Annotated in this window: 70 protein-coding genes and 3 pseudogenes (1 of these 73 cut by a window edge); 17 read left to right on the top strand and 56 right to left on the bottom strand. The window is 33.9% G+C overall.

What is annotated here, in order from left to right; all coding sequences use genetic code 11:
* Positions 1–640: 640 nt before the first annotated feature.
* The 10 genes from ACE198_RS22225 to ACE198_RS22270 all read right to left on the bottom strand — a co-directional run bounded on the left by ACE198_RS22225 (position 641) and on the right by ACE198_RS22270 (position 8087).
* On the bottom strand, positions 641–1210 hold the full coding sequence (locus ACE198_RS22225) for a hypothetical protein (RefSeq protein ID WP_375377072.1): 570 nt from the start codon (positions 1208–1210) through the stop codon (positions 641–643).
* A gap of 95 nt (positions 1211–1305) precedes the next feature.
* The gene (locus ACE198_RS22230) at positions 1306–1491 is read right to left on the bottom strand and encodes a hypothetical protein (RefSeq protein ID WP_375377073.1); all 186 of its coding nucleotides are present in this window, start codon (positions 1489–1491) and stop codon (positions 1306–1308) included.
* 267 nt (positions 1492–1758) lie between these two features.
* Positions 1759–2115 carry a DUF3732 domain-containing protein gene (locus tag ACE198_RS22235; RefSeq protein WP_375377074.1) on the bottom strand — a complete coding sequence of 119 codons (357 nt, stop codon included), beginning with the start codon at positions 2113–2115 and terminating at the stop codon, positions 1759–1761.
* A gap of 12 nt (positions 2116–2127) precedes the next feature.
* Positions 2128–2784: a hypothetical protein gene (locus ACE198_RS22240; RefSeq protein ID WP_375377075.1), complete on the bottom strand. Its 657-nt coding sequence runs from the start codon at positions 2782–2784 to the stop codon at positions 2128–2130.
* Between the two features lie 96 nt (positions 2785–2880).
* Positions 2881–3816: a hypothetical protein gene (locus tag ACE198_RS22245; protein ID WP_375377076.1), complete on the bottom strand. Its 936-nt coding sequence runs from the start codon at positions 3814–3816 to the stop codon at positions 2881–2883.
* Between the two features lie 327 nt (positions 3817–4143).
* Entirely contained in the window at positions 4144–4371 is a 228-nt protein-coding gene (locus tag ACE198_RS22250; protein WP_375377077.1) for a hypothetical protein, read from the bottom strand.
* Positions 4372–4374: 3 nt separating this feature from the next.
* Positions 4375–4845, bottom strand: a complete 471-nt coding sequence (locus ACE198_RS22255) for a hypothetical protein (RefSeq protein WP_375377078.1) — start codon at positions 4843–4845, stop codon at positions 4375–4377.
* Positions 4846–5090: 245 nt separating this feature from the next.
* On the bottom strand, positions 5091–6353 hold the full coding sequence (locus ACE198_RS22260) for a hypothetical protein (protein WP_375377079.1): 1263 nt from the start codon (positions 6351–6353) through the stop codon (positions 5091–5093).
* Positions 6354–6421: 68 nt separating this feature from the next.
* Positions 6422–7294 carry a hypothetical protein gene (locus tag ACE198_RS22265; protein ID WP_375377080.1) on the bottom strand — a complete coding sequence of 291 codons (873 nt, stop codon included), beginning with the start codon at positions 7292–7294 and terminating at the stop codon, positions 6422–6424.
* 199 nt (positions 7295–7493) lie between these two features.
* Positions 7494–8087, bottom strand: coding sequence for a hypothetical protein (locus tag ACE198_RS22270; RefSeq protein ID WP_375377081.1), 594 nt, complete (start codon positions 8085–8087; stop codon positions 7494–7496).
* A 318-nt stretch (positions 8088–8405) separates the two neighbouring features.
* Between ACE198_RS22270 and ACE198_RS22275 the strand changes: the two genes are divergently transcribed.
* A complete protein-coding gene (locus tag ACE198_RS22275) occupies positions 8406–8741 on the top strand; it encodes a hypothetical protein (RefSeq protein WP_375377082.1) in 336 nt (111 codons plus the stop codon).
* A gap of 551 nt (positions 8742–9292) precedes the next feature.
* Here ACE198_RS22275 and ACE198_RS22280 read toward each other — a convergent pair.
* The gene (locus tag ACE198_RS22280; RefSeq protein ID WP_375377083.1) at positions 9293–9727 is read right to left on the bottom strand and encodes a hypothetical protein; all 435 of its coding nucleotides are present in this window, start codon (positions 9725–9727) and stop codon (positions 9293–9295) included.
* A gap of 619 nt (positions 9728–10346) precedes the next feature.
* Between ACE198_RS22280 and ACE198_RS22285 the strand changes: the two genes are divergently transcribed.
* Positions 10347–10799 (top strand): DUF4944 domain-containing protein, encoded by a 453-nt coding sequence (locus tag ACE198_RS22285; protein ID WP_375377084.1) that lies wholly within the window; start codon positions 10347–10349, stop codon positions 10797–10799.
* 250 nt (positions 10800–11049) lie between these two features.
* Here ACE198_RS22285 and ACE198_RS22290 read toward each other — a convergent pair whose 3' ends face one another.
* Entirely contained in the window at positions 11050–11445 is a 396-nt protein-coding gene (locus ACE198_RS22290) for a CotD family spore coat protein (RefSeq protein WP_375377085.1), read from the bottom strand.
* Positions 11446–11706: 261 nt separating this feature from the next.
* Here ACE198_RS22290 and ACE198_RS22295 point away from each other — a divergent pair, with 261 nt between their 5' ends.
* Positions 11707–12165 carry a hypothetical protein gene (locus tag ACE198_RS22295; RefSeq protein WP_375377086.1) on the top strand — a complete coding sequence of 153 codons (459 nt, stop codon included), beginning with the start codon at positions 11707–11709 and terminating at the stop codon, positions 12163–12165.
* Positions 12166–12414: 249 nt separating this feature from the next.
* On the opposite strand, the gene ACE198_RS22300 is transcribed toward ACE198_RS22295, so the two are convergent.
* From ACE198_RS22300 to ACE198_RS22310, 3 genes are all read right to left on the bottom strand, one after another.
* Complete coding sequence (locus ACE198_RS22300; RefSeq protein ID WP_375377087.1) at positions 12415–13269, bottom strand: GIY-YIG nuclease family protein; 855 nt, start codon at positions 13267–13269, stop codon at positions 12415–12417.
* Positions 13270–13327: 58 nt separating this feature from the next.
* Positions 13328–14059: a DUF5677 domain-containing protein gene (locus ACE198_RS22305; protein WP_375377088.1), complete on the bottom strand. Its 732-nt coding sequence runs from the start codon at positions 14057–14059 to the stop codon at positions 13328–13330.
* 71 nt (positions 14060–14130) lie between these two features.
* Positions 14131–14631, bottom strand: coding sequence for a transporter substrate-binding domain-containing protein (locus ACE198_RS22310; RefSeq protein ID WP_375377089.1), 501 nt, complete (start codon positions 14629–14631; stop codon positions 14131–14133).
* A 223-nt stretch (positions 14632–14854) separates the two neighbouring features.
* On the opposite strand from ACE198_RS22310, the gene ACE198_RS22315 reads away from it, so the two are divergent.
* The 3 genes from ACE198_RS22315 (at position 14855) to ACE198_RS22325 (ending at position 18275) form a co-directional block, all read left to right on the top strand.
* Positions 14855–15556, top strand: a complete 702-nt coding sequence (locus ACE198_RS22315; protein ID WP_375377090.1) for a hypothetical protein — start codon at positions 14855–14857, stop codon at positions 15554–15556.
* A 488-nt stretch (positions 15557–16044) separates the two neighbouring features.
* The gene (locus ACE198_RS22320; protein ID WP_375377091.1) at positions 16045–17787 is read left to right on the top strand and encodes a DUF262 domain-containing protein; all 1743 of its coding nucleotides are present in this window, start codon (positions 16045–16047) and stop codon (positions 17785–17787) included.
* Positions 17788–18023: 236 nt separating this feature from the next.
* Complete coding sequence (locus ACE198_RS22325) at positions 18024–18275, top strand: hypothetical protein (RefSeq protein WP_375377092.1); 252 nt, start codon at positions 18024–18026, stop codon at positions 18273–18275.
* Positions 18276–18475: 200 nt separating this feature from the next.
* Here the strand turns inward: ACE198_RS22325 and ACE198_RS22330 are convergent, their stop codons facing one another.
* The 13 genes from ACE198_RS22330 to ACE198_RS22390 form a co-directional block, all read right to left on the bottom strand.
* Entirely contained in the window at positions 18476–18706 is a 231-nt protein-coding gene (locus tag ACE198_RS22330) for a hypothetical protein (protein WP_375377093.1), read from the bottom strand.
* A gap of 287 nt (positions 18707–18993) precedes the next feature.
* The gene (locus ACE198_RS22335) at positions 18994–19137 is read right to left on the bottom strand and encodes a hypothetical protein (protein WP_375377094.1); all 144 of its coding nucleotides are present in this window, start codon (positions 19135–19137) and stop codon (positions 18994–18996) included.
* Between the two features lie 33 nt (positions 19138–19170).
* Positions 19171–19584, bottom strand: coding sequence for a hypothetical protein (locus ACE198_RS22340; RefSeq protein ID WP_375377095.1), 414 nt, complete (start codon positions 19582–19584; stop codon positions 19171–19173).
* Positions 19574–19795, bottom strand: a complete 222-nt coding sequence (locus ACE198_RS22345; protein WP_375377096.1) for a hypothetical protein — start codon at positions 19793–19795, stop codon at positions 19574–19576. The genes ACE198_RS22340 and ACE198_RS22345 overlap by 11 nt, the downstream gene beginning before the upstream one ends.
* Positions 19792–20025 carry a hypothetical protein gene (locus ACE198_RS22350; RefSeq protein ID WP_375377097.1) on the bottom strand — a complete coding sequence of 78 codons (234 nt, stop codon included), beginning with the start codon at positions 20023–20025 and terminating at the stop codon, positions 19792–19794. Before ACE198_RS22350 ends, ACE198_RS22345 begins: the two co-directional genes overlap by 4 nt.
* The gene (locus ACE198_RS22355) at positions 20022–20438 is read right to left on the bottom strand and encodes a hypothetical protein (RefSeq protein WP_375377098.1); all 417 of its coding nucleotides are present in this window, start codon (positions 20436–20438) and stop codon (positions 20022–20024) included. The genes ACE198_RS22350 and ACE198_RS22355 overlap by 4 nt, the downstream gene beginning before the upstream one ends.
* A complete protein-coding gene (locus ACE198_RS22360) occupies positions 20435–20587 on the bottom strand; it encodes a hypothetical protein (protein WP_375377099.1) in 153 nt (50 codons plus the stop codon). Before ACE198_RS22360 ends, ACE198_RS22355 begins: the two co-directional genes overlap by 4 nt.
* Complete coding sequence (locus ACE198_RS22365; RefSeq protein ID WP_375377100.1) at positions 20577–20828, bottom strand: hypothetical protein; 252 nt, start codon at positions 20826–20828, stop codon at positions 20577–20579. Before ACE198_RS22365 ends, ACE198_RS22360 begins: the two co-directional genes overlap by 11 nt.
* A 94-nt stretch (positions 20829–20922) precedes the next feature.
* Positions 20923–21300, bottom strand: a complete 378-nt coding sequence (locus ACE198_RS22370; protein ID WP_375377101.1) for a hypothetical protein — start codon at positions 21298–21300, stop codon at positions 20923–20925.
* A gap of 181 nt (positions 21301–21481) precedes the next feature.
* Positions 21482–22036 (bottom strand): hypothetical protein, encoded by a 555-nt coding sequence (locus ACE198_RS22375; protein ID WP_375377102.1) that lies wholly within the window; start codon positions 22034–22036, stop codon positions 21482–21484.
* 310 nt (positions 22037–22346) lie between these two features.
* Positions 22347–22532, bottom strand: coding sequence for a hypothetical protein (locus tag ACE198_RS22380; RefSeq protein ID WP_375377103.1), 186 nt, complete (start codon positions 22530–22532; stop codon positions 22347–22349).
* 77 nt (positions 22533–22609) lie between these two features.
* Positions 22610–22951, bottom strand: a complete 342-nt coding sequence (locus ACE198_RS22385) for a YolD-like family protein (protein ID WP_375377104.1) — start codon at positions 22949–22951, stop codon at positions 22610–22612.
* Positions 22952–22973: 22 nt separating this feature from the next.
* Entirely contained in the window at positions 22974–23288 is a 315-nt protein-coding gene (locus ACE198_RS22390) for a hypothetical protein (RefSeq protein ID WP_375377105.1), read from the bottom strand.
* Between the two features lie 252 nt (positions 23289–23540).
* Here ACE198_RS22390 and ACE198_RS22395 point away from each other — a divergent pair, with 252 nt between their 5' ends.
* On the top strand, positions 23541–23750 hold the full coding sequence (locus ACE198_RS22395) for a ribbon-helix-helix domain-containing protein (RefSeq protein WP_375377106.1): 210 nt from the start codon (positions 23541–23543) through the stop codon (positions 23748–23750).
* A gap of 175 nt (positions 23751–23925) precedes the next feature.
* Here ACE198_RS22395 and ACE198_RS22400 read toward each other — a convergent pair whose 3' ends face one another.
* Both ACE198_RS22400 and ACE198_RS22405 read right to left on the bottom strand, forming a co-directional pair.
* On the bottom strand, positions 23926–24198 hold the full coding sequence (locus tag ACE198_RS22400) for a hypothetical protein (protein WP_375377107.1): 273 nt from the start codon (positions 24196–24198) through the stop codon (positions 23926–23928).
* Between the two features lie 83 nt (positions 24199–24281).
* Positions 24282–24434, bottom strand: coding sequence for a hypothetical protein (locus ACE198_RS22405; protein WP_375377108.1), 153 nt, complete (start codon positions 24432–24434; stop codon positions 24282–24284).
* 402 nt (positions 24435–24836) lie between these two features.
* Between ACE198_RS22405 and ACE198_RS22410 the strand changes: the two genes are divergently transcribed.
* From ACE198_RS22410 to ACE198_RS22430, 5 genes are all read left to right on the top strand, one after another.
* On the top strand, positions 24837–25643 hold the full coding sequence (locus ACE198_RS22410) for a hypothetical protein (RefSeq protein ID WP_375377109.1): 807 nt from the start codon (positions 24837–24839) through the stop codon (positions 25641–25643).
* A 392-nt stretch (positions 25644–26035) separates the two neighbouring features.
* Complete coding sequence (locus ACE198_RS22415; RefSeq protein WP_375377110.1) at positions 26036–27925, top strand: site-specific integrase; 1890 nt, start codon at positions 26036–26038, stop codon at positions 27923–27925.
* Between the two features lie 57 nt (positions 27926–27982).
* Positions 27983–31063, top strand: a complete 3081-nt coding sequence (locus tag ACE198_RS22420; RefSeq protein ID WP_375377111.1) for a site-specific integrase — start codon at positions 27983–27985, stop codon at positions 31061–31063.
* 34 nt (positions 31064–31097) lie between these two features.
* A complete protein-coding gene (locus ACE198_RS22425; protein WP_375377112.1) occupies positions 31098–33680 on the top strand; it encodes a hypothetical protein in 2583 nt (860 codons plus the stop codon).
* Positions 33677–34504 carry a hypothetical protein gene (locus ACE198_RS22430; RefSeq protein ID WP_375377113.1) on the top strand — a complete coding sequence of 276 codons (828 nt, stop codon included), beginning with the start codon at positions 33677–33679 and terminating at the stop codon, positions 34502–34504. Before ACE198_RS22425 ends, ACE198_RS22430 begins: the two co-directional genes overlap by 4 nt.
* 245 nt (positions 34505–34749) lie before the next feature.
* Here the strand turns inward: ACE198_RS22430 and ACE198_RS22435 are convergent, their stop codons facing one another.
* The 3 genes and pseudogenes from ACE198_RS22435 to ACE198_RS22445 all read right to left on the bottom strand — a co-directional run.
* Positions 34750–35160, bottom strand: coding sequence for a hypothetical protein (locus tag ACE198_RS22435; RefSeq protein ID WP_375377157.1), 411 nt, complete (start codon positions 35158–35160; stop codon positions 34750–34752).
* 135 nt (positions 35161–35295) lie between these two features.
* A pseudogene (locus tag ACE198_RS22440) lies at positions 35296–35821 on the bottom strand (IS1595 family transposase); the annotation flags it as partial.
* A 1273-nt stretch (positions 35822–37094) separates the two neighbouring features.
* A pseudogene (locus ACE198_RS22445) lies at positions 37095–37217 on the bottom strand (radical SAM protein); the annotation flags it as partial.
* Between the two features lie 165 nt (positions 37218–37382).
* Here ACE198_RS22445 and ACE198_RS22450 point away from each other — a divergent pair.
* A complete protein-coding gene (locus tag ACE198_RS22450; protein WP_375377114.1) occupies positions 37383–37985 on the top strand; it encodes a DedA family protein in 603 nt (200 codons plus the stop codon).
* A gap of 224 nt (positions 37986–38209) precedes the next feature.
* On the opposite strand, the gene ACE198_RS22455 is transcribed toward ACE198_RS22450, so the two are convergent.
* The 8 genes from ACE198_RS22455 to ACE198_RS22490 all read right to left on the bottom strand — a co-directional run bounded on the left by ACE198_RS22455 (position 38210) and on the right by ACE198_RS22490 (position 42974).
* Positions 38210–38986 carry a sulfite exporter TauE/SafE family protein gene (locus tag ACE198_RS22455; RefSeq protein ID WP_375377115.1) on the bottom strand — a complete coding sequence of 259 codons (777 nt, stop codon included), beginning with the start codon at positions 38984–38986 and terminating at the stop codon, positions 38210–38212.
* A gap of 70 nt (positions 38987–39056) precedes the next feature.
* On the bottom strand, positions 39057–40184 hold the full coding sequence (locus tag ACE198_RS22460; protein ID WP_375377116.1) for an MBL fold metallo-hydrolase: 1128 nt from the start codon (positions 40182–40184) through the stop codon (positions 39057–39059).
* A gap of 87 nt (positions 40185–40271) precedes the next feature.
* Positions 40272–40850 (bottom strand): sulfurtransferase TusA family protein, encoded by a 579-nt coding sequence (locus tag ACE198_RS22465; RefSeq protein ID WP_375377117.1) that lies wholly within the window; start codon positions 40848–40850, stop codon positions 40272–40274.
* Positions 40851–40900: 50 nt separating this feature from the next.
* Positions 40901–41197, bottom strand: coding sequence for a rhodanese-like domain-containing protein (locus ACE198_RS22470; protein ID WP_375377118.1), 297 nt, complete (start codon positions 41195–41197; stop codon positions 40901–40903).
* 42 nt (positions 41198–41239) lie between these two features.
* Positions 41240–41719: a DsrE/DsrF/DrsH-like family protein gene (locus tag ACE198_RS22475; protein WP_375377119.1), complete on the bottom strand. Its 480-nt coding sequence runs from the start codon at positions 41717–41719 to the stop codon at positions 41240–41242.
* A 54-nt stretch (positions 41720–41773) separates the two neighbouring features.
* Entirely contained in the window at positions 41774–42001 is a 228-nt protein-coding gene (locus ACE198_RS22480) for a sulfurtransferase TusA family protein (protein WP_375377120.1), read from the bottom strand.
* A gap of 83 nt (positions 42002–42084) precedes the next feature.
* Positions 42085–42348: a metal-sensitive transcriptional regulator gene (locus ACE198_RS22485; protein ID WP_098571243.1), complete on the bottom strand. Its 264-nt coding sequence runs from the start codon at positions 42346–42348 to the stop codon at positions 42085–42087.
* 242 nt (positions 42349–42590) lie between these two features.
* Entirely contained in the window at positions 42591–42974 is a 384-nt protein-coding gene (locus ACE198_RS22490) for a DUF302 domain-containing protein (RefSeq protein ID WP_375377121.1), read from the bottom strand.
* 174 nt (positions 42975–43148) lie between these two features.
* Here ACE198_RS22490 and ACE198_RS22495 point away from each other — a divergent pair, with 174 nt between their 5' ends.
* The 3 genes from ACE198_RS22495 (at position 43149) to ACE198_RS22505 (ending at position 44593) form a co-directional block, all read left to right on the top strand.
* On the top strand, positions 43149–43460 hold the full coding sequence (locus ACE198_RS22495) for a winged helix-turn-helix transcriptional regulator (RefSeq protein ID WP_375377122.1): 312 nt from the start codon (positions 43149–43151) through the stop codon (positions 43458–43460).
* 634 nt (positions 43461–44094) lie between these two features.
* Positions 44095–44418 (top strand): hypothetical protein, encoded by a 324-nt coding sequence (locus ACE198_RS22500; RefSeq protein WP_375377123.1) that lies wholly within the window; start codon positions 44095–44097, stop codon positions 44416–44418.
* Positions 44419–44449: 31 nt separating this feature from the next.
* Entirely contained in the window at positions 44450–44593 is a 144-nt protein-coding gene (locus tag ACE198_RS22505; protein WP_375377124.1) for a hypothetical protein, read from the top strand.
* Positions 44594–44792: 199 nt separating this feature from the next.
* On the opposite strand, the gene ACE198_RS22510 is transcribed toward ACE198_RS22505, so the two are convergent.
* The 12 genes and pseudogenes from ACE198_RS22510 to ACE198_RS22565 form a co-directional block, all read right to left on the bottom strand.
* A complete protein-coding gene (locus ACE198_RS22510; protein ID WP_375377125.1) occupies positions 44793–45179 on the bottom strand; it encodes a pirin-like C-terminal cupin domain-containing protein in 387 nt (128 codons plus the stop codon).
* 63 nt (positions 45180–45242) lie between these two features.
* The gene (locus tag ACE198_RS22515) at positions 45243–45806 is read right to left on the bottom strand and encodes a pirin family protein (protein ID WP_375377126.1); all 564 of its coding nucleotides are present in this window, start codon (positions 45804–45806) and stop codon (positions 45243–45245) included.
* Positions 45807–45820: 14 nt separating this feature from the next.
* Positions 45821–46798, bottom strand: coding sequence for a ring-cleaving dioxygenase (locus tag ACE198_RS22520; RefSeq protein WP_375377127.1), 978 nt, complete (start codon positions 46796–46798; stop codon positions 45821–45823).
* 52 nt (positions 46799–46850) lie between these two features.
* Positions 46851–47798, bottom strand: coding sequence for a ring-cleaving dioxygenase (locus tag ACE198_RS22525; RefSeq protein WP_375377128.1), 948 nt, complete (start codon positions 47796–47798; stop codon positions 46851–46853).
* Between the two features lie 85 nt (positions 47799–47883).
* Positions 47884–48321 (bottom strand): MarR family winged helix-turn-helix transcriptional regulator, encoded by a 438-nt coding sequence (locus tag ACE198_RS22530; protein WP_375377158.1) that lies wholly within the window; start codon positions 48319–48321, stop codon positions 47884–47886.
* 200 nt (positions 48322–48521) lie between these two features.
* Entirely contained in the window at positions 48522–49181 is a 660-nt protein-coding gene (gene fsa / locus ACE198_RS22535) for a fructose-6-phosphate aldolase (protein WP_283873361.1), read from the bottom strand.
* A gap of 34 nt (positions 49182–49215) precedes the next feature.
* A pseudogene (locus ACE198_RS22540) lies at positions 49216–49485 on the bottom strand (phosphogluconate dehydrogenase (NAD(+)-dependent, decarboxylating)); the annotation flags it as partial.
* 189 nt (positions 49486–49674) lie between these two features.
* Complete coding sequence (gene rpiA, locus ACE198_RS22545) at positions 49675–50343, bottom strand: ribose-5-phosphate isomerase RpiA (protein WP_375377129.1); 669 nt, start codon at positions 50341–50343, stop codon at positions 49675–49677.
* A gap of 467 nt (positions 50344–50810) precedes the next feature.
* The gene (locus ACE198_RS22550; protein WP_375377130.1) at positions 50811–51419 is read right to left on the bottom strand and encodes a flavin reductase family protein; all 609 of its coding nucleotides are present in this window, start codon (positions 51417–51419) and stop codon (positions 50811–50813) included.
* A gap of 23 nt (positions 51420–51442) precedes the next feature.
* A complete protein-coding gene (locus ACE198_RS22555) occupies positions 51443–52381 on the bottom strand; it encodes a ring-cleaving dioxygenase (protein ID WP_375377131.1) in 939 nt (312 codons plus the stop codon).
* A 149-nt stretch (positions 52382–52530) separates the two neighbouring features.
* Positions 52531–52929 carry a DoxX family protein gene (locus ACE198_RS22560; protein WP_375377132.1) on the bottom strand — a complete coding sequence of 133 codons (399 nt, stop codon included), beginning with the start codon at positions 52927–52929 and terminating at the stop codon, positions 52531–52533.
* A 399-nt stretch (positions 52930–53328) separates the two neighbouring features.
* A complete protein-coding gene (locus ACE198_RS22565) occupies positions 53329–54246 on the bottom strand; it encodes a cation diffusion facilitator family transporter (protein WP_375377133.1) in 918 nt (305 codons plus the stop codon).
* A 237-nt stretch (positions 54247–54483) separates the two neighbouring features.
* Here ACE198_RS22565 and ACE198_RS22570 point away from each other — a divergent pair, with 237 nt between their 5' ends.
* Positions 54484–54738: a DUF2533 family protein gene (locus tag ACE198_RS22570; RefSeq protein WP_375377134.1), complete on the top strand. Its 255-nt coding sequence runs from the start codon at positions 54484–54486 to the stop codon at positions 54736–54738.
* 47 nt (positions 54739–54785) lie between these two features.
* Here ACE198_RS22570 and ACE198_RS22575 read toward each other — a convergent pair whose 3' ends face one another.
* The 3 genes from ACE198_RS22575 to ACE198_RS22585 form a co-directional block, all read right to left on the bottom strand.
* On the bottom strand, positions 54786–55286 hold the full coding sequence (locus ACE198_RS22575; RefSeq protein WP_375377135.1) for an aminodeoxychorismate lyase: 501 nt from the start codon (positions 55284–55286) through the stop codon (positions 54786–54788).
* Positions 55276–55659: a hypothetical protein gene (locus ACE198_RS22580; protein WP_375377136.1), complete on the bottom strand. Its 384-nt coding sequence runs from the start codon at positions 55657–55659 to the stop codon at positions 55276–55278. The genes ACE198_RS22575 and ACE198_RS22580 overlap by 11 nt, the downstream gene beginning before the upstream one ends.
* Positions 55660–55915: 256 nt before the next feature.
* On the bottom strand, positions 55916–56098 hold the end of the coding sequence (locus ACE198_RS22585; protein ID WP_375377137.1) for an RDD family protein. 621 nt of this gene lie beyond the right edge of the window; only the last 183 of its 804 coding nucleotides appear in the window; its start codon lies beyond the right edge, outside the window; the stop codon is at positions 55916–55918.

The following is a 56098-nucleotide window of genomic DNA, read 5'->3' on the forward strand; positions in this document are numbered from 1 at the left end:
TCAAAAATGATTAAGGCAGAATGCAGAATAAATATGAAATAAGCCGTAATTCGATTAAAAAAATCGGAATTTACGGCTATTTGAAATGCGTACCGGAAGGTACGTCTTTTTTATAATTCGGGCTTACACTGAAATGCTAGGAAAGCTATCTCAATTACTTTTGGAAAGCTCAAAAAGTAATAGTGGTCTAAGAAAGTGGTTAAAGATCTAACTAGAATAAGATAAATGCAAAAAGAGCCATTTAGCTCTTTTTGGCATTTTATTATTAAATTGAAATCCTTTTATAAAGTCCTTTCTATTCTTGTTTACACTTGATGAATGCGTGAGGCAATCACCCATTTGTTGAAAAATAAAAGGCATCCTCGTAAGGATGCTTAGAGATTAAATGGGTTGTTCATTTTATCCAATTTTTTAGGTTATTAAAAGTTCTTCTCTACGTAGTCCTATCCCTTTTATTGATTCATCATATAAAGACTGTAATTCTTAAAATTTTGCAGATTTCTTCTCTAGGAGTTTCCTTTTTAAAACATAATTTTTTGTCCTTAATTTAATTTTATTGCTTAAACTAAAGTCGGAATATTAGGTGTAGCTACAAATTAGTGGTAAAATCTTTCTTTTACTAAGTTGAGAACGTCTGACATTACATTTTTTTCTTTAATTTTTCAATACGAGCCGCATATCCGCCTTTCGTTTTATCTTCCAACCCATACGATAAAGCTTTTTCAGAAATCTCGATGGCTTTTTGATAATTACCTTGTTTTTCATAAAAAATAGCAAGTTGTTTAAAAGAAGGTATAGACGGAAGCACTTGGTGATCATGCGTCGCTAAGTATTCTCTTTTAAATCGTGGGAACAGATCTACATCCTTTAATGCAAATAACAAGAACTTTTCATCTTGGGAAGGTGTGGAATCTTTCGCCCTGTAATAGTGCCTAAACAATGCCATATAAGCAAAGTGCAAATCGACCGCATTTGTTTCTTTTTCTTTAGCCAATACAACTTTTTCTAGTATTGTAATATCATTCGATTTGGATTCCGAACCGATGACTTTTAACCAAATTTTGCGAACCTCAGAATCTGGTTGCTTTATTCTTTCAAGTGTTCGAGAATGAGACGGTTCTCTGTTCGTATGTTCTATCGTTGAAGTTTGTTGGGTAGTAAGCTCTGGATTCGAAGTTCCAAACAACTTACCAAATAATCCTTTTAACATGTAATATGCCTCCTGTGTTTTGAATTAAAAATATAGGTTCTTAACAAGGTGAATATTAACCCCAACACCCAGAATAGCACTCTTGCAAATACAACTTATTGTGTGCCCATTCCTGATATAAATAACCCACCTACAGACGTACCAATTGTTATACTTAAGTTACCGAACGCAAGAAATAATCCATTAACAAATTCAGGAGCTTCTGCAGAGGTCATCAAATATTGACTGATATGATTTCCTATAGCAAATGATATTCCCCAAGCCAAAACCAATTTAAACATTGGTACAGTGAACTTCCCATAAGGAATACTAAATATAAACTGCTCCAAAAACGAGAGGATAAAAGCCTAACATTATTCAAATCGAACTCCAGTTTCATAAGCTTGAATTCATGCTTAAGTGAAACGCTAGTTTTGCAGCTCTACTGCATGGGTGGTTAAAGGGTGCCTTAAGGCAATAAGAATAAGAAAATAAAGGCTTAATATACAAGATATATTGCACATTAAGCCTTCTTCTCCATTCAAAAAACATACTACCATATTAAATTTTTAAAAAGGTTCATTCTGTTCATTAAACCTAATTAGAGCATTACCATTTCTGAAATCTTCAACCAAATGAAAGTTTTGTAATTGGGCTTGTTGCCAAATAGAAGCTGGTATATGTTCTAATATTATTATTTGAAAATCTGATTTTAACACATTATTTACATAGGTGATAAAATCATTTAACAGTTGCATTGCGATTGTGATTTTCCCTTTGTCCGTATCTTTTAAATTTTCCCAAGGAGTATCCTTCTTGATTTCTTCCTCTCCGTAATATGGTCTACTAGGTTGATCTAAAATTAAAAAAGGCGGTAAATAAGGTGAGTTTTGACGAATAAACAATTCATGCAAACCTAGGAACAAACATAGCCTTTATTAAAAAAAGAATTTTCGTTCGAGGTTATTCCTTTGATGTTCTAATGATTTAACTAGTACCCACTTTTGTAATCCAGCAGTTGAAGAAATTGCAAGTTCTCCAAACTTTTCTGCCTTTTCAAATTCCTTGTTCATAAATGCTTCTTCCGCATCCAGTGAATATTGTAATCCTTTGTGCTTTACTTGAGATTTATGTTTTTGAAATGCCTCCAAATCATCTTTTAATAAAGCTAGTAAAGCAAAATTATGATGACGAATATTCGGATTCTTTATTTTTGAAATGGTCTCTTCTGCTTCCTTAAGTTGATTTGTTTCTAATTGTATGGTTGACCTAAGAGCTATTTTTGGTTGACTATAAGTACGACCTAATTTTTGAAGCAACATTTCAGCTTGATCATAGTCCTTACTATTTAATGAGAGTAATACTGCATAATAAGGATGTTTCTTTTTTCTGTTTATATATTTTTCTACCGTATTCACGTTTTTTGTAAGTAACACAATATAAAGATAATAAGAACAGTAAATCATCATTAATAAAACGTAAATATTTAAAAACAATTTAAAGGAACTTATTTCGATACCCATAAAACCTGTTACTATCCCTGCAATCAATGCTAAAAAAAATACACAATAGAAGAAAGCTGCTGTTTTTGACATAAAAAAACCTCGATTCCATTTCGATGTTCATTGGCATTTTAACTTCGTTCAACATTTAAGCGTTTTGCTTCATTGGTTTCGAATTCTACAACATTTTCAATTTATTAAATCCTTTAAATTCGCAAGATATAGACTTGTTCCCTGTTGTAATAACATTAATGAGCCCCGACAATTAACAGAATCAGCTCTTATTCCCGTATTTTGTTCATCTATAAATGACAGGTATCCTGTCCTTTTAAGTCTATTTATTGGTTTCAAATTGTATAAAATGTACTTATCTCTTTTGTTATAGCCACCTCGGAAAAGGATATATTCATCAAAGATTATAAAACCATCGGAGCCTTCAACATCGGGCTTATAGTATTCAATTTTTCCTTTACTGTATCTTCCAAGTTCAAAATCGGAATAAAAGTAAAATAAAATCTCATCATCGGATACGACATTTAATGCATAACAATCGTCAATGAAATGGTCTCCTCTATTTGGGTATTTGTATAATTCTTTACCGTCTGCATCCCAGGCTCTTAGACCATTTGCTCCAACTGGTTTATCCCAACCATAGTTACCAAAGACCCCTTCATCGAAATAACCTGTCCAAATCTTATTTCCCTTAGTAACCAACAAATTTTGAATTCCATCTCCCAGCAAAAAAGTCCTGATAAGGTTCCCATTTTTATCGAAAACTCTTGCATTATGGTCATAGTTATTTTCGTCATGGAAATAAGAACGAGCACAAACCAATAAAATGTTTCCTTGATCAATAGGTTGAACAAAATGGTAATTCCACGGTTGGTCTTTAATAACAAGCTCTTTTTTTTCATTAGGCGTTTTTATTATGACCTTATAATTGAATTTTTCTTTGGTCTTTGATGGGGGAAACATACCATCTATATATTCAGGAAATTCGCTAACCCCTAGAACGCATATTTCTCCATTGTGGCCAAGCGAAGCTTCAACAAGCTTATATCCTTTTAAATCATCTTTAAAGTCGTATATTTTATTTAACGCATGCTTCTTAACTTTTTTTAACATCGGCATCACCTGAAAAAGTATTTTTTATGAAATAAATAGATCTATGTTTTAGGAATAAATTCCTTAAACGAACATCTTTTCAATAAAAAGTGCTGCCTCAATGGAAGCACCTCTCTATTTTCCTTATTATGATTTTATATGATTCGGAATTCTTCAAATACCCATCTGGTGAGTATTAAAAGAATAGGCCATGCTCTCATAGTAGCTGGTTTCGTTTTAAGGTACAAGCATAGAAAAATTATATCAATTCACAAATCATTTCTCATATTAAATCATAGTAAAAATCACATACAAAAAAGCATTAGAAGCAACAGATTCCAATACTTATTATTTACTGTATTCAAATATAGCCCAAGGAAGCCATAAAACAGGTTCAGTGCCCAAATCATCATCATTACTATAATCACAATAGCGAGAAACGTCTTCGATAGAAGGTATAAATCCATCTTGGTTCATAGCGAATTTAAAATGTTCATTAAAATCTTTTTCTAAACCATTACACAAATATGAGTGAAATGAACCGTATTCAAATCCAAGCACTTCGTAGCCCATCATTTTTTAATCTTTTTCTTCAATGGGTATTCTGCGTAATAATAATTTTTCAACGCCATATTGGTTTGCTTCTTCTTTGTTTTGAACCTCTTCATGTTCGATAAATGCTTCTACATACTCTTCAGGTAATCCAATTCCGATAATCTTAGTAACCGATAGATGGCAAAGAAATTTGGCTAGGAATTCCCTAGCTAGTTCTATCGTGGTAAATACCTGTGGAAAACCAAAAACCCCTGCTTCGATCTTGTCTTCAACCCATTTTTCTATTTCTTTGTAGGTGCCTGGAGAAACATTTAATTGTTGGATGTATTTACGTTTCGCTTCATTTGAGCCGCCCCATAGCACAGTTGTTTTGGGGTGAACGTCACAAATACATTCACTAACTGACAAGATAGTTTCTGGAATTAACTCTTTATCCATATAATTAAGTCTTTCAATAGGAGTAATGATGTAATACCCTCCTAATATAAAATTCATTATTATCTCCTCCTCTCATTTCGTACATATTTCACAAATATACTCACTGGAACAACAAGTAAGGTCACCGTCAAGAAAAGCGATGTGAATTCTCTTGAGGAATGGTGATAAAATCAGGAAGAATGTTGATATTTCAATAAAAATAAAAGCGTGAATTCTTTAGCTAATTCACGCTAAGAACTTTATGTGATTTGCCTTTTTTCCACCCCATATCGGAACCGTTACTCTCATAGTTCATCATATTCCTATAAATAGTCGTTTAATTCAAGGACCTCCCCGTTTATTCCGTTAATACCGTAATCACTATCAATCCTGCCACAAAGGATATAATTTTTCTGCTCAAAATCGTATACATAAACAGGTTTTAACTCAATTGTACTTTTGATACGCTTATAAGCATCCTCTGAATCAAAGCTTAAACCTTCAATTTCCTGGAATTTTTCATGAATTTCTAAGAAGTCTTTGTTATCCATATAATTTAAAACCTTAAATTTATTTGGATCAATTAACAACATGAGCTTTCGTTGAGTAATACTAATATCCTGTTCAAGTAATCCGAGCTTTCCTTGGATAAAGCCATTGTCACGATGTAAAGTTTTCAAAAGCCATTTTCCAGAATCACTAGGATAAACTTGACTCAAAAAGTCTCGAACACTACGGATACATTTTTCTTTCTCATTATCGGAAATCGGGGTTAAATTAGGATGAGGTTCGAATGAAAAGGCTTGATCCGCTGTAAGGTCCTCAATCAAATTTAAATGTTTTCTTTTGAATGATTTTTTATTTGTCGTTTGCCACTCAATCTTTTCATCGATGGTATACACTAATCCTTGATAAATAAATGGCAATGTTTTTGAAATGTCATTTGTTACATAAATTTCTTCTAAACAATAAACTGGAATCAACTTCTTTTGCTTCCTTAGCGGAAATTTAATTAATACCAATTGGTCCTTTGCAATGTGCTCCACGTCTTCAAGTGTGAGACTAAACGTCTCTTCTGTTACCTTATCCACAGAAGGAAACGGACCATGTGTAGAAAAATAAGTTAATTTACCTTCTGTGTTAAATTTGATGTCTAGAATCCCTGACGGTGCAACGGCAACACCATTAATACGGCTTCGGAAAAAATATTCATTTTCTTTTTCTCTATCTAGGTGAAATTGTTTGCCATGTATTAACCCTGTTTCGTTTTCAATAAATTTTATGATTTCATCTATCTTGTTGCTTTGGATTAAACTTCTATTTGAAAAGGTTTCTCCGCCAACAAAAATAACACTTTCAAATTGACGGTTCTGGATGTTCAAATCAATTGCTGCGGTACCATCAGGATTGTAATCTTCATCCTCTTGGTCCGTTATATGAGAAGGGTACCATTCCATACTTAGAGTATAGATCGTTTCATTTAAAGCATTTAATTTGCGATAGAAATGGTACGTATGTAAATAATAGTTGTCTAATCCCCATTTGTTTCTTGTAAAATCAACTAACTCCTGTACTCTAGTGTCCAAAGCAATCCTCTTTTCCTATTACCAGCTAATTAAATATCAATTATTTCTCTAACATCATTTATTATCGGTCATCTGAGTGACCTAATCGCTTTTTCTCCAAAAATATAAATGGCCCGAATACTGTCATCTAGCGTATTAACCAATAGCACGATTTGTTCGGCACAGTTAGAAAAATAACGTATAGTGATGGAATCCCTTAAGTCCTCTTGCAATTTCCATCCCGCTGGTCTTAATACGAATGGTTTATTTTTTTGAAAACTATCATGAATCACAAACTGTTTAAAACGTTCGTATTCTTGTAACTCCAAAGGGTTAACTGATTCTTTTCTAATGACAAAATATTGAAGATTCCCTTTTCCTCTTAATTGGGTAGATTCTGTACCTCTATATAAATCTGATACAACAGGAAAATACCCTTGAGAAAGTAAGCACTTAACCAATTCTTTTGATTCCTTTTTAAGTTCTGATAACTGTATTTCCTCAAATTTCCCATGAATAAAAAATTGCTTTACCTCATTATAATGGGGTACCAACTCTTTCATAATCACTTCATGTAACCACTGGTCCATATCTCGAAACACCAGACAAGAACGGTGGTCCTCTAGTATGACATCAGGAGCTGCATAATAAAAACATATCTCACTCATTTGATTTAAATGCTTATCTGACTTAATGAAACTAACACTCTGGTTTTGGATTCTAATATTAAAATCATCTTCATCGTCATCATCTTCAAATAGGTTGTCAAAGCATTGCTCATCGATTTCCTCAATCCAATTAAAGGGATATTCCTTTTTTGCTCCCTCACATACTTCCTCCACAGAAGCATATAATGTCCAACCAGTTTGCCGCTTTCTTTTCAAATTGTTTAATTTGTTTTTGAGAGTTATACCAACTCTGCCTGATATTGAAATGAAAAGGCCAATCAATTTATCAATCATATCATTTTTTCCCACCATTATTGCTTATAATAAATGGAACAATTGTAATGAATTAATAATAACAAATAAGTCACCTTAATTGGTAATGGGGTCCGTTATGAGGTGAAAAATGGACTTTAGCAAATAAAGAACGGATCAATAGTAATTAAAAAACAGACAACAAAACTATAGCGAATTCGTTGCCGTTTTAAAATTTATATCAGTAAGAACTGACAAAGTACCAGTTCATGCCCATCTTATCTATTTCTTTGAAATCCCCATCAAACGCTTTTTTAGAAGGTTTCTGGTCATTGGGCGTATATACGAATCCTGAAAAATTATCTAATATCCCACGATAAGTGAAGAATAGAATGTTGAAGCCATCTCCCGATTTCTCTACCACAATTTCACCGCCACCGTTAGAAAGATGTTTGAATTTCTTAGGTAACTGAATTAACCAGGAATTGTTTGAAACATTTGGTTTGAGTTCTCCGCTCTCAACTTTTTCAGCAACTTGTTCTCTCTCGGATTTGTTTAATTTAAAATCTATGTCCAATACGATTTGATTGAATGGAATGAAAAATAACAATAGGATTGTGATAAATTGGATGACAATAGGTTTCCAATCCTTATTTTTGTATAAAGTTATTATTGCTAGTACTGAGATATAAATAAAAAATCCAAACACCAATAAAAGAATTGGTAACATCAGAAGTTCGGTTATTATATTAATTATTTTCCATTGTAAAAACATATACAGAATGACAATAATACTGCTGATTATTGATAATTGAAACAATTTGTTTGTTTTCATTTCCCCCTACGACCTCATCTCAAATAGATTAAATCTTATTGTTTTATGCTCTTAAGATATAAGGCAATGAGCATTTCTCAGATTGTAATTGGAATAAATATACCTTTTTCCGTAGCCTTTTATACCACACTAACTTTAACTTAATTTTTGCAACAACTAAATTTCCTTGGCTTTTTAGTCGGTGATCCACTAACCTTAAAGCATATTGTGAAGAAGTGTACTTAAAGTAACTTGGCAGGTTAGTGGAAAAAGGAATTGTTTTGAAATTTGTTGAATTTAATAAGAAGAAATCAACGGCAAATTTAACAGGAGGACACTATGACAATTTATGTCTTTGAATTAGAGGCTATTCCCCACTTAGATAATCCAGAAAGAGAAATATGTATCGGGGCAATAGTACTTTGTTTTGCTAAATCAACAAATATGAAATCAGCTTTGAATAAAGCGAAACAGTACGTGAGTAATCAAGGTTGGGAAGTAATAAAAGTTGAAGACCAATTTATCGGAAGTCGAGAAATGTATGAAGGTGAAGGAGAAGATGGTGAAGAAGAGGATGAGGCAATACTCGAATGCTTTGATGAAGCAATGGAATATGGAGTCTCTGGAATCTTTTATACTTGGGAAAGTGAAGATGATGGAGAGGACGATGAATAGTGTTAGGCCATCATTTAAGATGTTTTTTTTAACAGATTAGACAGTTATTTAAAATTTTCCTTGATTGTAAATTTCCTTACTATATTAACGGTGCTTGAGCTTAAGGATGTACGCTGCCTTTTTTCTTATTGAAGTAACTGGCAGTTTAGTTAAAGAATTAAAGATAATTTAAAACATATAATTGCTTGTACAAACAATTATTTTATGGACTTTGAAGGTGACCAATAATGAAAATTAAAAAGAAAAGAAAAAAGGGAAAACGGGATTGGAGTTTCTGAGTTTATTTGGGAATGTATTACTTGGGATTTTTTTAAAATTATTGGACAACTCTTTTGGTGGATGTTTCGTGGTATTTGGCATTTTATAACTAAGATACTACATTAAAAGGCGTTGAAATCTAGACTTAGGGTGCTTTGCTTCAATAATGAGGGAACGCTTTTCCCTTATTGAATTAACGTGGCAGGATTAAATAAGGGGACTAATTCTAGGCATAGGATTAATTCCTTACAAAAAACAAAGGAGAGAAAATTTCTCCCCTTTATTTTACTGTTTTAGTATGCTTTTCCGTCATTATGCTTATATTCAAGCAGTTCAAATTTTGTATCACCCAAGTCTCTAGAGTCACTATTGTTTTCCCTTGGAATAAATTTAAAAGTCATGGAATCAAATTTAACACCTTTTTCTTTGCTATCAGGGTCTTGCACCATAATTACTGTTTGGAGTTCGTACCATCTTTTATGTTCATTTACCTTAATTATTTGCTTATCATTCTTGATCTTAACCCATCCCCAAGCCATTCTTTTTCCGTATTCCTTTTGAATGATTTTGTCAACTTTTGTTTGTATAAAATCTAAAATCATATCATTAGGTGTTGCATAGATTTCCTGTACATCCGTATTCCCGTTTTTATTTTCTGCTGCATTAACGAAAGTAAATGGGATTCCAAGTATTAATGTCACTAAAAGCATTGATATTGTTTTTTTCATTTAATCACCCCAAATATGTAATTTAATGAAATTATTATGTGTATTTAGGCATGAAAATATTTGCTATCTTATCTATCGGTTCACTAAATTCCACAATCAGCGGGGCTGTTTTTTCGGGAGTCCTTTTTTATTTACCGTTATTCAAGTAATGTTGACAGGGTTACTTGAAGAAGGATTTTTGATTCTTACTACCGAATTGTTTATTTTACCCTAGTCTCGGTTGGTGATTAAGTTGAAATCGTTTATCATATGGATTCTTGTCTTTACAACTACAGATATAGTTATGTGTTTAATTACGCACACACCGTTCACTATTACAGCCAGTTTAGTTGAAAACTTTGTGATGTACCTTGTATTTATTAGTTTATTTTCATTAGGTTATACAATTTTCATAAAAATCAAAAATTTACGAGGCCGAAAATAATTATGAAAGGTAACTTGTTTTTAATTAAACTAAACGGGGATTTATTTCACAACAATGGGGGCTGTTTTTTCTGCAGTCCTTTTTCTCTTTATTTAACTAACTAGGCAGGTTAGTTGAACAAGGAAATGAAATATTTGTGTAAAAAATATCCATTTTATCTCGTGTGTGCTAAAATTTTCTAAAGGGGGATTAAGCTTGACTCGAAAAAGACTTTTTCTATTTATCTTAACTGCTGTACTTTTAGTAGCTGTGGCTGGTTGGAAAATTTACGATTATAGACAGTGGAAATATCCAAGGTGGGAAGGAATAAGTAAGGATGGTAATTGGAAAGCGATAATTGCCAAAGATAGAAATGCCTCTCCATTAAATGTTTTTGGAAATGCATACTGGGTAGGCGATAAGAAAGATTTAAACAAAACGTTTTTGACATTTGTTCAATTCCGGGTTGACGGTAAATATTACACTGGTGACAAAAAGGAAAAAATTGAGAAGCGTCATCAATTAATAACTAATCCTGATAATATGGGATTCCTTGACTTTGGTGATGCGGAAGATTTTAAGAATAAAGAATTGATAGTAGAGTTGCATTGGACAAAAGAAGGGGAAGAAAAAAATACTAAAATTGAATTGAAAAAGGTCGTAGATTGATTTGATTATAATTACTACAAGTGCGTTAGTCCAATATGACTTCCGCACTTTCTTATTGGACTAACGGGGCAGTTTAGTTGAACTAGGGGTTGGTTATGAATGTCGTATTTGACCAAAATAGTGGCTTAGGAACAACTTATTAATTTTATTTAAGTACCTTGGAGATTTTGTATCTAGGAACGATTTTAGTTTATGCAAATGTCCCAGTAATTGATAAAAAAATAAACCCCAAAAATGGGGTTAAAAGAAACTAAAATCCAAATGGTCCCATCGGAGGACAACAAGGGTTGACTGGAACACCACACATTGTATGTGTTTCACAGCATTCGTTTACACAGGACTCTGTGTGTGGAAAATAGTGTTGATGATTAACATGCAGTTTGTTAACTGTTGTCGTATGAGAAGGATGGATATGCTTGACAACCTTATTAAATAAATTTGTTTTTACATATTGTTGTGCAGGGTCAACTAGACCAGGATCATACTGAGTAGGAAACACTTGTGGCGGACAGTATTGAGGTGGACATGGTGGTGGTGGGCAAAATTGGTATGGCATTTGTTGTATAGGAGCAATCTGATTAGGCAGCACATTTGGCATGGCATTCGGAAACATATTAGGTGGAACATTTCTATTTCTATTCATCATTAAATGACCTCCATATGAATTTGTCTTGGTACATCATTAGTCTATTCAAATTCATATTTTTGTGGACTAGTTGAATACCTATTTTACAATTTGAATGATGCACACTACGAAGAAATGTGCAGCAAATGAGAAAGCTCTTGTTAAACTAAAGTGACAGATTAGTTTAACAAGCTAAATTTGAAAAATAAGGGTGTGTATAAAGAAGGAATTTATGTTAAAGAATAAGCAAAAATCAGCTATTCAAAAATTTGGGTGATATTAATGAAAAATCAAAAATTGTTTTTACTTGCTTTACTGGTTCTGCCTTGGTTAACGGTCCCTTTACTAGGTAGAAAGGCATTTAAAAGATTTCTTCCTACTGCCATATTTATGTGTACATTCACTAAAGCTTTGGATTTGTATGGTGAAAAGAAAAATTGGTGGAAATTTTATAATGGTATCGGACCTTTCAATAGTATGAATTTTATGAACTTCGGTCCTTATCTTGTCACTAGCTTATGGATATTAAAAATGACTTTTGGCAAATTCCCGTTATATATAATTTCAAATACTGTTCTTCATATGTTTTTTATCTTCGGTGGACTAAAATTTGTTGAAAATTTTAAAATATTTTCCTTAGAAAATTTATCAAAAATTAAATATTTATCAATAAATTTTCTAAGGGCTTTGATTCTATATGGTTTTCAATATATAACGTTACCCACTAAAAATAGGAAGTGATTTTATTTAAAAATGATTTAGAAATCAAAATGTCATAAAGCCATTCCATTTTGTGCAGTATGATTGTGAACAGTTTCACTTAAACTAACGGGTGCTTTAGTTGTAGAATCGATCGTCACAAAGACGGTCTATTTTAATGGAGTGAACAAAATCTCTAAAATGTTTACCTCTATAAAAAAGAAATCTTTTGAGAACTTCAAGAGCAGCCGCACTGGTCCCGATAATAAAAAAAGAAGTTCCATTGGAACTTCATTTATTTTTTTTGTTATTTTTTTTATGCAGCTTCATCAACTTATCAAAGTTTTGAGCTAAACGTGAACTTAGTGACAATCCAAGTTCTGCACATAAATGACCGATAAAATTATACCTTTTACGAGTATTCGAAAGGCTTATATGCAATTCCTTTCCTTTTAGTTTATCTAATAGTAATTCCGCAACTTTTTGGTAATCATCATTTGTCAAATAAAGTTGTTCCATATAATTACCTGGCATCCTATTATAACCATGCTGAAATGAATCATAAGCCCTTATGGCATTATCCTCTAACTCGTTTAAATCTAAAAACGACGTACTATCTAAAGGGATGAAACTGATCATAAATTCATCTCCTGAACGACAATCATGATATATTTCAGAGTTTCCCGTTTTATCATCAAGAAAATGTTTATAAGCCCTGTCAAATACTCTTTCCGCTTGTCCTATGTAATACATGCCATTTTCATGATTATGAATGATATAGATACCAGCGAAATTTTCAAACCCACACCATTCCCTCATCCTTTGGTTTCTAAGTTCAAACAGTTCATTCGGGGTAAATTTCGTCATCTTGTTCCTTAAGGCATCTAACTCTTTTCTTACATTCTCTTTGTTTTTATTTCGTTCATACGATGTTTTTTTTAAACGAATATAGTGTGGAGATGATTGAATAAGAGCATCATAATTAAAACCATATTCATCACTTATCTGCTTTAGCCATTTAAGTTCATCCTCTGTTAACCTACCAGTTTCAGAATGACCAGTTAGAACACTCTTTATCCAATTGAGTTCATCTTCCGTCAGCAGCAAAGGAAATGGTTCTCGCTTGAATCCCTCTAAATTTTCCATCCTTTTTTCTCCTTCTTATAACAGACCTCTTCTGTTTATATGAGGTCTACAGCCCAAGTTAATGCTTAAATTTAAATACCTTTTTATCCTTATCATAGTATTTATCGAATTCTTCTTGTAATGACTCTATTTTTAAATAATCAATCAATTTAGTAAAAAATATAATAACAATCCCGTCTGTATGACTTTTTAAAGAATCAAACAAAGGTTCATTTTCCTTTATATTATTAAAGACAAATCTACCTTCCATTTGGGTACCATATATAACGGATGTAGCTGGATTAAAATGTACGTAACTACTAAACGCATTATAAACCCTTGTATATAAGTATTCGTTATGGGTTTTCTTAACTAATCTCTTAATCCGAGATAAATATAGAGGTGGATTTGGTTCTACTTTTATTTCATCATAATGCTTGTGAACAAAATCTTCCTCTTCAGGCAGTAGGTTTGTTCCAAGATCATTGTAATTTTTGGCCACTGTATAGGATTGTAACTCTGCTAGTTTGTTATAACCACGTGGAATAAAGGACTTGTTAGTTTCTTCAATAATATAGCAAAAATGAAAATAACCCTCAGCGAGTATTCTTATTAAAGGGATTGATTCAATATAGCTATTCTCCCAATCCCCTTTAAATAAATGATTAATAGCTAAGTAATTTCTTTTAATCTTTATAAAAACATGGTAAAAATATTTACTTATTACAGGGTCAAGATTTTTAAATTCCTCACTACCTTCAATGTGGTCAAATATTTCTAAAGACCAAGGAAAAAATTCAGTGTCATTCATTCCGCTTTCCACCTTCCACTATCCATTGGTGATTATACTTTCATTCCCCTTTACCTCGATTTAATCATAGATTATTTTAAATGGTTTCGTTCTCCTAAATACTGAATTTGAAGCTCTTTTAGTTTTCCTGTTTCGTTAAATTTGGAAATCATATCGTTGAAAAAGTTATAAAGTTCATCATCTGTTTTTCTGACTAACATTGAATAACTTTTTTCGGAATCTAATTGTTCTCCATTGCTAAGGTATATTACTCCTGTAAAATACGAATATGTAAGGGCAAATTCTTCTTTTTTATATGTTTGAACAATACCAGGTATCACATTAATATCCCCACGCTCTAAGGCAATATTTATATCATTAAAAGTAGGGAATGCTTTAGTTTCAACTTTTATGTTGTTTTCCTTAGCCATCTCTCTTATTACCGCAAGATTAAAATCTTGATATATCTTAACATCTGGTAACATATCTCCTTGGATAGGAACCACAATTTTTTCTATGTTGTACTTAAGTTTCTCTTCTTTGTTCTTTTTCACCAATTGATGAGCTTCTTTGCTCTTATCATTGGTTGTCATGCTGCTCTCTTTCGTTGTTTGTGAGCTACAACCTACCGTAAGACTGAATATTATGAAAATTATTATCACAAGTGAATATCGACTCAAATTAACACCCCTTTTTATCTATATTTTAACATAAACTTGTAACTATTTTCTTATAAAAATAGAGCCCTTATAGGCCAACCTTACTTTTTTTGCAATAATGGTATTATTACAGAGAATTATTATTGGAGGTATAACTATGTCGATAATGAAAAGTGAGCATCTTAAAAAGAAAATCAGCAACTATAACTTAATCCCATTAGAAATAAGCTCTTTGAGTATATCTGATAAAATTCATTTAAACATAGATGTAATCGAGGACTTTTTGAAATTTGCTAGTGATACTGAGTGTAAGTATGTCTATTATTATTACACTTACTATAATTTTGAAAATTATATAATCCCAGCAGACTACTACAATGAGTATTCGGGAGATTTTAAAGCTGAAGTTCGCAAATATAATCAAAACATCAAAAAATTAAATTTCGACTCACCGATGAGTTTGACTCTATTTGTTCTTCAAAATGGTACTTACGTAGGCATAAAACTTCATGACCTTTGGATAGAAAATCAAGGCATCAGCGTAGCAGATGTAGCCATTGAAGAAATTGAGCATAAGTTTTATCGTGAAATCAAGAAAATCAGTGCTGACAAGAAAGTACAACGAAAAGAAGATGTAAATGAGTTGAGGGAGATTATCTTTAACGACCCTGAATTTAAACTTTGTAAAAATCAAGCTCTTAGCTATGGGTACTTGTTAGAATTGCTTCAAAAAGAAGATATGATGAAATACGATTATTTGGTCCAACCCTATGGATATTACAAAGATGGCAATGTAAAGTGGTTTATGGATGTAACCTGGGAACTCTTTAGAGAACGAGAACGAAAACAAAAAAAGTAATATAACTAGCCTTATTAAAGCTAAAGGGGCTTTAGTTAAAAAAAGGGATCGTTATCTACGCTCCCTTTTTCTATGAGGAAACATAATCGCTGAAATGTTCACTCCATAAGCGGGCAGCTTTAGTTGAATAAGAAAAAACAATAAAAACACCGTTCTGATAAGGTGCTTTTTTATGTTTGATACAGACTTGTTATTCAAAATAGAATCCTTTCCTATAAAAGGTCCTCTTCTAACAACATCGCCAGTATTACCAATCATCGAAATTCCCTTTCCATCTCCACTCCGATCGAGAATCAGGTCTTCTGTGTGTGTTGCTCTCGATAGGGTCAATTGCCACTTGTATTAACACATATTTTGATTTTTTACATACTATACATCTTTTTGTAAATTCCAAATAAAATCTATATTACCAAGTATTCAATTATAAGTTAAATTGTGGTAACGTAAAGGAAATATAGACCATTTTAAGTGTTCTAGGAGTGAAGTCATTGAGTTACTTAAGTGTATCGATTAAGGATATAGTTGCAAAAATTAGTAATAATGAGGTTTATCTCCCTGCTATTCAACGTAAATTTGTGTGGAAGCATGAACAAATCGAAAAATTATTTGATTCAATTATGCTTGGCTATCCTATTGGGACTTTTTTATTTTGGGACGTAGAAAAAAGTCTTGCAAATTCTTATACCTTTTATAAATTCATTCAAGAATATCACGAACGAGATAATTTTATGAATGAAAAGGCTCCTCATCCTGAGATGAAAGACCGAATAATCGGTATTTTAGATGGGCAACAAAGATTAAGTTCGTTGTATTTAGCTCTTCAAGGCAGTCATGCTAGTAAAAAACCAAGGGCAAGATGGGATAATGATGATGCATTTCCTAAAAAATATATGTATTTTAATATTTTATGTAAGAATCAACCAAGAAATGATGAAAATATAACGTATGAATTTAAATTTCTTACTGATGCGGAAGCAGGAGTTTCAGATTCTGATCATTGTTGGTTAAAAGTAAAAGAGGCATTAACTTGGAGAGATGCGAATGATTCTATAAGGTATGCAACAGGAAAGCAATTACTCACTAACGAAGTTGCTATAGAAAATCTTACTACCTTATGGCAACGTATTACTCAAGACAAAATTATAAACTATTTTCAAGTAATAGATCAAGATTTAGATAGTGTTTTAGAAATTTTTATAAGAGTTAATAGTGGTGGAACCGTTTTATCCAAGAGTGACCTACTATTCTCTACAATCGTTGCTAATTGGGAAAATGCTCGTGAGGAAATAGAAGCCCTAATCAAATCAATTAACAATAGGGGGGAAAAGTTTGACTTTGATAATGATTTTATAATGCGTTCCTGTCTAGTCCTAACTGATTGTCCAGTTTTATTTAATGTGAATAACTTTAAAAAAGGAAATGTGATAAAAATAAAAGAAAACTGGGAAAAGATAAAATCTGCTATAAAAGAAACAGTAGATTTATTGGTTGAATTTGGATTTAATCAAGATACTTTAACCTCAAGAAATGCAATAATCCCCATTTCTTATTTCATTTTTAAGGGTGGGCTTTTAGATGGAAAAAATAAATCTAATATTAGAAAATATCTAATTATTAGTTTACTAAAACAGATTTATGGCGGAAAAGGTGACCAAGTTCTTGATTCTATTAGGAACGTGTTAAGAAAACAAGATGGTAATGGTTATATCCTTAAAACTCCTGATTTTCCGTTACAAACTTTACAAAAACATAGATTACCTGCTGAGAAAAGCCTTAATCTAACTGATGAAGATATAGATAATATTTTTGAATATAAAAAAGGTGCTTATACTTTTATGGTTCTTTCCTTACTTTATCCTAGTTTAAAGTTCAGCCAGGTACAATTTCACCAAGATCATATTCATCCAGCTAGTACGTTTAAAAACTCAAATTTAAAAAAGTTGGGAATTTCAAAGGATGAAATTGAGAACTGGCAAAGGATAAAAGATACGATTTCTAACTTACAAATACTTGAAGGGAGAGAGAACGAATCAAAGAGTAAGACTCCTTTTAATGAATGGTATGAAAATAGTGTTTCAAACAAACCACTTTTTAAATCAAATCATTATATCCCAGAGACTAACTATAAATTAAGTAATTTTGATGAATTTATAAAACTCCGAAGTGAGAAATTAAAACTTGAAATAAAAAGGGTATTTAACATGACAATTCATCAAATGACCCAATCATAATTAAAAAGAGAGTGATTGTCCAATGTGGCGGTCATTCTTTATTGTTTTGAAATAACAGTTCAAGATAGAAAAGTTAAGTATCTACATATCATATAAATAGAAAAAGGAAACGATTTAGTCTGAATTAAGACGAATGTAAAAAGTAGTTGTATGGTTGAGACTACTTTTTCAATAACAACAGCAATGGTTATATTAGGAAAATCGAAAAGAAAAAAATTAATTTGTGGAGATAAATAATGAATGTGACAATTGAAATACATTACAAAGCCAGCAGTAAATTAATGCAGCGGAACAACCTTCCACTATGTGGTAAACGGCCTGAATTCGTTGCTTACCAGTGGTGGAAGCAAATAAAAAAAGAAATGCCTTATGACCTAGAATTGGAGCAAGTTATAGTGAATGGAGGCAATGACATCACGCAACTAGTTTTAGATTTAGAAGTTCAGGAGCGGAAAAAGATTAACGACAATGGGGTTTTGCCTTTTTAGAAATAAATGTATTATTTGAATGACTGCAATCGTTCCCCTATTGTTAAAAGCTTATCACAAAAAGGAGAACTGTCCGAGAAGAGACAATTCAAGCTAGCCACAAAGGGAATTTCGGGGCTATATGTAGTGCATTTAATATGTACCCAGTGTAATTAATAGGAACGAAAAAACAGCCAGTTAAGTAATCTGGCTGTTTTTCTTCAATCACCTAGTATTAAGTGTTCCTCTACAAACTTATTAAGCTCTTTACTTTTTATATAGCCTTTTCTCCGTTTTTTCTTCACAGAACTAAAGTGAACTTTGATTGAATCCATTTTAGTTAGTTCTTTTATGGATAAGTCACCATTTAATAACATTATTGCCACTGCCTTTACTTCTTCATCAGTGGTTTCATTGAATAGTAGATAAGCCCAATCGGTTACTTTGTCCATCTCTAAACATCGTCACCCTCCCGATTACCCCATATTATAATTCACTGGCTTTCGATCCTTATTTTCAATCAAGAGCAGACCCCGATTTAGCTTATAATCATGGCAAAACTTTTATTCTTTTGGGTGTTCATTATCCACGTAAAAGTAAACATTCATCCCAGGTTTATGCTAATTAATGTCGGTATCATTTTTAAGGGTGACTTCATCCCAATTAATGCCTTCAATATCGCCACATATCCTATTCATTTCTTCGATAACAATTTTTTCCGATTCGATTAATAAGGCTGTCACTCATCGCTATTTTCCAATTCTTTTAATCGTTTATATGTTTTTTCTTGCGATTCTTTATAACCTTTAATGAAGTGCTCAATGTATCTTTCACGAGCTTGAGGTATTATGAAATCTGCTTCATTTGCGTCTTCCTCTGCCATTTTGCGTATTTCATCATCACTGTCTAAGTAATCTTAGGGAACAATGTGGCCTATCAGTTGTTTGCGTTCATGTTTCTCATACAACTTTTTGCAATCCTCAAGAAACTTAATCCGCTTTTTCTCTTCTTCTGGATTCACTTTACCGTTTAGCTCGTCTATGGCATCTTGAGCGTCTTTTCCCGTGAGTTTAATAGGTTTGTTATTGTTCGGATAAAACCGTTCCTTCACTTCCTCAACCGTACTATAACGGTTCGAATCATGCTCTACCCATTCTGATTCGGGGAGTTTTGCTCTTTCTTCAACCATTAATTCTTCATCTTCTTCTTCCTCCAAATTCGAAGGGAATTCTCTGCTATAAAAATATGTTTCGTGCAACAGTTTTAACGTCCTAATCCTTTCACCATTATCCATTGATTCGATTGCTGCAATAATATCCTCAGCTTTCATCATCGTCCTCCTTTACCAGCGGCGGCTTAATGATTTTGATAATTATGAACGGTAAATCGCTTTCCTTTGTTCTTTCCGTGAAAAACTTAAAGAACTCGGCTTGATTCGCAAATTGAGGCAGTGTTCGTACTTCACCTGCTGTAATATCAGCAGTGAAAATAACTTCATCACCTGTTTTTAGTCTGAGATGATAAGTATGTGGTTCACTCACTTCTTCACCTTCTGTTCTTTCTTCCATTTCTTATAGAATTTATTGAAATCCTTCACGCTGTTAAATACTAACCGTGTCTCACGTTTGAATTTGATTTCTTTCGGCGGCTCCGATGGGAACAGAATCTCCTTCGCCCTTTCGACAGATTGATCTAGTGCTCGTTGCCTTGCGACTGGATCCTTTATATAAAACGGATGTTTAGTAATGTCTATTTCCCTTTTATCGGTCATTCTTTATCACCTTTTCTAAATGGGGGTAAACTAGCTCTAATTCGTGCTTCTTCCATAAGTTCATCCGATACTCTTGCATCTTTTACCAAGCGGTAAAATTCATCGACTATTTTTTGAATGGCTTTTATGGCTTTTTCATCAGTTTCGTTTTTTTGTAAATCTTCGATATTTCGAATAACACTTAGACGAGCCGCTAAATAGGTTGTCGACGACATACCATTTAACCCTTCGATAAACTTGTTTAATTCACGCTGGTATCTCTGTTCTTCTGGCGGTAATTGACTTATTTTTAATTGCTCGTAACCTCTACGATAATCGCTAATTTCACTTTCAGTCCTTATATCGCTCCAATGCCAATGTTTGTGTATTTCCCCCATTACTTTTTCAAACATCAAAAATTCTTCGTCCGTCATTTATCGTACCGCCTCTGATTAATAATCATGGCAAAATGTTTAGCTCTTTCGGGTCTATTCTTAATCATTTCTTCGTAATCTTTTCGAATAGCTTCGTCTTTTAACATTTTTGCTGTTTCTTGCAACCATTTTAATTCTTTATGGTCCATTGTCGCCCACCAAGTGTTTTCGCAGGATTTCGGCTGCCTTTAGGCATCCATAAGCATAATCACTTTCATCCATTAATTTTTGTACTGATTCCTGGATTACTTCTACATAATCAGAATCACTACTTTCGTACGATTCAAGCCATATACGATGCTCATTTAACGTCCTTCGCCAATTTTCATACTCGGTTTCAAGGTGCTCTATGACGAGAACCAATTGCGAATCGCTGTTATTATCACTCATCCTCGTCCTCCTTTAAATCATAGTGTGATAATGATTCTGCATCACGGACCTCAACGGTAGTAAAAAATAAGCCCTCTAGTACCTTACTGTCCTCCTAACCCATATTTAAGATGACGCTCTCTTCTTTAAGGGCCACTGCTGCACAAATATCTAAGAATTCAAGAGTTCGCTCTTTCTCGGCTTTTGAGTTAAGCTTTTGGACTCCTCCAACAATGGTGATCATGCCAACAAACGGATCGAGTTTTTCTATTATTGGCTCGCTATAAAACTCAATGTTTTCTATATACTTATAAGCATCCAATAATTGCTCAGCTGTAAATGATATATCGCCTTTATCCCCGCTGTATTGGCCGTAAGGATTTTCCAATCCCAGCGATTTGTAGAAATGTTCCACATTCGGATTCCAGACCTGAAAACTCTTACTACCAATCAATCTACCCTCTTTGGTTCTTGCTTCTGTATAAAAGCCCATAAATTATCTCACTCGCTTTCTTTCATTATTCGGTCATCGGATATTTACGAACAATATCCCCTTCCTTATTCTTGTAAACTATAAGTACCTTGCTTTCAAGCCTCTTCCATAGGGTGTTCGCCAGTCTTGCGGATGATTTTTGCTATTTCATCATCAAAAAATGGTTTCTTTTTATCACTCATTACCCAACCACCGCACTGATTACTGCACCAGCCAATGGATTATCAATCTTGCTATTGCGGAACAAATAATTGATTAAGATAGGATCTGTGTAGAACTCCTCGACCAGAACTTTCCCTTCCAGAAACAACATAATAAACTCACATTCTATTCGAATTTCCACGCCATCTTTGTTCAATATCCTTATATCATCGGCCCACTCGTACGAATACCCGTCATCATCGTCCTCAACGTTTATATCGTGAAGTTCTCCATCTTCGGACATTCCTTTTTCGTAATAATCGAAGTTGCCGTTTCTATGTTCACCTAGGATTTCCCGCAAAATTTCATAGAATCCCTTAATATTTTCCTTGAATACATCATTTTTAAGGAAGCCTTTGATTGTACCGTCTTCCTGCAATTCCAAATCGAAAATAGAGGTATCAATTCGTTTATCTAATGCTTCCTTCCATTCAGCTTCTGTTAATGCTAGATTTTCACGGCTCCATTTTGTTGGTCCTTTGGTTGCCTGAGCACCGAATTTGTTAATGATTCCAAGTGTATAAAATGTCCCCACTATTCGTTTTCCTCCTCAATTTTAAGGTGGTCATTTAAACCAATCCTCCCAAACTATTGTTAAAAACATTAGTAAAATTATTACGTTATTAAATATTAAATCTCGAAGTACTTTTCGGTATTCAATTCCACTGATTTGAGTACTACTTTTGGTTTTCCTATATTTACGTACATTCACGATCGTATCGCCTAGAGTCATAACTAAAAATAAGACTCTTAACCAATTGATAAAAGTATCCAGCCGTTCCACCTTCCCTCCAGAACAAAGGATGAAGTCATGGGACAGAATGTTGATGACTCTATCCCATTGGTTAATCCCTAGTCTTATTTTTCGGAATTTCTTTAGTTAAGTCTTCAATGAATTTAAGCTTTTCTACGCTCGTTATATGCTTACTTTGAAGGGTTGATGAAATAGCCGATAACCTCATAAGTTCCATCATATGTTCATGCCTTTGCATCATCATTTTCAATCTTATTTCATCCCAATCTCTACCCATGACCTACCTCCTTGCTTTTTTTATAGAGAGAACTAATTCAATTACAGAGATAATAAGTTCCTAGCTTTTGTATGCAATTAATAGGAATTCACTTCTGTGACACTAGTAATATTAAAAAATGGAGTTTTAAATTTGGATTGCAGTTCATCCTGAAAAGCAATTATTTTAGCCACTAAATCAATTTGAACGACCTGACATACCTTTTTATTAAAAAATCCACCTTTCCACGTAGTAACTTGAAGCAAAGTGCCTTGCATAAGGCTTTTTTGCAGCAATCGCTCCATTTCTTCAATCTCCGTTTCATCCAAGATAGGACGGGGTTGCTTGTTTGCCTCGTTCATCATTTTCTTTAATTCACGTATGTGTTCAGGCATCATAAAAGAGGCTGTCCATTTTTTTGTTCCTCGATCCCTTATCAACGTTGTTTTGCTCCTCCTTTAACTAATGAATAAATTGGTTGGAATTATTCCTTACAAAAAATAGTTGCTTGATTCGTTCAAGGTTATTAAAGTACCAATCTCGAATGGCCAATAATACTTCTTCATTCATCGTTATGAAAATCGTTGTATGATCAACTCTCTTTCCTCGACTATCCAACCATTCATCGCTTCTTCTCTTTAAACACTCCTTATTTCGAATTTCAAATTCTTCTGTGACTTTAAGAAAAAAGAAGTAAATGTAATCTTCGTCTTCCTTTTCTCCGTAAAGGCCCCAAATATAAAACCCTCTACTGCCCTGGTTTTGATATGGCTTCATAGATGAAAATTTTAAAAAATGGTTTTCAGTCTCGATTTCGTTTGTCCCCCTTTCTATTAAAGTAAGCTACCTTGCCTTTATTTTATAAGAACGTGTGTTCCTTATATAATAGCACTAAATAGTGTTATTTTTCGTTTAATAGATTTGCGGACCTGCAATAACGAATGGAATTTTATTGATACAGAACATATGTTTGTGTTATGATATTAGTAAGAAATTTCATTTAAATCAAGGCCTAGAAGGTGATGAATATTGACGGATAATCGGGAAAGGTTTGGAATTTATCTTCCTCCAAAATTAAAGGATAGACTCCGAGATTTGCACGATGAAACAGGCTATTCAATGAATCAATTAAGCCTAATGGCGATTTGTCATCTAGTGGCGGATTACGAAGTAAATGGGGCAGCAATTTTTGAGGAGCTGCAGAAAATTAAGAATGAAGTGAACGGTCGTTTGAGTTGATTTGAAATGAAAAATGGGAAAGGAGATGAAACTCCTTCCCATTTCTTTATTTGATTTAAAATATAGTCTTTTTGCCTTTTATTTGGAGTAAACTTTTTAAGAGTATATAACGTTTTTGGTTTATAGAATGAGTAAATCCTGAAGCAATGCATCCTTCTTTATGAATCTTTAAATGTTATTCATCGTCCTCGTCTTCATCGTCAATTTCTTGTAATTGCTCATCTACCTGCTCATATATTTCATGTAAAAAGCGGTTAAATTTTTTGGCATCAAAAAACATGCTTGGATAAAAATCCGCCCAGATTTTAAAGTAATAATCTTCAGTGTAATAGTCTTTAACTCTAAAATTCATATGCCATTCATTTTCTTTACTATCCCAACCCAAGGAAAAATCAACTACTGTGTCGACAACCTCATAAATTTCATCTGGGTCCTCAATGAGTTCCAATTCATCACAAAGGTAAACGCCTATGGCCCATTGAGTTAAATCGGCTAATGACCTAAAAAATTCACTTATATGTTCTTTTTCCTCTATATTTCCAAGGGTAACTTCTCTAATCTCATCGAACAGTTTTTATTCCAAACATTATCATCTTCATTGTCTTTTATAAATCCTTCTTCCCGTAAAGCTCTGATCACATCGTCTTCGAATAAGCTTAAATCATAGCTGTGTTCATAATCCATGATAAATTCCTCCTGCTGATTCAAGTTTTAAGTTTACCGAATGTATTTAGTTGGTTTATTAAAAGTCCTCTGTCCACAAAAGCCGTTTTCACGTTAATGTTTTCGTAACGTTTATGATGCACATACAGCGTTTTACCGTTTATCCTTCTATTCAATCCTTTTTAGTGAAAACAGGCTTATTTCTGTAACTACTCTGGAGTGTTATCCACAATGGGTTAGTTTTTGCTTGTACAGATTTTCTATATAGACGAACAAATTAATTCTTCCCATTAGATTTCTGGTACTTCTTCTAAATTTTCTTGCAATTAACCTCCACCCAACTAAAACCTTTGTTCACCTATTTTTGAATAATTCCCTTCCACTTACAAAAAATAACGAAAAAAGGACTTTGGGAGGAACAACGTGGATACTGGAATTATGGAAATTTACGATTTTTTTAAAGAATTTTTGGCGTTAGATAACAAAAAGAAAAAAGCAGCCTCTTTTCATATTTGTCAATATATAAGTTCCTTTATTGATTATGATTGGCCTGAAAAAATGTTAATCGACCTTATTCGGCTAGATCGAGATCAAAAACTCGTTATTGAGTACAAAAATGTTAAGGGCGGAGTTTATAAAATAGCTAATAAATATTACACTGAACCTTTTAATGAGTTCATTTTTAAAGAGCATTTTTTAAAAAAAGGATCAGTAACTAGTCTTATGGAAATGATCTTCTGGAATACAGATAAAGCAATAAAAAAGTTAAAAAAACAGCTACATGTAAAAAATAAAAAAAAGATTTATGAAATAATTGGCGATGCGTATGGTTATAGCGGAGAAACAATAAGGAAACAGCTTAGTGGGACCCCAAAAAGTATAAACGCAGAATTGATTTTGTACTTAGAACAAGAATTTAACGTTCATCGAGACGAGATTTTAGGTCCTATTAGGATTAAGCATTATCAATTTTTTAAGGACTTCTATTATGGAAACGATGACCTCTACCACAACCCTAACTTAGAAGATGTTTACCGAAATTTTGACTTTATCCTGGCAAAAGATAAAGAGATAGAGCAGGAATTAAGGGAAATGTTAGATGTCATCATTAAACGTTTAAAAAATTTCCTTCCCCACCAAAAAACAGAAGAAATAGAACAAACGGATCTTGCTATAAAATTGTCACAAGAAATTGCAAAAATAACTGAATTTTTGTCAAGTGATAATTGAAGAAGGGAAAAATTTTACCCTTTTTCTTTTTTATAAAAATTTTTGAACATTGATTTTCAAGAACTTGTTCGTTTATAATAAAAATAGCAGGAACATATGTTTGTATTTATCTCTAGTTTCGCTGTTAACTTATGGTAGACTTTGAAATATCATTTATGATGGAAGGTACAAAAACATGTCAAACATAATGTAAAGTAACTGATATGTTGCAAATCTAAATCTTCCCCAAAGCGAACCATAGTCTCCCCTATCCTTTTAAGTTAGTTATCTTGAAAGTGAGTTTTTAGAGTCGCAAAAGATTATAATTTTTAAGACAAAATCTTTTTTTCGTTAAAGGTCAATAAATAGTTGCAATGCCTTCTATTAATTACTGTTCAGGAGGAATACTCATTTTGAAACATATCAATTACAGAGAAAAAGAGCATCGGAGAATTAATGGGATGTACACTGTCTTTAATGCTCACGATGAAGACAAAACCTATCAAAGTGATCCTAAAGCAGTATCAGTTGTCCTTAGCCCAAAAGGTTTCCTAGTCGAACCAGCTTTAGATTATTTAAAAAGCAAATTTGATGATGAGTGCTCGAAGGAAAACCTCAATAGTTTTGCTAACGCTATTTGCCACTGGCTAAATTTTTGTAGGTTACATGGTATGAATGGAAAGGAAAAAATAACAAAGGAAATTTTAGGTTCTTACATCTTATACCTTTCAGTCCTTCCAAAAGATTTGCGGAACAGAATTACTGTTGACTTAAGTGAATTGGAGTACCTCCCTGTTCATCCTTATATAAGGGGTATAGAGGACACGGATACAGTAAAGATAATATACGATGAGTGGTATAGTGCTCCTTACACCAAAATTAAAGCAGCTGACAATGTAATACCTTTACATATATCCGAAAGTTTTAATGCTGAACTGGATGAAGAAGCATGGCGGCATCCTAATAAGTTTATTCATCAAAATTTGCAATTCACGCTTGACTATTTAGATTGGTTAGGCAAATCCCAAAAATGGAGTCACCACTTCCCCCTTATTACACCAGATGTTGTACTATATGAGAAGTTTTATAACAAACATACAAAGAAACCTTATTTTATGTGGATAGGTCACCCTAATATTGCAAACATCACAAAATTAAAAGATGGACCGTCGAGTACCCAAAGGGAGCGAATTTTTTATGAAAGTGAATTACGTACTTTTTTAACGGATTCAAAGACCCTCGGCAAGAATCATCAACGTAAATGTATGTTTTTCCTTCTGCTTTTAACTGGGATGAGGATCTCTGAATGCTTAAATCTTTTATTAAAAAATGTACGTGTCTCTATTCATCGAAACCAAGGGCTAGACAATCCCTTTTCATCATACACCGTAGTTCATTGGGAAGATTTGTTTAAAATTGAACGGGATGAATTGGATAAAATGGATATTTACCTCGATCGAAATTTGAATTTTCATGTCAGGGTAAAGAAAAGATTAGCTTATGAAGATAAAAGAAGAGAAAATAAAAAGGCTGGAGAACGTCATACAAGACTACGAGATGTCTATAATATTCCCGAATTATTAGAGCAAGAATGTGAATCCATTTTCGTAACACCAGTTGACTTCTTTAAAATGTTTCATGGTGAATTAATTCAAAATTCCGATTTGATGAAAGACCCCTTTCATATTGTCGATGAAACAATCGGGTACTACCGAGATTGTAAAGAACAAGGCATTGTAGTGACAGATTCTAGCTTTTCAATGGAACATAAAGTAAAACTCCAAAAAATTAGGTCATTGATTGATAATTCATGGTTTGGGAAACTACTCCGAAATTATTTAATTGAAAGACATTTAATATTGAAGGAAAAGAAACCCATAGGTTTAAGAAAACACTTTCTATTTGTGAACCCAGAAACAGAGAAAGCGAGTCCATTTATCTCCCAAACCCCGTTAAAATGGCTCGACAATATTTGCAATAATCAGAATATAAAGAGAAACACGTTCGAACATTATAACAAGGCTCTTGGCCACAAAATAAAAAATGACCTTTCACTCCACTCATTCCGCCATACCTATATATCTGCAAGGATTGGAAAAGAGGCAAAAGAAGGCATGTATAACCCAGCCAACTTAAAAAAAGAAATTGGCCATACACCAAATTCACAGGTTACGGAAACGGTTTATTATTGGGCCGACAGAGATACAAAAAAGGAAGCCAAAACAGCATTTTACCGTTATTTAGAGAAAAATATAAATAATATTAAATTAAAGGAAAATGTTGAGGATACTAAAGAAGATTAAACAAGCGATGAATACGGGAAATATTTTTGGTTTTAATTAAATGTGGAGGCATTATTAATGCGTGAAACAATTAGTGTAAAGGAAGCTGTTGCAAGACTTTTGGAAACGGAAACGAGTGGCAAATCTCTTTTAAGACCTGAAAGATCAATAAGATTAATGTTGCAAAAAGGAATGATTGAAGGCATTCCACCCACTAAAAAAAATGATATTTGGAAGGTCTATAAGGATTCCTTAGAAGATTATATTAAATATAAAAAAATATATGCAAACAAGCCTAGGAAGAAACTGTTGATACCATCTGCTCATGAATGGTCTATTGAAGTGAGTATTGCCAATATTTTCGAGCGATTGAAAAATGAGTCTATAGAAAACATAGCTGGCTCATTAGGTACCAGCAAGGAAACACTGGAGGCGAAGTTAAAAAAGTTAGGCTATATCTGCAACCAAGATACCAAGGTGTACGATTATATTTACGAAGGAGACGAACCCCGAAATGCCGTTATCACATTAGAAATAGAGATTACCAGTTATGAAGTAGATAAAATTCTACTTCTTATAAACCATATTAGAGAGAAGGATGGTTATGAAAAAATCAGCTCTGATGGGCTTAATAGACTCTCCAATTATATAAATGAAGATTTAACTTCACCATTAGATGCTTTATTTGTAACAGATAAAATGGATAAACGCCTTGATTTTTTATGTAGTAAGAAAACTAGAAGTCATAATGGGCAAATTGTTCGGATAGTCGGCTTATGTCTAGCTTTAAAATTTCAAATAAAAATAGATTACTCGGTTGCCATAGAAATTTTAAAAGATACCTTTCATAATAGAAGATCCCTTTCTAAGTTAAATTCAGAAGAAATCAATTCATGTTTTGAAATTATGTACTGGGTAACAAAGGTCCTGTACCATTTTATAACAGATGGTAATGACTTTTTAAAAGAACTTGATAGGAAGGTATTTGTCGAGAGAAAAAGTTGGGCTGCCTCTGAAGGTTCAAACGTTTTTTTATATTTAATTGCTATTTTGTTAGATAACAAGAAAAATACTTGGAAAGAAATATCAATCATTACAGCAGATCAATTAAGAGAATATTATCTAAGAACTCCGATTGTAGACAAACGGGAAAAGGCACAAATGGATTACCTCTACCGTAATAAAACAAATTTAGCTTCTATTTTTAAGCGTGTTAACCTCAAGGAGGGGCAAAACGAAAAGGATGATAATTCCTTTCTTTATTCTCCCCAAAAAATTGATGAAATTAGGTTGATGGCTGAGAACTATCGAATTTATTTAAGAGTAAGGAATCTTTCAACTAACTCATTTACAAGATTCCTTTCGGTTTTAAATAAAAAGCATGAATCAATCTCAGATATTAAACACTTAACTACCGAAAATATAGAAAGATGCTGTCTAGAATATGTTAATTACTGCAAGGAAAATAGGTTCGAAAAAGAATCTTGCCGATCTGCTATAAACTCATTTCTATCTGTTTTAGCCGAAATAAAACAGGTCTTTGGACAGAAAAAAAGCTTAATTGGTGTTACTTATGACCTCCCTTATGATGAAAGGTATTTAATAGATAATAAAACAGGGGTTCCAGAACACCAAACCGTATACGGACGTATTAAAGGAGAATTTACAGGTATAGATAGTTCTGAAGGTACTACCTCCACTACTGCTTCTGAAGTTGCTGCTGCTATCTCTTCAGATGATAATGATGTAAATAATGAGAGTGATGAGTTATCTGAGGGCCTTTCTGAAACGTCTGGTACATTTAAAACAGATATAGTGTTAGCTGATAAAATTGTTCGAGCTATTTACCAATACGAGCCCAAAGCACCAAAAGATACTCCTGAATATTACCATGAATACCAATACACTACTATGTTACGGGTCATGGCAGATGCTGGAACTAGAAGCGAAGAAGTGATAAATATGCCTAACAACACCCTAACATATCATGCTGAACATGATGTAAACATTGTAATTTTAGGATTAAGCAAATTGGGTGATAGGTTTGGCGTGGTTCCCATTGGGAAAGAGACAGCTAAAATGATTGATGAATGTACAAAAATGAGAATGGCTCTTTTTCCTGACTCAAAAATCATGATGAAGATGACGGGTGATAAAGGTTACCTCGAAGAAAAATATGTTAGACAGTTTATAAGAGTTGATAAACGAAATGGAGCAATTCATGGAGTAAGTAAAGATGTTTTAGAAAACCATCTTGATAAGATTTGCGAAGAAGCGGGCATTACTAGACCTCCAAAAACAAGATTTCACTTTATGCGTCACAGAGCTGCAGAGTATTTCTTTTTTGGAATGAGCGAATATGAATTTGAACATAGTGATGATCCAGAATACAAACTGGAAGTGATTAAACGATTACTCCGCCATCATGATGAGGAAATGACAAAAGATTATACTTGGAGTAGACTTTTAGACTTACTTGCCGAAAAAAACCTAGTATTCCTAAGAGATATGAAGAGCCTAAAAGATTATCATCCCAATAAGAAAGTCGAAGAGTTAGAAAAAAGAACTCTTATTGAATCATTGGAAAAAAGAATTCAAAAGGACTTAGAAACCAAGCTTTCTACGCCAGGAATTCACAGAGTTCAATTATTCCTTTCCTCTCCCCTTTCAAGCTTGCCAGAAGAAGCATTTGAAGCAATGAACTCAACGCAAGATGTGAGTAAAATTATAAATTTCTTTAGAGAAGTTGATGGCGAGAAAAGTGAAGGCACATTTGCTGTTAGTGGAGCATTTTTTGGCAGGTGTGTTAATCCTACCTGCTGGAGACACAAAGAAAAAATCACATGTATTAGTTGTTTTGATCATTTAATTGAAGAAAGAGACGAACCACGATTGCTTCAGGAAATTGTCAACTGTCATATTAGAACACAAGAGATATACCAAAACTATGATGATAATATGCACAAAGAACAACTTCGTAGTCTTCAAAGCCGAATTTCAATTTGTATTGAAAAAATGAATACATGGCTTGGTATTAGTGAAACAGAAATTGTGCAAAAAGTACAAAAGCGACTTCATGAAACAGTAACAGAGGCTGAATATAGTTTTAAAGCTTTTATAAAAGACTTAGAGAAGATGAAACTTGCATTTCCAGCTTAGTAATTATAAAAATTATGAAAAGGGTGGGGTTACGTTGGCAATAAATACATCGGTTACGTCTTTACCCCCCTTCCTTTTATGGAAGGATAAATTGCTTACTTATGACGAGGTGATTCAGATTAGAGAAAAGTACGGTTTTTTCCAATCCGCACCAATTTATGCTTTTAAAACCATGTTTAATTATTTTAAAAAATATGGTGTAGAAACGCCAACACAAGCTTGGATGTTGTATCAAAGTGAGGTAAAACAAGTAGATAAAGACGTTTATGCTTTTCATAGGCATTATCAAAATTTCTTTGAGACGTATTTAATCATGCTAATGGCATTTTCTAGTATTCCAATAGATAGAGATATTATTAGTGAATTCTATATTTTTAATCCAGGCCCAAGAGTTGGTATCACAAGGTTTTTAATGGATGATTTTTATCACCAAACAAAACCCAACAGTTTCCCTAAACTTGATAAACTAAAAAATATAGAAAACCGTAGATTTATTCTTTCATTGAATACTTTTTATAAAATCAATGAATTAACGGAAGAAGCAATTGTTAAGGAATTTTTAAATGCCGTATCTATGGATACTTACAGAAAAACAGGTGTGTTTAAAAATAAAAGCAGATATGCAAAAAAAAGTTTTTTAGAATTTATAGAGAAAATATACCCTGAATTGGTAAAAATCGGAGCAATGGAACACAAAGACAATATATATGAATTTCTCCGCTCTCTTATTTATCCACCGAAGGATGATGTAAATAAATTACGAAATTATTTAAACAAAAGAATCGAAAACCTAAAAGGTACTGAGATGAAAACTGTAATTCAAAAATTCGTAGAAAGTAACATAATAAAAATTAATGGTAATGAAGAAATTCAAAAGGAATACGGACACCTACAGAGTATCATACATAATTGGTGCAATCTCTCAATTGTTGCAATGGATGATGGAGTAGATAAGATTGCAGATATTTCTGCTCAGCATCGAGATCAGTGGCTTTATGAAAATAATAAGATAGATGGCAAGAGGTTATTAATTTATATCCTTCCTGTTCTTAAGTTCTATAACGAGATTATACTTGGCAAAAACAGTCCTGATTATTACGATGTTTCAATTTTCAGTACTAAATGGAGTCCCAATATTGGGAAAGACGTGAATCATACCCCTCTTCAAGGTGCCGCCTTCGGGCAGATTATTTCTGCACTAGCTCAAAAGATTTTAGAAACAAGAAAAGAGTGTTTAGTTGAAGGGGAATTAAATCAAGAAAAATTCGGCAAAAATCTTCATAAATGGGAAACTCAAGTCCTATTATATAAATTTTTCATTTACAGATTAATTTGGATTATTCTATTAACTGGTAGACGACTGATAGAGATCCGTCAATTAAAATTGGCAAGGGTGAAGAATTCCCTTTCAGCAGATGATAAATACGTTTATATACGAACGGCAAAGGGAAACGATGACAAAATGGAAGAATTCGAGAGAGGTCAAAAATACGAAAATGGCACTTATGAATTTGACTACATACACTTGGATGTTTTTAATGAATTAATTAAAGTAGCAGGTTTTATATATAAAGGTACTGGAATCCCTAAAAGGGATCAATACCTTTTTCCGAGCACAGCTAGAAATTATGAAGTAATTCATCCTGCTTCTATTCGTAATAATTTTATGGAATTACAAACAGAATTCGATATTTTGCATGGTTCTCCTGTCGATTTTAAAAACAAATTAATGTACCAGAGTTCACCCGACTGGCAAAAGTTATTAGGAAAACCATTGTTCACCATCCACGATTTGCGACATGCGTATATTCATACTATTCACGCTAATGCACACTTACCATTAGTACAGGTAGTAATGAATATCGGACACCGAAATAATAAATCTATAGGTGCGTATACACAAATTTTGGCATCTGTATTTCAAGTATTTAATACTTTAGAGGAACAAGGTCATGTAGGTGCTGCAAAAGAGCTTGTAAGTACCTTTTACAATGAAACCAAGGGAATAGAAGTCGACAATGCTTACGTTGTATTAATAAACTTTCTTGAATATCTACACGAAGAAAAAAAGGATACACCTTTAAAAGAAATTAACCCTGATCCTAACCAATTTACGGAAAAAGATAGCGATTGTGTGACTACCATTTCATGTGGTGATACTGGAATGGGTTGCCTTCGATGCAATGATTTTAGAGCTGGTAAAATGACCTTCATGGCTTTATTGAGTGTTAGCACTATTTTTGATAAAGAGTTTAGAAATATTAATGGGGCAATTGACCAGATTAACAAACGTAAAAAAGAAATTTTAAAGGTGAAGAGTAAAGAACATAAGCTTTATGAAGCATTCGAAAGGGATTTTACATCACTAATTGATAAGTTTAGAGGTTTTATTGAATCAAGACAAATAACCTTATTATCAAAAGACACTGGATTTGGGTTAGCCGAAAAAGAAGCTGATGAAATAATTAGTAAGATTGGCAAAAGGGCAAGAAAATTAAATTTAGATGATGACATTGTTAAATACATTAAACAATCAAGAAAAGCTGGTATGTTTAGTGAAATTGATTTCACTTTATACCGTACTGCAGCAAATAGAGAGGTGTTTAAAGCTCTATGAACAAAAATGAATTATTAAAGAGTAAAAAGATTCACGCAATTAAAGCCGCTATTAAGGAAATGGCAGCGGCTGGTGCTCAATCATTTCCAAAACAAGAAATTGCAAGAAAAACAGAAACTCTTTTTAAGGTCCAAGATGATCCAGACTATATTGTTGATTATAGGTTACTTTCAAAACCATTTTATAAAAATAATCTGGAGAAATGGATTAAAGAAGAAATTGGAAGAAACAATCCCAATTTAGTAACAGCTCACAAGAAAGCTATCAAAGCAATAAAGGAGAATGTAAAGAAAAAGCACAAGGAACTTGAAAGAGAATCCTTTAAAGTTGTTGATATGATTCTAAAAGGCAAAATAAAGGTAGATAAATTTACAAGAAAGTTTTTGGTAGATGAAGTTAATAAGCTATCGCATATAAAATATGGTCCTACCATTTTTTCAGACGAAAAATATGAGCGAATTTACCACGATGCTCATGCCAGGTTGATTGGAAAAGTTTCAACAGTGAACGATGCAGATTCCCAAAAGATTGTAACAGCACTAGAACATAGTAAACTTAAAAATGAATTGAAACAATTGAAATTGAAAAACAAAGCCTTAGTTAAAAGAATGTTTGTAGTTACCGATGGTGACGAAGAGTTACTTTCAGAAAATGACATCTTGTATTCCAAATTAATGTCAACCCGCTTAGACCCAAAGCTTTTGGAAAGCTACTTCCCCCATCTGCTAGAACTAATTAACGGACAAAAAGAAGTAAATGCCTATAATGTGGTGATGAAAATTATTGAAACGTGCCAAAAATCGAAAAGGCAGGAATTGTTTTAACCATCAGTTTCTTAGCTGTAGTTTTTGTGGTGTGGATAACAGAAAAAAACTAAAACAGGAATCCAATTACACTTGAATTGGATTTCTTTTCATTTGGCTCTATTAAAATTAAATGTTGATTTTTATGAATTAAAAGGTTCTTCGTTTGCCGAGCTCCCCTATTCTTGCTCAACAGACGCAGGTACGTTGAACAAGTACGATATAAATAAGGTCCTACCAATTAAAGGTAACACCTTATCCCATTCTTATTTTGATTCATGTTTGTACTCTAGCACTTCTACTTTGAAACCATGACTACATCCAATTTTTGGGCTATCGCAGGATGGAGATACTCTCACTTTAACTAGGTCTTGTGCATAATTGCCAGGGATATTTCTTTCGTCAGGAACTTTGAGCCTCACGGAAACATCGTAGGAATGATTGTTGTTATAAACAATACCAACAATCCTTTGTGACTGCCAGCCAAAAAGACCATCTCTTCCATATTCATTTATTACCCTCTTATCAATAGATGGAAAAATAATATCCATAATAATATCCTCTGGTGTGACGTACCAGTTTTCTGCATAGGGTTTAATTTCCTTTGGCTCTGGAGGTTTAGCTTTAACCAAGTTATCCGTGGAAAACATTAATAAAATTGTAAAGAGAACAGTCATTTTTTTCACAATGATCGCTCCTGTATATTGTTTACAGTTTGATTTCGCATCATTAATAAATATTATCCACAACAACCAATCTGCATCTCCAAACCAAGCTGTTTGCTTGTTCAAATAAGAAAAAAATAAACCAATTTAACGTTCAACTAACCTCCCGATAGTTAAATAAGCACTAAACAGCCAATTTTGATATGCGTAAACTATCGTAATGATCATTTCAAAGGCATATGATGATAATAGATCATCTTTAATATTGTGCTTTTCTCATTACTGCGGCTATCGATGAACAAAAACTAGGCTAGGTAGTTATCCACGTACTTCGTTTTGACACCTTTAAACCGTTATATCCATTTTTTTAAATGGGCATGGAGTACATTGACATTCTTAATATGATACATGCTTTTAATAACGTACTTTCCATCATTTGAATTAATCCTGTAATGCTCGATGCCTTTTTCTTTGACGTATGTTTTCTTTGCTCTACAAGCATCGGTTACAAGCACATTTTCAGGTGTTAACTTTGAACCATTCATCTCTTCAACTTTGGTTTAACAATACGCCAAATAAAAGCTACCTTAGAGACAGTCGCTTTTGTCCAATCTCTGGCAACAAGAACACAAACCTGTTCGTGGCTGATTCCTCTGTGTTTGGAGCTGCAGCCATGGGAAGGCCTAGAATAATACATACCTTATCTCCCTCATTTCTATATATTGCTATTTATTTCTACTTTAATAGAAACAAGGAATTCATAAACTTAAATTTAGAAATAGAAAAAGCAGTTGATTTCACATTAAAGGGTTCCGTTTTCGGGTGCATAACAGTAAATTGACATACGAAATGGCATACGATTTGACGTATGCCATTTTTGTTGCCATATCAGTGTTTTCACACATTATAATGCAAAATTGACCACGGATTTTTAATGTATTATTTTAATGACAATACTTGTTGTCATTGAAAATGATAGTGCTAATTAGAGTGCCATTTTAGTTGTCAATATACGTACCAATATTAGAAGATTTTATGTAAGTTTAGGGTTTTGTTTGGTTCAAACTTATTAAGATGCTCTCTATTGCAAGCCCGCAATGGAGAATAGGACACTAAAAAAGAGTGCCAATTCCATATTAATAGGCACTCTTCTCTTTGCAATTAATTACTGTCATTTTGATTGTCATTTACCTTGCCAAATAAGGTCCTTGCACCTCAAAACGGAACCCTTTAATTTCACATCAACTGCTTTTTCTATGCTTGAATTATTCTCCCAATTTAATGTTATTTACCTTTTTGCACCTCTCAACCTAATCCGTTAGAAAGATTCCATTGCTTTTTTCATGCGAATGGTCATAATAAGTAAAAAAGCTTGAAGGTATCGAGAGAGGATTGAAAAGCACTAAGTAATCGAATTCTGAACTAAATCCCCCAATTTTAAGCTCTTAATGTTTGTTTTAAGCTAGCAAAAGCTTCAACGCTATGTTATATTTCAAAGACTATTTTACCTTTTTCATAACTTATAATTTATGTCATTATTCAACAAGTTCATCCTGGTAAAAAAGAAGGTTATTGAAAAATCTATTGCTTCAGAATTAGAACATATTCTTTATAGACTAACCTTCCCTTTTCATTCATTTTAACCACAAAATAAGGTAGCGTATTTTTTGGACGTACAAAAGATGGGAAAACTCCATTTTTTTAATTAATTATCAATTTTAAAAAATTTATCTAGCATCTTAGTAGCGTAATAATTCTAGATTTTTTAAGTGGCGTAAAATTGGAGACAAAACAAATTAATATTTGTTATATTTTATGAATATTCCGTTCTGTTTTATCTAAAAAACAAGCCTGACGGCTTGTTAGACTCCTTTATTCACAAGAAATATCAAAGCAAAGGGTGGCGAATTCAATCTTTAATAAAAACAACTAATGAATCTTTATTTATATCTGCAAGCAAACGCACAACCACTATACGGATTCAATGAATGTGTATAGCCAACATCCAAATAACCTTTTGCTTCAGTCAGGATGTTCTTTGCAAGTATTTCTTTTATTTCAATTCCCATAAGAGCACACCTCTTTTTTTTAAGTCTACCGTATAATAAAAGCCATGAGAATAGAACTTATTTTAAAAGGTTATATTTAAAGGATATATTTTTAGTTCTCAATGGATAAGATAGCTGCTGACTATTCTGCAGCTAATTTTAAAATTAATTGTAGGTGGGATGTTTGTGGAGCAACATATGAATTACCTTATCGAACATTTTGGATATTTTGGAATTATAATAGCATTAATTGGAGGAATTGTAGGTCTCCCCATTCCTGATGAAATTCTTTTAACATATGTCGGCTATAATGTGTTTCAAGGAGAATTATCTTACATACTCTCATTATTGAGTGCTTTTGTTGGAGCAGCCGGTGGCATTTCGCTTAGCTACTTTATTGGTTATAAGTTCGGTTTGCCGCTAATAAAAAAGATTGGCCCTAAGGTTCACATTACAGAAGAAAAAATCGATAGAACGAAAAATTTATTTAAAAGAGTGGGACCTGCCCTCATAATAATAGGCTATTTTATTCCTGGTGTTCGACATCTTACTGCATATGTAGCAGCACTTAACAACTTCCCTTTTAGAAAATTTTCTTTGTATGCTTTTTCTGGAGCAATCCTTTGGAGTTTTACTTTTATCACATTAGGAATAAAACTAGGAGAAAAATGGGGACAAGTTGAACTATATATGTCAAAATACAGTATTTATCTCATCTTGTTCTTTCTCCTACTCTCAGTTAGTGTCTATTTTTTATGGAGACGAAAACAGAAACTTGGAAGAGTGTGAATCTGGAATGCCTGAACCACCTCGAGATATGGCCGAACAAGTAGGGGATTTGTTGGAGAGGGTCTTTTATGTTTACAGCTATAGATTGAATTATAAATAAATATAAAATAAGCACTTTCTTAGTAACAAGATGCCTTCTTAGAAAGTGCTTTAAAAATTACAAATGAAAAATGATCCTATATTTCTAAATGGAAATTATAAATTTTCTGAAATAATACCAAAAACTATAAAATTCCAATCCAAGTCTTCACGGCAGTAACCAAAATTAAACTTCCCAAAATGACTTGCAACACTTTGGTATTCACTCTTTTCCCAGTGTTTGCTCCAATTGGTGAAGCTATTAAACTAGCAGCGACCATGATAAGTGAAGGTAAAATTGGCACTTGTCCTGTTGCGATTTTACCCGAAACAGCCCCAAGCGACGAAATAAGTGTAATGGCTAAGGAAGTGGCAATGGTCATCCTTGTTGGAATCTTTAACACAACAAGCATGATAGGCACTAACAGAAAAGCCCCCCCTGCCCCAACAATACCAGCTCCAATCCCAACGATAAAGGCGAATAATGCAGCATACCACTTATTAAATTTCACTTGTTCCAAAGGAGTATTATCGATTCCTTTTTTCGGTACAAACATCATGATAACGGCAATCAACGCTAAAATGCCATACACGATATTAATTCCGCTTTCCGGTATGTGCGTAGAACCGAATCCCCCAATAAAACTTCCGATCAAAATACTTATTCCCATATAGGCAATCAGATTTTTATTTAAGAATCCACCTTTACGGTAAGCCATAACACCGCCAATTGTCGCAAAGAAAACTTGGATAGCCGTAATCCCTGAGACTTCATGTGCTGTAAAATGACCTACCCCCAGTAAAACTGGAATGTACAATAACATTGGGAAATTAATAATTGCACCGCCAATACCTAACATCCCTGATATAAATGATCCAACAAATCCAATTAGGAAGATCGAAATGATAAAACTAATATCCATGATGTCCTCCTTTTGTAAAAAAGGGAACCCACACTGGTTCCCCATATTTTTAACTTTTTCAATCTAAAAGTTATCGAACTGCACAGCGGTTTGGACCAATTTCCATTTCTCGTTGTTGATCGAGGTCTGGATTGATTTTCCCCATATTAGTTTGACGAATTTCTTGATACGCGTTTGGCTGCGGGGGCAGGTTTTCCGTTACTATTCTTCTGAATTCATATTCGTCGTCGATATTTAAACCATGATTTTTCGCAAATAGTGTTCCTAATTTTTCTGCCACACTGCCATTTTCATTTAACTCATCAATTATCATAAAATGGGCTGGTAGAACGATAAGTTCTTCTGATAATTCTCTGTAACGGTTATAAAGAGTTTCCCTTAAATCACCAACCCAGTCTTCTGCCATACCCGCTAGGTCCGGTCTTCCGATGGAATCAATAAACAAAATATCACCAGAAAGCAGGAACTTTTCATCAATTACAAAGGAAGTGGAACCAATCGTGTGACCTGGAGAATACAATGCATGAATATTAATAATAGAATTTCCGATAGTTACATCATTACCGTCTTCTAATGGTTGATAATTAAAGGTTACTTCTGTTGCATCCTTTGGTGGAAGCCAGTAGGTTGCCCCTGTTCTTTCAGCAATGGTACGTCCACCAGAAATATGGTCAGCATGAAGGTGTGTATCAAATACATGTGTAATTTTTGCACCGATATTTTCCGCAAAATTAAGATAGCTATCAGTCATTCGTGTTGCATCAATCAGTGCTGCTGTACCGTTTGAAACCACCATGTAGGATAAACAGCCTTTACCGATCCGAACAAACTGATATAATTCGCCTTCATTATTTAGGTCTCCCACTTTAACCGGTTCTAAATATTCACTCCATGCTTTCATTCCCCCCTGAAGGTATGACACGTTTAACCCAGCATCCGATAACATTTCTGCCACCATTACCGATGAGCCTTCCTTCGCACAAACAACCACTACTTTTTTATCAGTAGGAACTTTATCTAAAATTTCTTCTACACCATCAAGCAATTCAAAATAGGGAATATTGAAATAATCAAAGTTTTCGCCTTCGATTTTCCAATCGTTAAAATCACTTTCATTCCGAACATCAAGTATAAATAACTCTTCTTTATTAAATACTTTTTTCGTTACTTCTTTTGAAGTCATTACGTTAACCGCCATTCTCCATTTACCCCCTATGGTATTTTTATAGTTAAAAAAATAGGCTAATTAAAACATTTGCTTTTGTAAAACCATCTGCAAAATGATTTATTTAAGGTCAATACCAATTGTTTTACCTTTCCACCCGCTCATACCTGGTACCACATTATTTACTTTTGTAAATCCATTTTGTGATAATTTTTGTGCAGCAAGATCACTTCGATTTCCTGTGCGGCAAACTACAAAAATTTCATCCTGTTTATTTAGTTCATTTATTCTTTCTTCCAGTTCACCTAAAGGAATTGAGGTCGCCCTTGGAATATGATTAAAAGCATATTCTGCAGCTTCTCTAACATCGATAATGACGATTTTTTCATTTGCTTCAAGTTTTTTCTCAAGATCTTCATTATTGATAACATTTGGATGTTTCTTTTCAGCGGCATCATCATTAGAAGATTTGCGAAGATAATGTTTCAATACTTCGCCTTCTTCGATCGTTCCCAAATATTGATGACCTGAACTTTCAGCCCATGCTTTCATGTCTGCTTTGGATCCTTTGTCTGTCGCTTGGACTTCTAACACTCGTCCTGCCTCAAGGGTATTCATTGCCTTTTTTGTTTTAACAATCGGCATCGGACATGCTAATCCTTTAGCATCTAAAATTTCGTTTGATTTCAAGTTTTCCAATTTTATTTCCTCCTATATACCTATAAGGGTATTATTTTTCTTAAAAAAATTTATTCAACTTTCCCTTCCCAAGTAAGCATTCCACCATCCATGTTGATTACTTTAAATCCGTAACTTTCAAGAAATTGCGCAGCACGACCACTTCTGCCTCCTGAACGGCATACCATGATATACTCTTTGGATTTATCTAATTCATGCATGCGAAACTCAACTAATCCTAAGGGAATGTTTACAGCACCAGGAATTTTTCCAGCAACAACCTCATCCACTTCACGTACATCTATGATATTTAATTTCTTTCCTTTGTTTAATAATGTTTCAACCTCTTTTGCCGTCATTTGTTTCATTTTATAGTCCTCCTTCTGTTTTGTTTAAGACTTTCCTTCGTTTTAAATAAACAGATTGACATTACCTTCCTCCGCATCTCCTAAATACGCAGCAACTCCTGCATATTCAATTGATTCTAATAACTCTTCCTGTTTAAGACCTAACAAATCCATTGTCATGGTACATGCTACTAGTTTTACATCTTGTTCCTGAGCCATTCCGATTAATTGTGGCAGTGGCAACGCGTTATGTTTTTTCATTATATCCTTAATCATTTTAGGACCGAAACCGGCAAAATTCATTTTGGAAAGACCCATTTTATCTGCGCCTCTAGGCATCATTTTTCCAAACATCTTCTCCATTAATCCTTTTTTCACCGGAACATGTTCATTTTTACGAAGGGCATTTAACCCCCAAAACGTATGAAAAATGGTTACTTCATGGTCATAAGCAGCTGCACCATTCGCAATGATATAGGCTGCCATTGCTTTATCGTAATCTCCACTGAATAATACAATTGTTGTTTTTTTCTTTTCTGTCATGTAATAACCTCCTGATGTTGTATACCTAATAGGGTATTATATTTGTCAAAAAAATTATCCTTTTTTAATCCAAAATCTTAATATTCCATTTTCTTCGTCGAATTTTAATAAATCATGTCCTCCTGATTTTGCCCAAGCAGTTAGATCATTTTTGGCCCCTTTATCCGTTGTATGGATTTCTAAAACTTGACCTGATTCAAGTTCGTTCAACGCTTTCCTTGTTTTTACAATTGGCATTGGACATGCTAAACCTTTTGCATCTAATACTTTCACAATTTTCATTGTTGAATTCCTCCTTGTTGTAAATTACCTTTACCCCTATGGGTATAATATTATTGAAAATAAAAGAGGGTGTCAACCCTTTTTTATCGGCTTTTTACTAGCAAATTAACAGCTTCTTGTACCAATTCTTCCATGCTTTTTTCACCTGGTTCATTTGCTTTTTGAACACACTCCACTAAATTGGAACTAACTATAACTCCAATAGTACGGTCGATAGCACTTCTAGTTGCAGATAACTGGGTGATAACCTCTTTACAGTCCTTGTTTTCTTCCATCATTTTTAAAATTCCTCGTAGCTGTCCTTCGATACGTTTCACTCTATTTTTCATTTGATCATTGTATTCCATTGTTTTTCCCTCCTTTAACAATTTGTTTCTTATAGGATTCATGGTAATCTCTTAAATCAATTACCATTATTTTATCCAAATCAAGGTCCTACAAATTTATTCAATGAAGCAATGACATTGACAAGCTCTATAATATACCCCCATAGGTATAGTGTCAATAGATTAATTTAAAAAATACTTATAGGAGAAAAAGACCGCAATTAATATAGCGGTCAAAGAAGGATATAAACATAAAAAAAAACTCATATACTTTTATTAATGCAACTGATTAATCGGTTTTCAATGTCCTTTGCAAATTGCTTCATCTTACCATCATTCATTAGACTAATAAAAGCTGATGGTTTGGGCATCCCAATTTTCGTTTGCCCAGAATCTTCATAAACGACTATCTTACACGGTAGGAAGTAACCAGCCATTTCATTTTCATTTAATATCCGATACGCTTCTTGGGGATTACATACTTCCAATACCCTAAACTCTTTTTGGTAGTCAAGACCTTTTTCCTGAAGCTTTTCCTTTATGTCAAAACTCCACAAAACTCCAAATTTCTCTTCCTTTAAACTTTCCTCAATACTTCGGATCGCTTCTTCCATATTCTTATCTGTAACAACTGTATAATCAAACATGATTATCTTCCTTCCGTTGATTTTATATTGATTAATAACAAATATAACGGTGAAAAAGAATTCTATTCAATTGGTAATTTTGTTCCAGTTAATACTTTATTTTAACAACTGATTTTGTTATTATTATCATATAGTTATTAAAAATAACCAAGATACTATTTGAGGTGTTGCTAGATGGTTACAGAAAATAAATTATGTAATAAAGTTGAAGAGTGCTACCATATTATGGGGAAGAAATGGATTGGCCTAATTATTCATGCATTAATGGAAGAGCCAAAAAGATTCAGTGAAATTCATGCCTTCATTCCCGATTTAAGTAAAAGAGTTTTAAATGAACGGATGAAAGAGCTCGAGGAAAATGGAATTGTGTTAAGAAATGTTATTGCAGACCGTCCGGTACGGACCGAATATTCGTTAACCAAAAAAGGGACAGAACTTGGAGGATCACTCAAAGCTTTGGAAAAATGGGCAGATAAATGGTTGTAAATTAAAAGACCCGAAATGGGGAAAAGCTAGTTACTGCTCTTATTAAATAAACCCAGAATTTTTAATCCTTATTCCATGAAACCTTATAAATGAAAAATGAATGTGTTAATTAAAATCCCCCAATGTATAGAAAATGCGACTTCAATTCTTTAAAAACAAAAACCCGAATAATGGACATTTTTCCATTATTCTGGTTTGAATTGTCAATTATTTAATTCCCCCAAAACCCAATTGGTTTTCGCACTTGTTACTCAAGTGCTTGGGCACTGCCCGCTACCTTACCATAAATTATATCCTTAATCTTAAATTATTCTCATGCATTAAACAAGATAGGGTTTCTAGTGTTTATTGGTTATAACTTTCCTTCTAACGCGACGGTGAAAAATCACAATTATTCTCCATGTAGGTATTCCTCCAACTATTAGCTAAAAGCCTTTAATTCCACTTTTCTTTTGTTTACAATACTTGTTAAAAATAGTATTAGTTCGGTGATTAAATATTATTTATGAGCATACTGTCATAATCTTAAGCAAGTAAAGTTGATTTATTAACTCATGTTTACTATAATGAAGTTAGGTTACTAAAAGTATACTCGTTACTTTTTATATATTTTTTTAGAAACGAGGTAAGGAAAATGACTATGTTAGAATCAAAAGTAATTCAAACTAGATTTGAAAAAGAAATCTTTATAGAAGAAAAATCAAACATTGAAATTAACATGTTTCGTACCTTTGATAAGAACCATCCTTTTTATGAATTTATGCTTGGACTTGATCTTATTCGAATTAGGGATAATGAGTATTATGGAAATAAAACAAGTTATGTTACTATTAGAATTTCAGATGATTTACAATCATTTTTTGTAATAGAGCCTGATGTTCAAAGCATTTTTGCCATCAAAAACAAACAAGAAAAAGAAGCAGCAATAGAATTAATTCATTATTTATTGATTGATTGATTCACAAACTTTTAAAGATGCTGTTTCAGATATGATACGTAACCTAAAGAGTGATAATGTTGTAAATGTATATGAAGTCAAGGAAGCAACCACCAAGCTGGCAGTGCTAGAAAGATTGTTAAACATTCGTAATGAAGATATAGAATTCATGATTAGAATGGAAAATATAGCTTAGAAATAAAAAGGGAGAGAAGCCTATCAAAACGGCTTTTTGCCCTTTTTTAAACGGTTTATTACATGAAAAAAAGCCTCCGGAAAAGAGGCTTTCAATATAATACATTTTTTATCGCTATTTAAAATTATGGAATAGGTCAACGTACAAAGAAAATTCTATTGTTGAAACTGTATGGTTTAATAGAAGCAGTACATAGTGGTTACCTTTTTTCAACTCTTCCATCCGCATGGCGGGCGAATCTTCCTGACTCACGCTTATTAACAGGATCTGGACGGTCCCATGGCCAGCCACCAAATTGAGTAGTTTGATAATCCTTGAACGCATCGCGAATTTCCTTCTCAGTATTCATTACAAACGGTCCATAGGATACGACAGTTTCTTGAATTGGCTCACCCTCTAAGACCAGCATATAACTCTCAGATGCTCCATTTGTAATCGTGATTTCCTGATCACCAACAAGCTTTACACGATGGTCCGTTCCAATCACTGTCTCGTCTATGTTTAGTTTATCTCCCTGATAATAGTATAGATTTCTCGTCATTGTCGTTGAAACTGACGGCAGGGTGAAGACTGCTTCCGGCTCCATCTGAATAACATAGATTCCCACATGATGATTTTTATCGTTTGCCCATGAAGCAGTGTTTGCTTCTTAACTAGACTTGCCCATCATACTTCCGGCAATCAATCTTACGGTCGTTTTCTGTCCATTCGCAGCCGCTGATTGTACTTCCGGTATATCCTCAGCCCATAACATTTTATATTCAGGATCTGCGAATTTATCTTTTGCAGGTAAATTCAGCCATATTTGAAAGAATTCAAGTGGATTACCTTTGTCCTGATGGACGAGAGGAAACATTTCAGTATGCTGGGCGCCCTTTCCTGCTGTCATCCATTGAACATCTCCATTCCCAAATCGTCCTACAGACCCATATGAATCAAAATGATCAATCAAACCTTCCAAAACGACTGTTACCGTTTCAAAACCTCTGTGGGGATGGACAGGAAATCCCGGAACCGTTTTGCCATGATACATTCTAAAACCATCACGCAACGTAAAATCCTCGCCAAGATTTCTACCTTCCAATGAAATGTTAGGACCCTGCTGTTCATTTCCTGCGGGATACGCATCCTTATGATGAACTGTCATAAGGAACGGATCTTCTGTCTCCCATGGAAATCCTAATTTTTGTATTTTCATAATTTTTTTATTCACTTCTATTTCCTCCCCTATTCTTTAACGAGTTCCTTTGTACTTCTCACAGTATCAATTGGACGAACTAATTTTTCTATTTCTTCACGTTTAATTTCTAAGAATGGAGGCAGCGATAATTTTTCGCCAAGTGTTTCATAAGGTTCGTCACCCATAAAACCAGGACCATCTGTCGCAAACTCAAATAAAATATGTGGTGTCACTCTAGCATATAAAGACTCAAAAAAGTGACGATTTACATAACCAGATGAAGGTAATCCAAAACTACTCATTCTCTCAATCCATTCTTCTAATACGGTGCGATCCTCTACTCGGAATGCAGCATGGTGTACTGTGCCATAACCTTGTCGGGATTGAGGAAGAACGGTATTGTATTCTACAATGACAGAGGCACCATTGCCGCCTTCCCCTACTTCAAATAAATGGAATGCCCCATCGGCCGCAGTCTCTTTAAATAACAAGACTTTTTCCAGCATTTCTTTAAAGTAATCAAACATCGAAATTCGCACAAAAACGGGACCTAAACCAGTAATAGCATATTCCAGTGGTATCGGTCCCTTTTGCCAAGGTGTACCAGATTCCACGCCTTTATTGAATTCATCTGAAATTAATTGGTACTGCTGATCATCAAAATCAACGAAAGAGAGAGTTTTCTTGCCAAATTGCTCATTGATTCCAGTATGTTTGACTTCTAAACGATCAAAACGTTTTACCCAATAGTCTAATGCTGCATCACTTGGTACACGGAAAGAGGTTTTAGAAATCTCGTTTGTGCCATGTACACCTTTAGGAATGCCTGGGAAGTCAAAGAACGTCATGTCAGTGCCTGCGCTGCCCTTATCATCGGCAAAGAATAAATGATAAGTTTGAATATCATCTTGATTAACTGTTTTTTTAACTAACCGCATACCTAAAACATAGGTGAAAAATTCATAGTTCTTTTCTGCACTACTTGTTATAGCTGTTACGTGATGTATACCTTTTAATTCGTTCATTTTATTTTCCTCCTAGAAATTTAGAATTTTTATGATAAGTTTGGTTTGTTTATCAATACTCCTCAATGGGTGTTAGATTTTTTTCAATTTCATCTCTGCGATCTTCTAAAAATGGCGGTAATACTAATTTTTCACCAAGTGTTTCGATACTATCTCCATCGGCGGTGAAACCTGGCCCATCGGTTGCAATTTCAAATAGAATTCCGTTTGATTCACGGAAATACAGGCTCTTAAAGTAGAAGCGATCTACGATGCCAGAAGAATGGAAGCCACGTGCTCGTACTTGCTTGTCCCAAAATTCGAGCTCCTCATCGTTTTTTACACGAATTGCTAAATGATGAATACTGCCACGACCTGGTTTTTCAGAAGAACCATCTAAATATTTCACGACGATTTCTCCAAAAACCTCTCCTTTGATGGATTGAAAAATCGCTTCTTCATCTGTTCGGCTTATCTCTGTATAGCCAAACATGTCTGTAAGAGTGCTTCCTAGTTTATCAAGTCTTCGTACCGTCATTTCCACAGAGCCCATTCCTTGAATTTGGTGCTCGTTGGGTACATCAGATTTTTCCCACGTTTCCCAGTGTTGTACTTTTGCGCCGTTAGAGACTAGAAGTACCATCCGTAAACCTTCAGAGTCTTCAAAGTGTAAAGCAGGATGATTGGCATACGTTGTAATGCCACTATTGGTTACACCATGTTCCTCAAAACGTGCTTTCCAATAGGCTAGACTTGCTTCTGATGGTACAAGTAAACCAATTTTTGTAATAGCATTTGTCCCACGATGTGTATGACCAACTAATGGAATTTCAAAGAATGATAGTTCAGTACCAGGGCTACCTGTTTTATCCCCGAAAAATAAGTGATACATCGATGGATCATCTTGGTTCACCGTTACTTTCACACGACGTAAACCAAGCACATGACGGTAAAAGTGATTATTTTTACTTGCATTTTTTGTAATCATTGAAATGTGATGATGCCCTGCAATTTTATACATAAAATTATTCCTCCTCTTTCAGTTAACTAGTCAAGTGAAAATTAAAAAATAAATCATCATCCAATTACCACAAGTAAAAGAATCCTTATTTTTCTAATTTATTCTCAGTATGTTTTTGTAGCTTACTCATCAGATTATATAGTGTTTTTTGCTCTTCCTCTGTTAAGCACTCATTGAGAATGGACGTTTGGAAAGTAAGTTGGTGTTCAAAAACTTCATTCATTTTACCTTCCCCTCTATTCGTTAAGGTAATCCATTTGGTTTTCCAGTCTTGCTTACGCTGTATATATCCCTCTTGCTCAAGTCGAGTAAGCATACGAGAAATTCCACCCTCCGACACCGTTACTTTGGTGGCAAGTTGACTTTGTGTGATCGGCTGATAAGTCGAAACCTGGTTTAATACATCAAACTGTGCAGCTGTGATCCCGTATTGTTTTAAGAAATCATTTGATAACAAATTACTTTGATGTGTAAATCGAGCAATACGCAACCAAATTAATGAACCAAGTGTATTTTTTCTCAACATGACTCATCTCCTCTCGTTACTATCACTTTACACCTCAAGTGAATAAAATGCAAGAAAAATATCTTGAATTCAAGATATTTTTCTTGCTCTTATTTTTAAATCTACAGGTACTTTGACAATACTTCAATGACAGCTCTAGCTCTTCATATAAGTTATGTGTAAGGGCGTGTTGTAAGATAACGCCCATTCAGCAATTTTTAAACAGTTTTCCAGTCAGCTGCAAATTTTTCAAGTCCTTGGTCTGTTAATGGATGTTTTGATAATTGCTCAATAACCTTGAAAGGAATGGTTGCAATATGAGCTCCAGCCAACGCTACACGGGTTACATGATCAGGATGACGTACAGATGCGGCAATAATTTGTGAATCTAGATTTTGAACTCGGAACATCTCGGCAATTTTTGCAACAAGTTCTACCCCATCTTCATTAATATCATCTAAACGTCCTAAGAATGGTGAAACATAAGTTGCTCCGGCCCGTGCTGCCAACAATGCCTGGTTCACACTAAAAATCAGGGTAACGTTGGTTTTTACACCTTTTTTAGTTAAATAGCGGCAAGCCTCTAGACCATCAAGTGTCATTGGAAGCTTGATGGTAATATTCTTATCCCCGCCGTTAATTTTAATAAGCTCATCTGCTTCTGCAATCATTTGGTCAGCAGTTAACGCATTAGGTGTTACCTCGGCTGAAACTGACTCTACTTCTGGAACGGCATTTAAGATTTCTGCAATACGATCTTCGAATTTCACGCCTTCTTTAGCAACTAATGAAGGGTTAGTTGTAACACCAGATAACACACCAATTTTATAAGCCTTTTTGATTTCTTCTAGATTTGCAGTATCTATAAAGAATTTCATAATCGTTTCCTCCAATTTTTTTATAAAGTATTTATTAGTTCTCTTCGACAGTATGTCCACCAAATTCATTTCTAAGTGCTGCTACCACTTTACCGGTAAGGGTATCATCTTCAAGCGAGCGATAACACATTAGTAATGACATAGCAATGACTGGTGTTGCTGTTTTGAGGTCTAAGGCTGCCTCTACAGTCCATTTTCCATCACCTGAGGAGTGCATAATCCCTTTAATTTCTTCCAAATTTGGATATTTTGAGAATGCATTTTTTGTTAATTCCATCAGCCATGAACGAATAACGGATCCATTATATTTTGTCCTAAGTTTAACCCCATTTTTCCTAAACCAATAAGTCCTCCCTTCATTATGTTCTCCTCCAATGTTGTAAAATAATATAATACATGTTATAAGATACTTTTCGAAATACAGACAACATGATCAACGGTAAATCCAAACTGCTTAAAAACTGCAACTCCATCACCTGATTTCTCCCATATTCTAGCTTCTGACTTTCGTTGCAAGCTTTTTATCTTTAATAGTAATAACAATATCTGCCATTCCTACAAATAATCCGTTATCAACTACACCTGGTATATGGTTAAGGTTTTTCTCTAACTCTCCTGGATGTGTAATTTCTTGAAAACTGCTGTCTATAATATAGTTACCGTTATCTGTTAGATAAGGGGTCCCATCCATTTGTCTCAGCTTCGGACTGCCTCCAAGTTCCCTGATATGTTTTACTGTCATTTCGTAACCAAATGGAACCACTTCTATCGGCAGTGGAAAAGTACCTAATGTATCTACATTTTTATCAGAGCCAGCAACGACAATGAAATTTTTAGCTGCATTCGCGATTATTTTCTCTCTTAAAAGAGCACCTCCGCCGCCTTTAATGAGATTCAATTCAAGATCTACCTCATCTGCTCCATCAATCGTGACATCAATTTGCTCAATTTCATTGAACGACACAAGTGGTATGCCAAGTTTTATCGCTAATTGTTTCGTTTGTTCAGAAGTAGGAACTCCTTTAATTGAAAGTCCCTGCTTTACTAACTGACCAAGCTTAGTGATGGTATAAAATACAGTAGAACCTGTACCGAGACCAACTACCATGCCGTCTTTCACATATTCAAGAGCTTTTTCTCCAACTTCTTTCTTTTCATTCAAGGCTTTATCTCCCTTCATCTAAAGTTGGGATTTCTCCATTAATAATTTGTCCATTGTATTTCAACTTGTTCCCATGCCTTCTGAAAGATTTGAGTTTCAGGAGTGTCCTTTCTTACAATTACATTCGTTTATTAATTATGTCCCTTAATATTTAGTGTCACAGGACTTCGATTATAGTATTCACTTCCTAATCATTTTATTATTTGTGATTTTTTAAGGTTATCTTTATTAATCTCGGTAACTTTATGTAACCTTAATATATCTTAATTTTGAATTTCGTCAAGTAAAGTATCTCAAATTAAAGATAAATTTAAATACCACTCTGCCAAACCTATATCTTCTAAGCTCACCTCAAAAAAATAAATATAAAAAACCAATCGATCATTGTCGATTGGCTATTGGCTAAATTATTAGTCCTGATATTTTAAACTCTTTACGAACATTAATAGTGAAATATTATAGAGGAGTTATTTAGGTCTTTTTATTTCAAAAATCTCACCGATTTTCGCATAATTATTTCCAGCCAGCCTGCTTACTGCTGCTAAGCCCCTTGGATCTATCCTTCCATTTTCATAAATATCATTTTCAACATGAAATTGAACAACTTTTCCTATAATAAAATCACACCCAGGTGTATCCAAACCTCCTAATTCTAAGGAATGCTCTAATGTGCATTCCATTCGAATTTTCGCTTCTTTTACACCAGGAACAGAAATCTTAACACTGTCTAATGGGGTTAATTTAGCTAAATCTATTTCACTTTGATCAGGAGGAAGATTTGCAGCTGTTTTATTAATGTTATCAACATTAAGTTCGTCAACAATATGAATGACAAATTCCTTAGATTCTATGATGTTTCTAGCTGTATCCTTCTGTCTCCCCGCTGAGCGCTGAATAGATAATGAAATCATGGGGGGATTGGATGAGACGATATTAAAATAACTAAATGGCGCACCATTCAGAACGCCTTCTTTTGAAATCGTTGTAACGAAAGCAATTGGCCTAGGAATAATACTTCCTATTAAAAATTTATAATTTTCTCTTTCAGACATGGAAACTGGATCAATCGAAAGCAAGGATATCATTTCCTTTCACAAAATTAGTCTAATATTCTTACATCAAATGGAAGTAAACCCTGTTCTATTTGTGCTCTATTTGCTTCATATTGATCAGGTAACATCAACTTTTTACCCATTGTCTCCTGTGATTCATCATGTGCGAATCCTGGAGGATCAGTAGCAATTTCAAATAAAATTTCCCCATGTTCCCTGAAGTAAATAGCATTGAAATAATTTCTGTCTTTTACAGGAGTGACACCATATCCATTTGCCGCCACATACTTTTGCCAATCCAATTGGTCTTGATCATCAATAGCTCGCCATGCAATGTGGTGAACTGTGCCTACACCCATTTGCCCGCGCCCAATCGGAGTTAATTTAAGGTCAATAACATTTCCAATATCAGCAGGGGAACGATATCGAGCGAGATCTCCTTCCTTACCCACTGATTCAAGTCCCATTACTTTCTCTAACAAATCAGCGGTCTTGTTAGGTTGGGTTGACAATAGAGTAGCTCCACCAAACCCTTTAATGGCAACCTCAGGTGTGACTTCTCCAAAGGTCCATGAATTAACTTCTCCTTCTTCTCTTTCAACAATTTCCAAGTGAAGCCCATGTGGATCATCAAATTCCAAATATTGCTCTCCGAAGCGGTCCATTTTAGTAAAAGGAATATTGAACTTTTCTAGTCTTTGTTCCCAAAATCCCATGGCACCTTTTGGTACAACATAGGATGTGACTCCTACTTGACCGTCACCGATAATGCCTTGACGGGCTCCTGCCCATGGAAAAAAGGTGATAATTGTCCCTGGCTTCCCACCTTCATTCCCAAAATAAAGGTGATACGTACCTGGATCATCAAAATTAACCGTTTGCTTGACTAAACGTAAACCCAATACTCCTGCATAGAAATCTACGTTCTCTTGCGGATGACCGACAATTGCAGTGATATGGTGAATACCCATTGTCTTTTTACTCATTTTTAACATCTCCTTTTGCATATTAAATATAGTTAAATATAGTTAATTATAGTTAAATATAGGACGTTGATACCTTATTTTGTTCTTCATTATGATTTTAAAGTCTCATAAAATTTATTTTAATTTAAGAATCTCTATTTCAAGATATTTTAGAATAAAAATGCATCCAGTGCATATTGACCCGGACCGATTAAAGCTATACCAATAGCAACTGCAAGTAGGGTTAGGTTATATTCATAACCATTTGAGGTTGCCCATAAACCGTTTGGAGCATGCACTTTAACGATCGCCATTACCATCGTCCCTGCAATCATAATTCCTGCAAGCGGGGTAAGAAGTCCTAAAGTAAACAAAATTCCTCCAATAAGTTCTGCTAATCCTGCGAAAAGAGCCATTGTAACCCCTGGTTTCATACCAATGGATTCAAACCAGCCACCTGTACCTTTTAAACCATAACCACCAAACCAACCAAACAATTTTTGAGCACCGTGACCAATGAATAAAACACCAATTACCAAACGAATTATTAATAAACCAATATTTATCATCTTAATATCCTCCTAAATGTTTTTATCTCGAATTCGAGGTATTATTTTTTAAAAAAAGTTGAACTTTACTCCTTACTTTATTCAAAATATTGCTCGGCAATCATCTGGACAGGTATTTCATCTCAATAACCCGTTTCACCTCCTAATAAATCTTGAAATTAAATATCTTGAATATGAGATAATATTAGTACTTATAATAATTTTTGTCAATAACCTTTTTTATTTATTTGTTTCAATTTTTAAAACGAATTTACATTGTACTTATTACATATTCAGCATCCGTTAAAAACTAAGAAAAGGCCGCTTATTAAGCAGCCTTTATTATTAAACAAATTAACGATATTTGTTTATTATCTTTAAGAAGGCTCGGTGACCCTGTTTAAATTTTCTTCAACTCGGTCAAAATCCTTTCCCTACAAAATGATTACAACGATTATGTTCATATTGGTCCAAATCAGCATTAACACTTTCCACTTGAATGGTCGCATGTTCCAAATCAAAAGTATCGTGTAATTCTCTTAATGCATTCTTTAAAATCGAGTCATGATTAGGATATGAAATCACCAAGTGACAGCTAATCGATGGAAAATTTGATGTGATACTCCACACATGAAAATCATGCATACTTACCACACCTGGAATTTGAAGTAATGTTTCTCGCACCTTTTCAACATCTAAGTTCGCTGGTCTGCCTTCCATCAGCATGTGAACGGCATCGTTGGAAATTCCAATCCCACTCTTTAAAATTAATAGGGAAACAATTAAACTTGTAATCGGATCGGCAATGGTCCAACCAAAATACATAATCAGTAAGGAAGCAAGAATAGCACTAACAGAACCCAGTAAATCACCAATTACATGTAAAAAAGCAGCTCTCATATTAATGTTATCACTAGTTTCTGATTGATGCATAATCCAAGCGACAATTATATTCACGAACGCGCCTATACTAGATATCAAAAGCATACCCGGACCTGAAATTACTTGAGGTTCAGTAAAACGGTGAAATGATTCCCACATAATTAAAATAGAAATAACAATTAATAGAACCCCATTAAATAAAGCTGATAAAATTTCCAAGCGCTGATAACCAAAGGTTTTACTCTCGCTTACCGCCCGTCTTCCTAAAATAAGAGCTAGTAATCCCACTCCCAAGGAAATGGAATCACTTAACATATGTCCAGCATCTGATAGAAGAGCTAGACTATTTGTCAACTTCCCTCCAATGTACTCTAAAACCATAAAAACGGTAATAATGAGAAACGCGACCATCAAAGCTTTTTTATTTTGATTGTGATGAGTGTGATTGTGCCCCATAGTACCTCCTTTGCCATTAAAAAATTTCATTTTAAAGTTTTTTTGGGGAAGAATTTTTTCTAATCTATTATTCAATCTAATAAGAAAATATATTCGACTGAATCTAGTATTATTCTTATTTATCTTAAATGCGTACATGACAACTCCATAAGTAGCACTATTTACTATAATTATATATGCGTCTCTTCCTCAATTAATTGTGGTATGATTGTATAAATATATTTTAGGAGTGATATCATGAGTGTACATAAAGATCTAATTAAACATGCGGCAAATCAGCATGAAACCTATCAACAATTCTTAGCGCTCGATCAACAACGTGAGCAATATATCGAAGAAGCGATTGCTTTATGTAAACAGGGTCTACCCTTTTCAACTGATAAAATAAACGCCGTAACAAATAGTATAAATAAAATCAACCTGCGCTTTATCCCAACACGAGAATTCGTTACGGGCGAAATGGTTCAAGAATTTGTAAATAAAAGTAACTGATAAAACAAAGACGGACAGTATTTAATTATACTGTCCGTCTTGTTTTATTACTTTTTAAAAATAGTAGCGATAATTTGATCATAGGTCATTTCTGTATCAACCACGAATGTACCAGGGCGTAAGTTTTTTTCGACACCCTTCTTCTCGACATCTTTTGAGAATTTAAAGTCATCAGGTACGATTTTCGCTTTTTCAAGCATTTTGCCGACATCGATGCTCGTCATCCCTTGTGTAACGGAAATAACTGATCTGTAAGCAATCTTTTGATTTCCATTAGTAGCTGTGGAAGCGGTGGAAGCTGAAGCTGCTTTTTTTGCTGCCTCAAGCGTCTTATCATATTCTGCCTTTGGTTGAACAACATATCCAGCAGCTAGAAGTTTGTCCTTCATCTCGGTTTCAGTTGGTTGAGCAACTGTTTTCTGCTCGATTTTAGCTGGTTTGGCAGTTGCTTTTGTGACAACAGGATCTTCAGAAAAGTAAACAGCACCACATATGGTCGTAGCTAGAAGAATTCCGGCCGCAAAGCTGCTCACTACATTAAATTTCATGGGCTAATTTGCTCCTTTCATCCTTAGCAGCTAGATACGGTGCAAGAAATTGTTGAATTTCACTCTCTGAAACTTGTTTTTTCTGTGCAATAGTCTCAATTGAATATTTCCGTTTATATAAATCTAGTACTTCGCGTTTGAAAATAACTTCCTCAGGAGTCAGGTGAATGCCTGCTTCCTTGGTGACCACTTCAATATCTAGTTCTAGACTTCGAATTTGCTCCTGTACGTTATTGATATCTTTCATTACCGCAACATGAACCAAATCAATTTCTTTTTGTTTTTGTTTTTCTACTTTACGATTCGATGCCATTGAAACGATGAGCAAAACAGCAGATATCGCAATCAATAGAATTATTGTCCATTCCATCATATTAATTTCCTCCTTATTAACACACAGCAATCCACAATTACCTATTATACATCGTAAAAATAAATTTTTCGACTAAAACCGACTAAATAAGACCCAAGTCGGATAGATTTAACAATTCGAACCTCTAATCTATTTAATTACTAATAAGGACTTGGTATTAATTTACATTAAAAAAAGCAATGCTGATACAAATGCATTGCTTTCTCCTCTCTAATATTTTTACCTCGAAAAGAACTTAGTAATGGATTATTTGTTCTCACAATTCAAACTCCCACTCATCAAGAAGTACTAAATAAAGCACAAGAAGGTTGTTTTCTAACTCAGCGGTGGTTTTCCCTGAGGGGTCCAATCCGATTTTCGGAAATAATATCATAGCGATTTGTTCCGTTAGTTGATTTCTTTCGTCTAATGGGATATGCAAAAACCGATTTGCATAGGT

The organism is Neobacillus sp. KR4-4 (genome assembly GCF_042136325.1).
GTDB lineage: Bacteria > Bacillota > Bacilli > Bacillales > Cytobacillaceae > Neobacillus.

What these genes read in the sequence shown, in the direction of transcription:
- ACE198_RS22420 (WP_375377111.1), top strand. Translation starts at nt 27,983, where the DNA reads ATGCGTGAAACAATTAGTGTAAAGGAAGCTGTTGCAAGACTTTTGGAA.
- ACE198_RS22245 (WP_375377076.1), bottom strand. Translation starts at nt 3,816, where the DNA reads ATGTTAAAAAAAGTTAAGAAGCATGCGTTAAATAAAATATACGACTTT.
- ACE198_RS22340 (WP_375377095.1), bottom strand. Translation starts at nt 19,584, where the DNA reads ATGAAAGCTGAGGATATTATTGCAGCAATCGAATCAATGGATAATGGT.
- ACE198_RS22500 (WP_375377123.1), top strand. Translation starts at nt 44,095, where the DNA reads ATGACTATGTTAGAATCAAAAGTAATTCAAACTAGATTTGAAAAAGAA.
- ACE198_RS22300 (WP_375377087.1), bottom strand. Translation starts at nt 13,269, where the DNA reads ATGGAAAATTTAGAGGGATTCAAGCGAGAACCATTTCCTTTGCTGCTG.
- ACE198_RS22565 (WP_375377133.1), bottom strand. Translation starts at nt 54,246, where the DNA reads ATGGGGCACAATCACACTCATCACAATCAAAATAAAAAAGCTTTGATG.
- ACE198_RS22305 (WP_375377088.1), bottom strand. Translation starts at nt 14,059, where the DNA reads ATGAATGACACTGAATTTTTTCCTTGGTCTTTAGAAATATTTGACCAC.
- ACE198_RS22475 (WP_375377119.1), bottom strand. Translation starts at nt 41,719, where the DNA reads ATGACAGAAAAGAAAAAAACAACAATTGTATTATTCAGTGGAGATTAC.
- ACE198_RS22430 (WP_375377113.1), top strand. Translation starts at nt 33,677, where the DNA reads ATGAACAAAAATGAATTATTAAAGAGTAAAAAGATTCACGCAATTAAA.
- ACE198_RS22310 (WP_375377089.1), bottom strand. Translation starts at nt 14,631, where the DNA reads ATGACAACCAATGATAAGAGCAAAGAAGCTCATCAATTGGTGAAAAAG.
- ACE198_RS22280 (WP_375377083.1), bottom strand. Translation starts at nt 9,727, where the DNA reads ATGAAAAAAACAATATCAATGCTTTTAGTGACATTAATACTTGGAATC.
- ACE198_RS22525 (WP_375377128.1), bottom strand. Translation starts at nt 47,798, where the DNA reads ATGTATAAAATTGCAGGGCATCATCACATTTCAATGATTACAAAAAAT.
- ACE198_RS22555 (WP_375377131.1), bottom strand. Translation starts at nt 52,381, where the DNA reads ATGAGTAAAAAGACAATGGGTATTCACCATATCACTGCAATTGTCGGT.
- ACE198_RS22435 (WP_375377157.1), bottom strand. Translation starts at nt 35,160, where the DNA reads ATGACTGTTCTCTTTACAATTTTATTAATGTTTTCCACGGATAACTTG.
- ACE198_RS22380 (WP_375377103.1), bottom strand. Translation starts at nt 22,532, where the DNA reads ATGGGTAGAGATTGGGATGAAATAAGATTGAAAATGATGATGCAAAGG.
- fsa (WP_283873361.1), bottom strand. Translation starts at nt 49,181, where the DNA reads ATGAAATTCTTTATAGATACTGCAAATCTAGAAGAAATCAAAAAGGCT.
- ACE198_RS22490 (WP_375377121.1), bottom strand. Translation starts at nt 42,974, where the DNA reads ATGTTTGATTATACAGTTGTTACAGATAAGAATATGGAAGAAGCGATC.
- ACE198_RS22390 (WP_375377105.1), bottom strand. Translation starts at nt 23,288, where the DNA reads ATGAAGCCATATCAAAACCAGGGCAGTAGAGGGTTTTATATTTGGGGC.
- ACE198_RS22405 (WP_375377108.1), bottom strand. Translation starts at nt 24,434, where the DNA reads ATGGATTATGAACACAGCTATGATTTAAGCTTATTCGAAGACGATGTG.
- ACE198_RS22510 (WP_375377125.1), bottom strand. Translation starts at nt 45,179, where the DNA reads ATGGAGCCGGAAGCAGTCTTCACCCTGCCGTCAGTTTCAACGACAATG.
- ACE198_RS22580 (WP_375377136.1), bottom strand. Translation starts at nt 55,659, where the DNA reads ATGATGGAATGGACAATAATTCTATTGATTGCGATATCTGCTGTTTTG.
- ACE198_RS22250 (WP_375377077.1), bottom strand. Translation starts at nt 4,371, where the DNA reads ATGATGGGCTACGAAGTGCTTGGATTTGAATACGGTTCATTTCACTCA.
- ACE198_RS22270 (WP_375377081.1), bottom strand. Translation starts at nt 8,087, where the DNA reads ATGAAAACAAACAAATTGTTTCAATTATCAATAATCAGCAGTATTATT.
- ACE198_RS22315 (WP_375377090.1), top strand. Translation starts at nt 14,855, where the DNA reads ATGTCGATAATGAAAAGTGAGCATCTTAAAAAGAAAATCAGCAACTAT.
- ACE198_RS22330 (WP_375377093.1), bottom strand. Translation starts at nt 18,706, where the DNA reads ATGGACAAAGTAACCGATTGGGCTTATCTACTATTCAATGAAACCACT.
- ACE198_RS22265 (WP_375377080.1), bottom strand. Translation starts at nt 7,294, where the DNA reads ATGATTGATAAATTGATTGGCCTTTTCATTTCAATATCAGGCAGAGTT.
- ACE198_RS22560 (WP_375377132.1), bottom strand. Translation starts at nt 52,929, where the DNA reads ATGATAAATATTGGTTTATTAATAATTCGTTTGGTAATTGGTGTTTTA.
- ACE198_RS22275 (WP_375377082.1), top strand. Translation starts at nt 8,406, where the DNA reads ATGACAATTTATGTCTTTGAATTAGAGGCTATTCCCCACTTAGATAAT.
- ACE198_RS22470 (WP_375377118.1), bottom strand. Translation starts at nt 41,197, where the DNA reads ATGAAACAAATGACGGCAAAAGAGGTTGAAACATTATTAAACAAAGGA.
- ACE198_RS22480 (WP_375377120.1), bottom strand. Translation starts at nt 42,001, where the DNA reads ATGAAAATTGTGAAAGTATTAGATGCAAAAGGTTTAGCATGTCCAATG.
- ACE198_RS22240 (WP_375377075.1), bottom strand. Translation starts at nt 2,784, where the DNA reads ATGTCAAAAACAGCAGCTTTCTTCTATTGTGTATTTTTTTTAGCATTG.
- ACE198_RS22575 (WP_375377135.1), bottom strand. Translation starts at nt 55,286, where the DNA reads ATGAAATTTAATGTAGTGAGCAGCTTTGCGGCCGGAATTCTTCTAGCT.
- ACE198_RS22520 (WP_375377127.1), bottom strand. Translation starts at nt 46,798, where the DNA reads ATGAACGAATTAAAAGGTATACATCACGTAACAGCTATAACAAGTAGT.
- ACE198_RS22350 (WP_375377097.1), bottom strand. Translation starts at nt 20,025, where the DNA reads ATGACCGATAAAAGGGAAATAGACATTACTAAACATCCGTTTTATATA.
- ACE198_RS22225 (WP_375377072.1), bottom strand. Translation starts at nt 1,210, where the DNA reads ATGTTAAAAGGATTATTTGGTAAGTTGTTTGGAACTTCGAATCCAGAG.
- ACE198_RS22360 (WP_375377099.1), bottom strand. Translation starts at nt 20,587, where the DNA reads ATGGACCATAAAGAATTAAAATGGTTGCAAGAAACAGCAAAAATGTTA.
- ACE198_RS22370 (WP_375377101.1), bottom strand. Translation starts at nt 21,300, where the DNA reads ATGGGCTTTTATACAGAAGCAAGAACCAAAGAGGGTAGATTGATTGGT.
- ACE198_RS22295 (WP_375377086.1), top strand. Translation starts at nt 11,707, where the DNA reads ATGAAAAATCAAAAATTGTTTTTACTTGCTTTACTGGTTCTGCCTTGG.
- ACE198_RS22355 (WP_375377098.1), bottom strand. Translation starts at nt 20,438, where the DNA reads ATGACGGACGAAGAATTTTTGATGTTTGAAAAAGTAATGGGGGAAATA.
- ACE198_RS22255 (WP_375377078.1), bottom strand. Translation starts at nt 4,845, where the DNA reads ATGAATTTTATATTAGGAGGGTATTACATCATTACTCCTATTGAAAGA.
- ACE198_RS22570 (WP_375377134.1), top strand. Translation starts at nt 54,484, where the DNA reads ATGAGTGTACATAAAGATCTAATTAAACATGCGGCAAATCAGCATGAA.
- ACE198_RS22485 (WP_098571243.1), bottom strand. Translation starts at nt 42,348, where the DNA reads ATGGAATACAATGATCAAATGAAAAATAGAGTGAAACGTATCGAAGGA.
- ACE198_RS22505 (WP_375377124.1), top strand. Translation starts at nt 44,450, where the DNA reads ATGATACGTAACCTAAAGAGTGATAATGTTGTAAATGTATATGAAGTC.
- ACE198_RS22335 (WP_375377094.1), bottom strand. Translation starts at nt 19,137, where the DNA reads ATGGCAGAGGAAGACGCAAATGAAGCAGATTTCATAATACCTCAAGCT.
- ACE198_RS22455 (WP_375377115.1), bottom strand. Translation starts at nt 38,986, where the DNA reads ATGGATATTAGTTTTATCATTTCGATCTTCCTAATTGGATTTGTTGGA.
- ACE198_RS22325 (WP_375377092.1), top strand. Translation starts at nt 18,024, where the DNA reads ATGAATGTGACAATTGAAATACATTACAAAGCCAGCAGTAAATTAATG.
- ACE198_RS22290 (WP_375377085.1), bottom strand. Translation starts at nt 11,445, where the DNA reads ATGATGAATAGAAATAGAAATGTTCCACCTAATATGTTTCCGAATGCC.
- ACE198_RS22365 (WP_375377100.1), bottom strand. Translation starts at nt 20,828, where the DNA reads ATGAGTGATAATAACAGCGATTCGCAATTGGTTCTCGTCATAGAGCAC.
- ACE198_RS22495 (WP_375377122.1), top strand. Translation starts at nt 43,149, where the DNA reads ATGGTTACAGAAAATAAATTATGTAATAAAGTTGAAGAGTGCTACCAT.
- ACE198_RS22230 (WP_375377073.1), bottom strand. Translation starts at nt 1,491, where the DNA reads ATGTTTAAATTGGTTTTGGCTTGGGGAATATCATTTGCTATAGGAAAT.
- ACE198_RS22460 (WP_375377116.1), bottom strand. Translation starts at nt 40,184, where the DNA reads ATGGCGGTTAACGTAATGACTTCAAAAGAAGTAACGAAAAAAGTATTT.